This window comes from Neglectibacter sp. CSJ-5 (assembly GCF_032490475.1).
GTDB lineage: Bacteria > Bacillota > Clostridia > Oscillospirales > Acutalibacteraceae > Hominenteromicrobium > Hominenteromicrobium mulieris.
Genome location: NZ_JAVYJC010000003.1, coordinates 288,358 through 346,028 on the forward strand (window position 1 = coordinate 288,358; position 57,671 = coordinate 346,028).

Consider the following 57,671-nt stretch of genomic DNA (forward strand, 5'->3'; position numbering starts at 1 on the left):
CGTTGAAAACGTCTATGTTCACGCCCTGCTCGATGGCCGCGATGTTCCGCCTTCCTCCGGCAAGGACTTCGTCAAGGAGCTCATGGAGAAGATGAAGGAAATCGGCGTCGGCAAGGTTGCAACGGTCATGGGCCGCTACTATGCGATGGACCGCGACAACCGTTGGGAGCGCGTAGAAAAGGCTTACAACGCCATGGTTTGCCGCGAAGGCGAAGAGTTCGCGTGCCCGGTTTGCGCTGTATCGAAATCCTATGAAAACGAAGTCACGGACGAGTTCGTCGTGCCGTGCGTCATCAAGGGCGGCGCTCCGGTCGCATCCGGCGATTCCGTCGTGTTCTTCAACTTCCGCCCGGACCGCGCAAGAGAGATCACCCGCACATTCGTAGACCCGGATTTCACCGGCTTCACCCGCAAGAATGGCTTCTTCCCGCTCACCTACGTCTGCATGACGCAGTATGACGCCACGATGCCGAACGTTGAGATCGCATTCAAGCCGCAGAGCCTTAAAAACACCCTCGGCGAGTACGTCTCCGATAAGGGCCTCAAGCAGCTCCGCATTGCCGAAACCGAGAAGTATGCGCATGTCACATTCTTCTTCAACGGCGGCGTCGAGAAGCAGTATCCGGGTGAGGATCGCATCCTTGTCAAATCCCCGAAGGTCGCAACGTATGACCTCCAGCCGGAAATGAGCGCTTACGAAGTCACGGATAAGATGGTTGAGGCTGTCAAGTCCGGCAAGTACGATATGATCATTCTGAACTTTGCAAACTGCGACATGGTCGGCCACACCGGCGTGTTCGAGGCTGCAAAGGCTGCCGTTGAGGCTGTCGATACCTGCGTCGGCAAGGTCGCAGCAGCCATCGACGAGATGGGCGGCGTGCTGCTCATCACCGCCGACCACGGCAATGCAGACAAGATGGTCGATGATGACGGTGAACCGTTTACCGCACACACCACAAACCCGGTTCCGTTCTGCGTTGTCGGTTATCCGTGCAAGCTGCGTGAGGGCGGCGTTCTCGCGGACATCGCACCCACCATGCTGAAGATCATGGATCTGCCGCAGCCGGAAGAAATGACTGGCAAGAGCATCATTCTCTAATTCGATCTTGCTCTAAAATCAAAGCATTATAAACAGTCTCCCTTTGTGTTTCGGCGCAGAGGGAGATTTTTTATTCTATTTTTTTTCTAACAACTTTTAAATATATATTGACAAACCCTCCTATACATGATATCATGCAAGTGTAATATACTACCAAAAATTATACTCTGAGGTGATATATTTTATCAAAAACTTCAAACCCAATTCATAACACAAATTCATTTGCACCGCCGTATCCGTCAGCGTAGCCACAAATCCTAACATCATCATAGGAGGTCGTTTTATGAAAAAGCTCGCATTGGTTTTGTCCCTTGTTTTGATGCTCACGTTTGTCGGCTGTTCGTCTAAGACAACCGTGAAAGAAACAGATGCTTTCCGATTCGATTCCAAGACCGGCTATGCGTATTCCACTGCGCCGTTCGGCATCGACACGACGGAGCTTGAATCCGCGATCGGCTCTAAGCTGACAATGGTCAGCGAAAGTCCCGCGACAGCGCCTTTCGCATATACGAATTATTTATCGGAGGGCATCGTGCAGTCCGCAGACTGCTCCGGCAAATTTGATGCGCAGTTTGACGAAAACGGCAAGCTGTTTTCGGTGACGTTCCACGAACAGCTTGCGCGCGGTACGGCAGAAGAGCATTTTGAAGCCGCAAGCAAACGCTTCACCGAAACCTTCGGCGCACCTGCCGTTCAAGACGACAACGGTACCGGCACTCAATATCTCGAGTGGCAGGATAAAAGCAGTGGCACGGCGCTGGGGCTTACATATTCCGATCTCGGCACGACCGATCCGACCTTGATGATCTCCGTATTTGAGAAGTCCCGCTACGTCGAAGCCGGAACAGGCGAGTGGAAATAAACTTAAATATATTAGAAGTTAATCTATAAACAAAATCTCCCTTGGCTTTTTGCCATGGGAGATTTTTGCCATTTTGCGGATAAATTTATATTTTTAATAGAAGATATTGAAAAATCAACAAAGATGCTCTTTGTCGCTTAACTGTGCTTCTTTGCTGCTTTAGCAGTATTTTTTACCGAATAAAGTTCATTCCGATGCGCTGTTCCGTTTCCGGCAGGCCGAATTTTTCCTTACCGAGCGCAATGCTCTTCATCAAAAAAGTCATATTTCTTGCCAAGGTGCGCATGGTTTGCAGACCCTCCAAATCCTCTTTCGCCTCGCCTGGTGCGAGGCCGTGAATGCTGTTCCAATACTGACTGGACGCGACGGGCATGCCGGAGATCGTAAAGAATTTGTTGAGTTCGTCGAACGTGGCGGAAAGGCCGCCGCGGCGGGCAGCCACAACGGCGGCGCCGACTTTCATCGTTTTATCGAATGGAGTGCTGTAAAACAGGCGCGTCAAAAGCGCGACAAGTGTTGCGTTTGCGGAGGCATAATACACCGGACTGCCGACGACAAGACCGTCCGCTTCCGCAAATTTCGGCGCAACTTCGTTGACAAGATCGTTAAAAACGCAGTGCCCCAGCTTAGAACATTGCCCACATGCCACACATCCTCGGATGTCTTTATTGCCGACATGAATAACTTCCGTTTCAATGCCTTCTTTGTTGAAAATATCCACCATTTCATGCAGAGCAACGGCAGTATTGCCGTTCGCCTTCGGGCTTCCGTTTAAGAGTAAGACTTTCATTTTCCATTTTCCTTTCTTTGTGTTTTGTTGTTTTCTGTATACGCACGCAGATTACTCTGCGTTTGATCCGTTAAATTTTTGAAAGGCTTATGCGCGTGGCGGGCGCTTTCTTTTTCGTTCCAATCGGCGATGACCTCGCGCATACGCTTGTTCGCTTCATCGACCTCCACCTTGAATTCGGAGGCCGTAACACGACGCGCGCCGTGACCGAGTACGATCATCTGCTCTGCGCCGTCGGATGTGGCGACGCGCACACGGTGCTTTTTGCTGATCTCAAACGTGGCGCGCTCAATGTAGGTATCTGCCGTTTCCGCCTGCTTTGTGAACACAACGGAAATGTTGTGGTAGCGGATAACGTCCTCCACGTCACGCGGGACACGATAGGCGTCGAAAACGAGGATACACGTGCTGCGGCTGAAGCTCTGATAATTGCAGATTTTATCCATTAAAATCTGTCGAGCAGTGTCGATGTCCTTTTCGGCGACCTTATTCAAATCGTCCCACGCAAAGAGAATATTGTAGCCGTCGATGAGGAGATACTCAGGCTCGAAGACCTTTTCCGGCACCTTCCATTCCCCCTTTCCGCTGCTTTCGGCGGCGCGGACGGCGTTTTGCGGCTGCATATCGCGGCGTCGGATAGGGCCGTAGGTGCGCTCAAAAATGGCGCGCAGCTCATCGTCGAACACAGGCGGCAGCTGTGCGGCGGCGCGCACGGGAGCTTCGGTTTCGGCAGATTTTGTTCCCGGCTTTTCGGGCTTCCATCCACTTTCGAGGTGCATGTGGGAAGCCGCCTCGCGCCACGGCACAACGAAGCCGGAGCCGTGCGAACAGAAGACGGAATCGCCGGTGTTCTCCAAATCACGCTCGGCATCGTAGCCAATATGCTCGATGACCTCTTCGGCATTATGGCACGGCAAGTAACCCTTCGGCATACAAATAAGGCTGCCAAGCCCGCGCGTGTACGATGCGACCTCCAAGGTGTAACCCTGCATTTCGGAGACGGGCGCAAAGCCCGTGATGACGGCGTTTTCACCCTCGGTCTGCGGCGGCTCGAACTCCGCGCAAAGGCGCTGCATGTCCGAAATGGCGCGGCCGACCTGCGACTGCGGAATCTCTAATCGGAAATCGTACCACGGCTCTAAAAGCACGCTTTTCGCCTGTAATAAGCCGTGGCGCACGGCGCGATAGGTGGCCTGACGAAAATCGCCGCCCTCGGTGTGCTTTAAATGCGCACGGCCGATGAGAAGCGTGATTTTCATATCCGTGATGGGCGAGCCGGTCAGCACGCCGGGGTAGCTGCGCTCCTCAAGGTGCGTTAAAATGAGATTCTGCCAGTTGCGGTCAAGCACATCCATGCTGCACACGGTGCCGAAACGCATACCGCTGCCGCGCTCGCCGGGCGCTAAGAGCAGGTGCACCTCGGCGTAATGGCGCAGGGGCTCAAAATGCCCCATGCCTTCGACGGGTTCTTCGATCGTCTCGCGGTAGACAATGCTGCCGGTGCCGAACGTGACCTCCATTTTAAAGCGCTCTTTTAAGACGCGCTGCAAAACTTCAAGCTGCACCGCGCCCATAATCTGCACGTGAATTTCGTGTAATTGCTCGTTCCACACGACATGAAGCTGGGGGTCTTCTTCCTCCAAAACGCGCAAACAGCGCACGGCGGTGTGCGGCTCCATACCGTCCGGCAAGAAGACCTGATACGTCAAAAAGCTTTCAAGCACGGGCGCGGGGGTGTCTTCCTCCGCACCGAGGCCCTGCCCGGGATACGTGTGCGTGAGGCCCGTTACGGTGCACACGCCGCCCGCGGTGACTTCCTCCGCAAGGCGGAATTTCCCACCGGAATAGATGCGGAGCTGGTCGGCTTTTTCTGCCCATACGTTTTCGCCCGCGCCGCCTTTAAGCACCATTTTAACGGGCAACACGCCGCCTGTGATCTTCAAATACGTAAGCCGTGCGCCCTGATTATCGTGTGCGATTTTGAAGACCTTCGCGCCGAAAGCCTTAGGGTATTCGGGCATTTCGGTGTACATTTCAAGACCGTTTAAAAGTTCTTTTACGCCGTCTAACTTCAAAGCCGAGCCGAACCAGCACGGAAAAAGCTTGCGATTTTTGATGAGGCGTTTAATCTCGGGACATTCGACTTCGCCCGTTTCGAGGTAATGGGCGAGCGTGTCTTCGTCACAAACGGCGATGTTTTCATCGCGTTCCGCTTCGGGAGATGTGAAATCGACGCAACCGGTGCTGAGCTTTTGCAGCTCGGCTAAGACTCTATCGTGGTCTGCGCCGTCGAGATCCATTTTGTTGATGAAGAGGAACGTGGGGACGTTATAGCGCTCCAAAAGCCGCCACAGCGTACGCGTGTGGCTCTGCACACCGTCTGTGCCGCTGATGACGAGCACAGCGTAATCGAGCACCTGAAGCGTGCGCTCCATTTCGCTGGAAAAATCGACGTGACCGGGGGTATCGAGCAGCGTAAACTCGGTATGTTCGAGCGGTAAAACGGCCTGCTTTGAGAAAATGGTGATGCCGCGCTCGCGCTCCTGCACGTCGGTATCGAGAAACGCGTCCTGATGATCGACGCGCCCGAGACGGCGGAGCTGCCCGCCTTCATACAGCATCGCTTCCGAAAGTGTGGTCTTGCCGGCATCGACATGTGCCAAAAGCCCAAGGCATATTTGGTTTTTCGTTGTGTTTCGCTTCTGCTCGCTCATGAAAAGTGTCTCCATGTACCGCCGTTAAAATTAAACTTCGATTTAACAAACAGTATACCACTTTTTGAAGATACTGTCAATATTCCGCGCGGAAGAGGACCGAAATTAGGCGGCGCAAACCAAGATTTGCTATTGAAAAAAAGCGCGTTTTTTGCTATACTAAAAACAGATTTTTCGCGGGCAGATACCGAACGCCCGCTTTTTTACTGTATTCAGGGACTTATTTTTGGACGCATGAGACGTATGAATTAAGGAAGGGGAATGACCATGAAGAAAATCGGTTTTGACAGTCAGAAGTATATCGAGCTGCAGTCTGCACGCATTCGCGAGCGCATCGACCAGTTCGGCGGCAAGCTGTATCTGGAATTCGGCGGCAAGCTGTTTGACGATTTCCACGCTTCACGCGTGCTGCCGGGCTTTGAACCGGACAACAAGATCAAGATGCTTTTGGCGCTGAAAGACCAGGCGGAGATTGTCATTGCGATCAACGCGAACGACATCGAGAAAAACAAGCGCCGCAGCGACCTTGGCATTACGTATGACACGGACGTCATCCGTTTGATTGATATTTTCCGCGGCTTCGGCTTATATGTGGGCAGCATCACGCTGACGCAGTACGCAGATCAGCCCTCAGCGGCGATTTTTGAGCAGCGCATGAAGACACTGGGGCTGAAGGTTTACCGCCAGTACCGCATTCCGGGGTACCCCTCCGACGTGAAGCTCATCGTAAGCGACGAGGGCTACGGCCGCAACGATTACATTGAGACGACGCGCTCCCTTGTTGTGGTGACGGCGCCGGGTCCGGGCAGCGGCAAAATGGCAACCTGCCTTTCGCAGCTTTACCATGAGCACAAGCGCGGCATTAAGGCGGGCTACGCGAAGTTTGAGACCTTCCCCATTTGGAACCTTCCCTTAAAGCACCCGGTGAACCTTGCCTATGAGGCGGCGACGGCTGACCTGAATGATATGAACATGATCGACCCGTTCCACCTTGAGGCGTACGGTGAGACAACTGTAAACTACAACCGCGACATTGAAATCTACCCCGTGCTGCGCGCGATGTTTGAGCAGATTTACGGCGAGTGCCCGTATGCGAGCCCGACGGACATGGGCGTGAACATGGCGGGTCTGTCCATCATCGACGATGAAGTGTGCCGCGAAGCCTCGAAGCAGGAGATTATTCGCCGCTACTTTAAGACGGCGTGCCTTGTGCGCCAAGGTCTTGCTTCCGAAGCGGAATTGCAGAAAATCGAGAACCTGATGCGCCAGCTGAAGTTGGAGCCGGAGAACCGCCCGGTCGTGCTCGCAGCATTGAAGCGCGCGGAAGCGACAGGACAGCCCGCGGCAGCTTTAGAGCTGCCGGACGGCACGATTGTGACGGGGCGCACATCGGAATTGCTGGGTGCTTCCTCTGCGTTGACACTGAACGCTTTGAAGATGCTTGCAGGCATTCCGCACGAGGTGAAGCTCATCTCGCCGACGGTCATTGCGCCTATTCAGACGCTGAAAACCGACTATATGCAGAGCCGAAACCCGCGCTTGCACACCGATGAGATGTTGGTGGCGCTCGCCATCAGCGCGGCGACCGACGAAAACGCGATGCGCGCCATGCAGAAGCTGGACGAGCTGAGCGGCTGTGATTTGCACTCCAGCGTAATCCTCGGCACGGTAGACGACAGCGTATTCAAACGCCTTGGCATTAACGTGACGTGCGAAGCAACGTATGAGGACAATAACCTCTACCACAAATAATCTTTCTTGTAATATAAAACCGCTCGAAGCCGTAAAGCCCGAGCGGTTTTTGTTATAGGAATTTTCGGATTTAAATTGTAAAATAGCGGCCGGTAATAATCTTTTGCACAAGATTCGAAATTTTGCGGCTATCCGTAAAATCATCCTTGCGAATAGCGTAAACCACCATACTGATGATCGCGCCGGCAAGAAATGAAATGGCGTAATCACGGTCTTCGTGGTCATAAGCGTGGAAAATATTGTCCAAATGCAGAAGATACGCTTCCGATTTTTCGCGAGCCAATGTATCCAGACGATTGTCGACCAGAAGACTGAGGAGCTTTTTCTGCTCCACAAAACACTCCATAATAGAATCACATAGACTGCGAAGGGTGTAAGCGCGTTTTTCCGCAATGAACCGTTTGCGGTATTCTTCAAAAAGCTGGTCGAGCCGACGCCCAATGACCTCTTCTTTATTTTCAAACAGCGAGTAAAACGTCTGGCGTGAAACGCCGGCGTGGGCACAAACGGCTTTTATCGTGATTTTTTGAAACGGCTCTTCCTCCATAAGTGCTAAAAGTGCCTCTGTGATGAGGTTCTGCGATTGCAGCGCCGTTGGATTTTTTCCCTGATACATAGACATTCCCTCCTGTTTCGTCAATATTTTCACTTAACTTGGACAAATGTCAAATTGACAAGTGTCAATGGTTCATATTATAATGACTTTATAAGAGGTTGTCAAGACGAGAATCTCGGCAAAATTGTGAATTTTTTTGTGGCGCGAAATTTTTGGGGAGTGTGTGAAAAACATGGAAGTGCGCGACGCTTTATATATTATTTTCGGGTATCTGCTGGGCAGTATTTTGTTTGCGCGGCTCGGTGGTCTAATCTTTAAAAAGACAGACATTACAGCGGAAAGCCCGGACAAGAACCCGGGCACAATGAATGCGTTTACATACGGCGGGTTCCGGTGCGGCGTGTTTACGTTGTGCGGCGACCTGTTAAAGGGCTTTTTGCCGGTTTTTTTGTACCGCAGCGGAGAACTGCCCGAAAACCCGCTGATGCTCTCTTTTGTGATGGCGGCGCCGGTTTTGGGCCATATTCTGCCGTTTTATGACATTAAGCACGGCGGCAAAGGCATTGCGGCAACGTTTGGGTGCTTTTTGGGGCTGCTGCCGCACTGGATCCCTCTGTGCGTTTTGGCGGGCATCTTCATTTTCTTTTCGTGCGTTGTTAAAATCAAACCGAACTATTACCGCACAGTGGCGACGTATATTCTGGCGGCCATTTGCACGGTTTGGCTGGAACCGAACCGCTATATCGTCTTCGGCTTTTTGCTGATTGCGGCTTCGGTGCTCGCGAAGCTCTTTATGAGTGCCGAGGAAAAAGAACACTTTGAGGTGAAACTTGCATGGAAGCACTGATTCTGTCCTGCAGCACGGGCGGCGGGCACAACACGGCGGCACAAGCGATTTTTGAGGCGCTGACGGAACGCGGGCACCACGCCGTGCGCATGGATCCGTACACGCTGGTGAGCGAGGAGCTTGCAAATAAAGTCGGGCAGACCTATATAAAGTTGGTACAGAAAAGCCCGAAGCTGTTTGGCGCGGTCTATGACCTCGGTAACGCGTACCGTAAGCTGCCGGGGCGCTCGCCGGTGTACCACATCAACGGCAAAATGGCGCCGTACATGCAGAAATACCTTGCGAAACACCTAACGGACGTGATCGTCTGCACGCATTTGTACCCGGCGGAGATTTTGACGCACATGCGGCTAAACGGCATGGAAACGCCGCCGTTTGTGTTTATTGCGACGGACTACACTTGCGTTCCGTTTACGGAGGAATCGGACTGCGACTTGTACGTGACGCCCTCCCCGCTTTTGAGCAGCGATTTCACCGGGCGAGGCATTCCTGCGGAAAAATTGCGGCCGCTGGGCATCCCGGTGCGGCTGGATTTTTCCGATGATACCATCACGAAAGACAGAGCGCGGGAAGCGCTTAACTTGCCGAAAGACAGGCGCACGTTGCTGCTTTCCGGCGGGAGCATGGGCGCGGGGGCAATTATTAATGCCGTGCGGGCACTGCTGCCGTATTTGAAGCAAAATGCAAACTGCGACCTCAACATTTTGTGCGGCAGCAATGAGGCGCTGTTTGACAGCGTGGAAACTGAATTTGCAGAAAATGGGCAAATCACGCCGATGCACAGCACGAACAAAATGGCACTGTATTTAAAGGCAAGCAACGTATTTATCTCGAAGCCGGGCGGACTTTCATCTACGGAGAGCGCCGCGGCGGGCGTGCCGCTTGTGCACATTTCGCCGATACCCGGGTGCGAAAGCCGCAACGCGGAGTTTTTTGCCAAGGAGGGTATCGCCGTAAAGGTGGAAAACACAGAAACAGAGCTTTTGTCGGCGGTGGAAAGGCTTTCGGAGCCGGGAAATGCAGAAGAAATGCGCAAACGGCAGAGAGCAGTTATCAATCAAAATGCAGCCATAGATATTTGCGAGCTGTTGGAAACGGTAGCACAGTGATGACGCAAAATGTGGGTTAAAAGTTTTTGATCGACCTTTTTTCAAAAAAGGTCGCGGATTCTTAGGGCTGAGCCCTAAGCCGAACTCCGCAGAGTTCGGAATACTTTTGCCTAACTCAAAACTAGGAAGGTAGATTTGAACGTCCGGGGGACGTTCAAATTGTAGGGAACCCAGTTGCATGGGTTCCCTGAAAGAGCGGCTTTGCGCCGCTCTTTTTATATACACAGTTTTTTTCTAAGTGAAAGGTACCGTGAAGTTCATTAGCACGCTGTATCACTTCCTTTCCCTCTGTCAGAGGGAGCCGACATAAAAAGAGCCACTGTGATTACTCGCAGTGGCTCTTAAACACCTTAAATTTAGAAACGATCGCGCTTAACGTAAGACGTATGCAGCAGCTCGTGTGCCTTATGGCAGCCGGGCTCGCCGCCCATCCATTCGTAGCACTCCTTGACGACGGGGTTCAGGTGGCTCTTTCTGAGCGTCTTGGCCGCGTCCTCATCGTAGAGGGCTTTTGCACGCAGGGCCTTAATGTCCGTGAAGCTGCGAACCGTAGACGGCTGAATCGGCTGGCCGCCGCCGTTTACGCAACCGCCCGGGCAGCACATGACTTCCACGATGTGGTAGTCAGCTTCGCCGCTTTCGATCTTCTTGAGCAGCTCGTTTGCGTTATTCAGACCGCTGACGACAGCGACCTTGACATCCATGCCGGCAACCTTGTAAACAGCTTCCTTGAAGCCCTTCGTGCCGCGAATCTCTTTGTACTCGATGTTGTCGTGGTCGACTCCCTCAAGCACATCGGCTGCGGTACGGAGCGCTGCTTCCAGAACGCCGCCCGTCGCGCCGAAGATTGTAGCTGCGCCGGTGGAAACGCCCATGACCGGGTCAAAATCCTCTTCCGGCAGTCTTGCGAAGTTGAGCTGTGCCATCTTGATCATGCGGGCAAGCTCGCGGGTGGTAATGGAGATATCAACGTCCGGCACACCGGCTGCGTCTTCGTCGTCACGGTTGATCTCGAATTTCTTCGCGACGCACGGCATGACGGAAACGGAAACGATGTTGTTCGGATCGATGCCTTCTCTTTCCGCAAACCACGTTTTGATGAGCGCACCGGTCATCTGCTGCGGGGACTTGCAGGTGGAGAGGTTTTCTGTGAGGCTCGGGAAGTAGTGCTCGCAGAACTTGACCCAGCCCGGAGAGCAGGAGGTGATGATCGGCAGCTTGCCGCCGTTCTTCACGCGGTCAATGAACTCGTTTGCTTCTTCCATGATGGTCATATCGGCACCGAAATCGGTATCGTAGACCTTATCGAAGCCAAGGCGGCGCAGGGCTGCGACCATTTTGCCTTCTACGTTCGTGCCGATCGGCATACCGAACTCTTCGCCGAGCGCTGCGCGCACAGCCGGAGCCGTCTGCACGACAACGACCTTTTCCGGATCGTTGATGGCGTCGATGACCTGCTGGGTATTGTCCTTTTCGGTGAGGGCACCTGTCGGGCAGGCTACGATACACTGACCGCAGGAAACGCAGGCCACTTCGCTGAGCGGCATCTCAAATGCGCAGCCGATCTCGGTATCGAAACCGCGGTTGTTCGCGCCGATGACGGCGACATGCTGCTGCTGGCAGGCTGCCACGCAGCGGCGGCACAGGATGCACTTTGCATTATCTCTTTCGAGGTGCAGGGTGCTGTAATCCTTTTTGCCGGCGGGAACGGCGCCTTCGTAGCGGTTCTCGCTGTCGATGCCCATATCGTTGCAGAGCTTCTGCAGCTCGCAGGTGCCGCTTCTCTTGCAGGAGAGACATTTGCGGTCATGTACGGAGAGCAAGAGCTCCAGTGTCATTTTTCTGGATTTCTGAACCTTCGGCGTATTGGTGAAGACCTCCATGCCCTCGTTTACCGGGTACACGCAGGCGGCAACAAGCGATCTTGCGCCCTTAACTTCGACCATGCACATACGGCATGCGCCGATCTGGTTGACGTCCTTCAAGAAGCAAAGGGTGGGAATGTCGATTCCGGCTTCTCTTGCGGCTTCGAGGATCGTGCTGCCGGCAGCGACCTCGTAGGACATGCCGTTGATCTTAATATTTACCATATCCATGCTATTCTCAACTTCCTTCCTTACTTCTTTTCGATGGCGCCGAACTTGCACTTTTCACGGCAGACGCCGCACTTGATGCACTTCTGCGTATCGATGACATGCGGCTCGCGGACGGTGCCGGAGATGGCGCCGACCGGGCAGTTACGTGCGCAGAGCGTGCAGCCCTTGCACTTGTCCGCATCGATGACGTAATTCGTGAGGGCCTTGCAGGCACCTGCCGGGCAGCGATGCTCGGTGACGTGCGCAATGTACTCATCACGGTAATACTTGAGTGTGGAAAGAACCGGGTTCGGCGCTGTCTGGCCGAGACCGCAGAGGGAGTTTTCCTTAATGTAGTAGCAGAGCTCTTCGAGCTTATCGATGTCTTCGAGCGTTCCCTTGCCGCTTGTAATCTTGTTGAGAATCTCAAGCAGGCGCTTCGTGCCGACACGGCACGGGGTGCATTTGCCGCAGGATTCATCGACCGTGAACTCAAGGAAGAACTTTGCGATATCGACCATGCAGGTCGTTTCATCCATAACAATGAGGCCGCCGGAGCCCATCATGGAGCCGATGGCGATGAGGCTGTCGTAATCGATAGGCGTATCGATGAGGGACGCCGGGATGCAGCCGCCGGAAGGACCGCCGGTCTGTGCAGCCTTAAACTTGTGGCCGCCCGGGATGCCGCCGCCGATTTCTTCGACAACTTCACGCAGGGTGGTACCCATCGGAACCTCAACAAGGCCGGTATTGTTAATCTTGCCGCCGAGTGCGAACACCTTGGTGCCCGCGCTCTTCTCTGTGCCGATGCTGCGGAACCACTGCGGCCCCTTGAGGAAGATCTGCGGGATGTTGGCATACGTCTCAACGTTATTCAGAACGGTCGGCTTCTGGAACAGACCTCTGAGTGCCGGGAACGGCGGGCGGCATCTCGGCTCGCCGCGCTTACCTTCGATGGAGGTCATAAGCGCAGTCTCTTCGCCGCACACGAATGCGCCGGCGCCGAGGCGGATCTCAAGGTCGAAATCAAAGCCGGAATCGAAGATATTCTTGCCGAGCAGGCCATATTCTCTCGCCTGGTTGATGGCAATCTGGAGACGGTGAACCGCGATGGGGTACTCTGCACGGATGTAGATGTAGCCCTGCGTTGCGCCGATGGCGTAACCGGCGATGGTCATGGCTTCGATGACGCTGTGCGGGTCGCCTTCCAGAATGGAACGGTCCATGAATGCGCCCGGGTCGCCCTCGTCGGCGTTACAACATACATATTTCTGATCGGCATCGTTTGCCGCTGCGAATTTCCACTTAAGACCGGTGGGGAAGCCTGCACCGCCACGACCGCGGAGGCCGGAATCGAGCATGGTCTGAATGACCTGCTGGGGCGGGATTTTTTCCGTGAGAATCTTGCCGATTGCCTGATAGCCGTCGAGCGCGATGTACTCATCGATCTGCTCCGGGTTGATCACACCGCAGTTGCGCAGTGCAACACGCATCTGCTTTGCGTAGAACGTGGTCTCGTTAAGGGATTTTGTAGTGTTTTCGTCAACGACCGTCTCCTTGTAGAGCAGGCGGCGAACGATACGTCCCTTTAGCAGGTGTTCTTCAACAATTTCCGGGACATCTTCCGGGGTGACACGGCTATAGAACGCGCCCTCCGGGTATACGATCATGATCGGGCCGAGTGCGCACAGGCCGAAGCAGCCGGTACGAACAACGTTGACTTCCTGATCCAGACCTTTGGCGCTGATTTCCTCCTTCAGCTTTTCAATGATCTTTTCGCTGTTCGAGGACGTGCAGCCCGTACCGCCGCAGACCAGAACATTGGAACGAAACATAGTTTTACCTCCTTATTTCTGATTTGCACCGATGGTGTATTCCGTGACGACATTGCCGTTGACGATGTGATCGTTGACAACGCGCAGTGCCTTTTCCGGTGTCATTTTTACGTATGTAGTCTTGGTGCCGTTTTCATCGATAACTTCGACGATCGGCTCGAACTGGCAGATGCCGATGCAACCCGTCTGCGTGACCAGAACGTCGTGAAGCTCGCGTTTATTGACCTCATCCGAGATGGTGGTGAGAACCGGTCTTGCGCCTGCTGCGATGCCGCAGGTAGCCATGCCGACCAGAACACGCGTTTTCGCTTCGGAATTTTCGCGGACGTTGACCGCCATTTTTGCTCTATCTCGAATTGCCTGAAGTTCAGCTAATGATTTCATGTGGCTTTTCCTTTCTGCGCCTTGCGCATTGATACTACGAGAGCTACTTAAGCTCTTCCTCCGCCTCTGCAAGATACTCCCGAATCCACGCCGATACCGCGGGCTCCGTAAACGGAACGCCCTCCAGCTGCTCGCGCAGCATACGGGTATCGAGGGTGATCTCTTTTTCTTCAACGCTGTGGGTAAAGAGAAAATCGAGTTCGGGATTGCAGGTGATCAAAAGATGGATAACGGACGCGATGTCCCCGAGGGGGATCATATCGACATGCGAGGGACGAAACACAGCCGTGACTTTGGTGCCCTTCCCCTCTTCGGAATCAATCTGAAACGAGCCGCCCGTCATTTCCGCTTCCATTTTGAAAAGCGGCACGCCAAGCCCAACCTTGCGGGTGGTGCGTGTGGTGAAAAACGGGTCGATGACGCTTTTGACCTGCTCCGCACTCATACCGCAGCCGTTATCTGTTATCGTGATGGTTAAGGTGTCGTGCTTTTTCGATTCCGCGACCTGCACCGTGATAAGCGATGCGCCCGCGCGAACGGAGTTCTGCACAATGTCCATCACATTCAACGAAAGCTCGCGCATGGCTTACGCTGTGTATTTTGCAAGAATCTTATCCACGTCCTCGGGAACGAGACGGCCGTAAACGTCTTCGTTGACGGTGAGGACCGGTGCAAGGCCGCAGGCGCCGATGCAGCGACATGCGGTGAGCGAGAACACGCCGTCCGGCGTACATTCCTCCGGCTGGATGCCGAGCTTTGCAACGAGACGGTCAAGAACCTTATCTGCGCCCTTAACGTAGCATGCGGTGCCGAGGCAAATGGAAATGTTGTACTTACCCTTCGGAGTGAGCGAGAACTGAGAATAGAACGTGGAAACGCCGTAGACCTCTTCGAGAGATACATCGAGACCGCGTGCAATCTCCTTCTGCACTTCGATCGGCAGGTAGCCGTAGATATCCTGCGCCTTGTGCAGTGCAGCCATGACGGCGCCTTTTTCATTCTTGAGGCTCTCGATGACTGCGAGGAGCTTCTCATGCTGCTCGGGAGTATCGGTAAACGGAATGGTACTGATACGCTTTTGCATTTTATTTCCTCCCTGATAAAATTAAGTTTAAATTCAGGTATGGTTCGGTCTGCGCCCCTATTGGGCGGAGAACTTTCATACATCTTTATGAATTATATCAAAATCGACATGCATAATAATTCTAAAAAAGAATTAAAAATGAAAGTTTGTCAAACCCATGACGAAATTTTTGTCAGTTCTTTTAGCGTACAGCACAAAAATTTCGTTTTCGGGCATTTGTTAAAGTATACAAAAACAGTATAGATTTGCCGTGAAAAGGTTGAAATATCACTCATTTTATCGATATTTTATATCGATAAAAGTATATCTATTCCGTTTTCTCCCGATTCGCACGAGTTAGAAACAGCTAATTTTCAAAAGAGTGAGATTAACGAAATTTTATGCAATTTAACGAAAATTCGATGATTTAGCCATGTTGGTAAAAATGACGAAAGCTGTGCGTTATGCGAAATTCGCATAGCACACAGCTTGGCGTTTTTTTCTTATAAAACTTGAAATTTACCTGCACCGCACCCACGCAGCACATCTAAAAGCGCTTTGGCGGTTTTTTCCGGCAGCTCCACCGTTTGGTGTTCTTCGGGCATCAAATGCAGGTAATGCGCGTCAGAGCTGCGCAGGAGCATCATGCTTTCGAGCTCCGGGTGCAGAAGCCGCTGCTGTGCGGCATCGGCAGTAAGGGACAGCTCTGCTGCGGAAAACTGCGCTTCCGGCGGGATAGCACCGAGCGACGCAGTGACGCTGTACGCGTCTTTATCGACATGCGCGGGAAACGCCACGCCGTTAAACTTTTTCACGAGCGCCTGCACGTCGTTGATGCTGATGTCTGTCGCGGTGATGAGAAGCTCGGAAATTTCGCCGATCTTCTCGTCGTCCTCATTTAAGATCCACTGCTCGCCGAAAATTTCCGGGCGGTTCGGCACCTTTGGAACGTGCGCACAGACGTATTTATCGAACGCGAGCGCGTCCTCGACCGTTTCGAACAGACAGACAACGTGTGCTTCTTCGGCGGTGCAGAGTTCCATACCGGGAATGACGAGCACGTCCGCGGCCTGCCCCACCTTTACAGCGGCGGGCGTATTGCGGCAGGTATTGTGATCCGTAAGCGCGATGATGTCGCAGCCAAGCAGCGCCGCCATGTTGACGAGGTTGTTCGGCGTCATGTCCGTATCGCCGCACGGAGAAAGGCACGAGTGCAGGTGCAGGTCGTACCGATAGCTGTTCATACATTCACCCCAGTAATGAAGCGATTTTGAGCGCGGTTTCAAAGGCAGGCAGGGATGTACCGTACACGGCGATCTCCTGCTGCTCGGCACGCGCTTTGGCATCTGCATCCAAAACGGCATCTTCTACAAGGATGATGCCTGCGGTATCGGCAAGCGATGCGACCGCGATGGCGTTGACGTTGCCCATGACGGTAAGCCACGCGTCGTCCGCTTTGGCTCTGCCCATGACCCAGCTTAAAAGATCGCCGCAGTAGCAGCCCTTCACTTCGCGCGTTATATCTGTATTTTCGGTCAAAAGCTTCCAGCCGAGTGCTTCGGCCATTTCCCCTATCTGCATTTTACTTCCCCCTATTCGTCATCATTTGTGCGTTTGCCGCCGTCAAGGTCTAAATTTGAGAGCGAATCCGCAAAACGGCGGATCTCCTTGCGCAGGATGAACACGCAGTCTTCCTTGCGGCAGCTTCCGCGCACGGTGTCCTCCGCAAAGGCGCGGCAGCTCGGTGCACCGCACGCGCCGCAATCGAGCCCCGGCAGCTCCGCTTCCACCTTGTCGATCTCCATCATCATTTCCATGGCGCGGGAAATATCCTCCGAAAGCGTTAAAACATTGGAAAACTCCAGCCCGCTGCCCCAGTTCATTTCTTCCGGGACGGTTTTGTTTTTCTCCAAGTGATTCTGCGAGACGGGCAGATATTTGCGCAATCTTTGCAATCTTGCAATGGCGACATACGGGTTTTCGACGCATAGCACGCCGCCGACGCAGCCGCCGGAGCAGGCGTTGAGCTCGATGAAATCCAGCTCGCCGATGCGTTCGTCTTCAATCTCCTCCAAAACGCGAATGACGTTTTCGATGCCGTCCGCCGCGAGATATTTTTCTTTTAACAGCGCCGAGGATTCGCCGCCGGAGGTCGCCCAGCTGACACCGATAATGCCGGAATTTGAGAGCGATTCGAGATCTTTTGGCGTGAGCTTATCCATGCGGCTTGAAAGCTGCGGGAAAATTTCGCTGATGGCGATAGCGCCGTCTACCTCCGACTTTTCGATGCCGATGGGCATGCGAATATCCGTAACCTTTGCGGGACACGGCGTGATGAAAAAGCAGCCGATCTGCTCTTTCGGCAGGCCCGTTTTCTGCATGGCCTGCTGCTTTGCAATCCTTGCCGCAGTCTCCATGGGCGACAAAAGCGGCAGAACGTGGTCGCAGAGATCCGGGAAGCGAACGCGGATTAAACGCACGACAGCCGGACACGCCGAGCTGATGACGGGACGCTGCAAGGTGCCGGCATCCATCAGGCGGCGGGTAGCCTCGCTGACAAGCTCTGCCGCGCCGGAGACCTCCATGACGTCATCGAACCCAAGCTTTTTAAGGCCGGATAAAACATAATCCTGATCGTCCAAATTATTAAACTGCCCATAAAGAGACGGTGCGGGCAGCGCGATTTTATATGTAAACTTTTCCAGCATGGAAAGGTGGTCATGCTTTGCACGCTTTGCGTGGTGCGGGCAGATGCGGATGCACTCTCCGCAATCGATACAGCGCTCGCTCATGATGACCGCTTTGCCGCTGCGCACGCGAATGGCTTCCGTTGGGCAGCGCTTGATGCAGTTTGTGCAGCCTACGCACTTGCTTTCATCGAGCGTGACCGAGTGGAAAAAAATACCCAATCTAACGCGCCTCCTCCATTATCCTATGCAGAGCTTACGATTTTTCGCTCTGCGCGTAAACGACCATTTTGAGCGTAGTGCCCTGCCCCACGACCGAATCAATCGTCATTTCATCGGAATACTTCTTCATGTTCGGCAGGCCCATGCCGGCGCCAAAACCAAGCGACCGCACGTTATCCGGCGCGGTGGACCAGCCCTCCTGCATGGCTTTTTCCACGTCTGCGATGCCGGGACCGTGATCGGTGAGCACGATGACAACCTTATCCGGGTCCACGTCTACATTGGCTTCGCCGCCGCCCGCATGGATAACCATGTTGATTTCACCCTCGTACATGGCGATGGAAACGCGGCGAATGGCAGATGGGTTATAGCCGAGCTTTTTCAATTTATGCTTTACATCGCCCGAAGCTTCGCCCGCACGGGTAAAATCATCGCCGGGGACTGAATACCGAAGTTGCAACATACTCATGATACGTCACACCCGCCTTCTAACCCGTTTTCGTATAGGAGGCCGCACGCCGTGAACATTCTGTACGGCGTTGCGAGGATGGTGATGTCCTTTTGCCGTGCGAGCGACAACACGGTCTCATCCGGGCGCTTGCCGCGCACAAAGATGATGCAGTGCATATCCATCATTTCCGCCGTGCGCACCACCTGCGGATTGACAAGGCCCGTGAGCAGCACGGACTGATCCTTGACAAACGCCAGCACGTCGCTCATCATATCGCTGCCGCATGCGGTTTTGACCTCTTCCTGAAGGTCGCCCTCCGCCAGTATTTCCGCCTTTAAAATGTTGACAATATTCTGTACCTTCATGAAAGCTTCACCCTTTCGCCGAGTTCGGACACGGGTCTGTTTGCTCTTTTTGAGCCTAAAGTGTCCTTGTATTCTGTTATTATACAAAAAGATTTCCAAAAAATCAATCCGTTATGGAAAATGTTCTGTACTTTTAGATAGTTTTTAAAGTATTTTTTTGCCGCGTTTTTTGCCTTGCGATCGAAAAATGCGGATTTGTCAACAGAAGGTGGACAATTTATTTGTATTTGTGCATGGGGCACGAACGGAATGCGGTATTCGATATTTGTCCACCGATTAGATACACCTGTTTTTATTCCGAAAACAAATTTATACTTGACATTTGCGTTTTGCTGTATGTATAATAGGGGAAACTTTACCATGGTGCTATAAGAAATCACGGTAAAGCAAGGCAAATCTATTTTATTATCCGGTGCGATTTAACGCGCCAAAGAAAGGAAGATCTTACTATGAACCGTGTGTACAACTTCTCTGCCGGCCCCTCTATGCTGCCGGAAAGCGTTCTTCTGAGAGCCGCTGCCGAAATGCTCGACTATGAAGGATCAGGCCAGTCCGTGATGGAGATGTCACACCGATCTAAGGTCTATGACGCGATCATCAAGGGCGCGGAAAACCTTCTGCGCGAGGTGATGGAGATCCCGGATAACTACAAGGTGCTCTTTTTGCAGGGCGGCGCATCCTCGCAGTTTGCGATGGTGCCTCTGAATCTGATGACGAAAAACCGCAAGGCCGACTATGTGCTCTCCGGCCAGTTCTCCACAAAAGCGTATAAGGAAGCCGCGCGCTTTGGTGACTGCAAAGTGGTGGCATCCTCGAAAGAGCAGAATTTCAGCCGCATTCCCGACCTTGACCCGAAGGAGTTCCGCCCGGACGCGGACTACTTCCATATCTGCATGAACAACACGATCTATGGCACGGTATTCCATGCGCTGCCGGAGACGGGTGACGTACCGCTTGTGGCAGACATTTCCTCCTGCATTCTGAGCCGCCCGATCGATGTTTCGAGATTCGGCGTTTTGTATGCGGGCGCGCAGAAAAATGTAGCTCCGGCAGGCCTGACCATTGTCATCATCCGCGAGGATCTCATCGGCGAGCCGCAGGAAAAAACGCCGACGATGTTCATGTATAAGACGCACGCGGAAAGCGACAGCATGTACAACACGCCGCCGTGTTACTCCATTTACATGTGCAAGCTCGTTTTGGAATGGCTGAAAAACGAAGTAGGCGGGCTGAAGGCGATGGAAAAGCGCAACGTGGAAAAGGCCGCGCTGCTCTATGATTTCCTCGACCGCTCAAAACTTTTTAAGGGCTGCGCCGAAAAAGAAAGCCGTTCCATTATGAACGTGACATTCGTGACGGGCGACAAGGATTTAGACACAAAATTCGTGCAGGAAGCTGCCGCTGCGGGCTTTGTGAATCTAAAAGGCCACCGCAGCGTGGGCGGCATGCGCGCGTCTATCTATAACGCGATGCCGCGCGAGGGCGTGGAAAAGCTTGTTCAGTTTATGGAGAACTTTGAAAAGGAGAATGCCTGATGCACAACATACTTTGCCTCAATAAGATCAGCCCGCTCGGCACCGACCGTTTGGGCGAAAACTATACATACGCTGCCGAAATCGAGAACCCGGAGGGCATTTTAGTACGCTCCGCCGCCATGCACGACATGGAATTGCCCAATAGCCTGCTTGCAATCGCGCGGGCCGGCGCGGGCGTGAACAACATTCCCGTGGAAAAGTGCGCGGAAGCCGGCATTGTGGTGTTCAACACACCCGGCGCAAACGCCAACGCCGTGAAGGAGCTGGTGCTGGCGGCACTGCTTTTGACGTCGAGAAAAATTGTCCCGGCGATTGAATGGGCACAGACACTAAAAGGCACGGCAGACATTTCGAAGCAGGTGGAAAAAGGAAAATCCGCGTTTGCAGGGCCGGAAATTCTCGGCAAAAAGCTGGGCGTGATTGGTCTTGGCGCGATCGGCGTGCTCGTTGCGAACGCCGCACAGACGCTCGGCATGCAGGTATACGGCTTCGACCCGTTCCTTTCCGTGGACGCTGCATGGAACCTTTCGAGCGACATTGTGAAGGCCGCTTCCGTGGATGAGATTTTTGAAAAGTGCGATTACATTACAATACATGTACCGCTAAATGACTCGACGCGCGGACTCATAGGCGCGGACGCTTTAAAAAAAGTGAAAAAAGGTGTGCGCGTCTTAAACTTCTCGCGCGGGGCGCTCGTCGATACCGACGCGATGTTGTCGGCGCTTGCAGACGGCACCGTTGCCGCGTATGCGACGGACTTCCCGGATGACGCGTTGCTCGGGGTCGAAAACGTCATCGCAATCCCGCACCTTGGCGCTTCCACGCCGGAAAGCGAGGAGAACTGCGCTGTGATGGCCGCAGAGGAGCTGAAGGATTACATTGAAAACGGCAACATCCGAAATGCCGTCAACTTCCCGAATATTTCCATGGCACGCGGCGCGGACACACGCATTTGCCTTGCGCACAGAAACATTCCAAATACCATCGGTTCGTTCACACAGGTGTGCGGTGAAGCGGGCATCAACATTGAGAACATGCTCTCGAAATCGCGTGGAGACTGGGCGTACACCATTTTGGACGTTACGGGCGACGTGACGGAGGACGTGCGCAAGAAACTGGCGGCACTTTCGCCGGTTGTAAGGGCAAGAGTAATAAAGTAAACTCTTACTTCGTCATTCGCGGACAGGAGACCGAGAAAAAGATCGAGGATATCGTGACAAGGCACGAATCGGCCGTTTTAAGCCGAGCCAAAAGCGCGACCTTTATTTCTGTGATTTTGCAAAACAACAAAAACACGGTGCAGCTTCATTTCGGCTGCACCGTGTTTTTTGAGTTGATGGGGATAATGCTGTTCAGTTTTGCTCCTGCACGGCGCTACCCAACAAGAGGGCGGCGATGCACTGCACGATCTCTTTGTCGCTGGCATCTTCGGGGATGGCACTCCAAAACGCGCGGGCTGCGGCATTTGAAGAATTCTTCGCCGTGCGAAGGGCTTTGCCAATCTCCTCGCGGACCGTTTCACTGTCTACGCCGTGTTTGGCTGCTACGCGCAGCATCAATTCCTGTTCACTCAAAATCTCTCATCCTTCCTGATCCGGCCCGGCAGCCCCGCTGTATTTTTAAGCGGAGGCTGTCGGATGGGTGGTAAATCTGTCAGTAATGCCATTATAGCAAGGGGGTCTTGAAAGTTCAAATAGAATCGTTCGCGCGTTTTCGACGGAAATTGACAGGTTCCTTTTCCCCCTGACAAAAGGTGTGCGGATTTTTGCGAAAAAGCCGAAATTGTTACGAAAAGTTCATATTTTGACGCACAGGAAAACAAGAGAAAATCAGGTATCGGAGGTATTGACCGGCATCTGCGGAGGCGTGCCGCCGTTACCGTTCGGCGGGGTTATGCCACTATCGCCGCTCGGCGTTTGGCTGCCCATACCGCCGTTTGGAGCCTGACCACCCATATTGCCGGGGCCGCCGCCAAAGCTGCCCATACCCGTAGCGCCGCTGACAACGCCGGAGCAGGTCTCGCTCGCGGCTTCTGTACCGTTTACATAGACTGTATACGTTTCGCCCTCGGTGATGTCCGGCGTGCTGAACGTGACATTCGTAAAGCTCTTCGGAGCCACGGCGGAAACGAGCGTGTTGCCGTCCGCGCCCTTCACTTCTACGGTGTCACCCGCGCCGCCGGTGCAGCTGACGCTGATCGTGTTCTGTTTGGAATCCGTTGTGGGGGTCTTCAGCATGCCGGAGCTGCCTGTGCCGAGCACAACGCCGCCGTTGATGGTAAACACGCCGTCGCAGTCAAATGTGCCGTCGCCATCACCGGTGGGGCCGCTGACGTACACCGTACCGCCGTTAATCGTAAGCGTACCGTTGGAATCGAGCCCGTCGCCGGAGGCGTTTACGGTGAGCGTGCCGCCGTTGACGGTGAGTGTATCTGCACCCGCGGTGCCAAAGCCGCCGTCAACGGAGCTGCCTGCAGCATTCAGACCGTCATCGCTTGCGGTGACATCGATCGTACTGCCGTTGACGGTGAGGTCGATGGCTTCAAGGCCCTCACAGGACTCTTCCACCACGACGGTGCCGTCCTCGATCGTAAGGGTGTTATCTGCGTGCAGGCCGTCGTCGCCGGACTTTACGTGATACCGCCGCCTGAAACGGTCATCGAATCGTTGCTGTGCAGGCTGTCGTCTGCGGAATCGACCGTGACGGTGCCGCCGGTGATGTCGAGCGCGGCTTCGGCCTTGATGCCCTTTGTAGACAGGGTTTCGTCCGTCGTTGTACTCTGTGCGCCGTCAAACATAGCATTGCCCGTTTTTTGCTCTCCATTCGCGCTGCCGCCGCCTGCGGTGACATTTACTTCGCCCGCGGAAATGAGAACACTGGTCTCCGCCTGAATGCCGTCCTGCTCGGCGGTGATGTTCACAGTGCCCCCGCCGATATAGACATAGCCTTTATCGGCCTCGGATTTGGTGGACTTGATGCCGTTGCCGGAAGCCGTGATATGAACGGTGCCGTCCTTAATGAGCACAGCGTCTTTGCCGACGAGGCCGTCGTCTGCCGAAGTGATATTCAAAACGCCGCCGGTGATTTTCAATTTATCTTCGCTCATGATGCCGTCATTTGCGTTGGCGTTGACGTTCAGCGTGCCCGTGCCGTTAACGGAAAGATCGCATTTGGCGAAAATCGCGGCGGTAAGCTCATCGTTGCCGTCCGTGCCGGTGACGGTATCGGTCACGGTGCTTTCGGTGTTTTCGGGCAGGCTGATAATGACTTTATCGGCGTTTTTCGCATAGATAGGCGCGGTCGTTGTGCAGGTGATGCTCGCGTTCTCGAGCACAAGGCGCACATCATCCTCGTCGCCGGCATCAATGATGACCTGGCCGTCCGTGAGCGTGCCGCTGAGGACATACGTGCCCGCTTCCGTAATGGTGACCGTGCTGCCGGAAACCTTAACGCCGTCTGCTTCCTTTGGCGCGGAAAGGTCGATCTTCACGGTGTCTTCCGTACTGTAATCGATGTAGAAATCCTTATTTTTGAAGGAAAGATTTGCTTCGATGACGGAGCCGATGGCGCCGTTCATCGCGCCGCCGGTAGAATCGGTCTCGTCTGCACCGCTTTCCGCAGAGGTGCTGGCCGTGCTCACGGTAGAGGAAGCGGAAGATACGGACGTAGACGATGTGGTCGACTGTGTGGAGGCGCAACCCGCTAAGATCAGTGCGGAGAGAATGACAGCAAAGCGCAGGGTGTGTTTTTTCGTGGATAAACGATTCGGTTTCATAAAGAAGGCTCCTTTCTTTACAGCTGTTCCACGGGAGTATGCGGCTGGCCGCAGCGCACTTCAAGATTGCCGTTGCGGCAGCGAAGCGCATCGAGAAATTCTTTTTCGTTGCGGTCGTCCGCAAGGCGCACGCGATAGTGCAGCTTATAGAGGCTGCCGAGGCTTGCGGTCTTGACTTCCGTAAGCTCTGCGTGGGTGGTGTATTCTTTGAAAATATCGTCGAACACCTCGGTGTAATCGAGCGATTCAGGGATGGTGATGCTGAGCTCTTTTTCGCCGCTGCGGTCTGCACCGATATGGAAGAAAACGAGCAGATATTTTTGCTCTACGCGCTCAAATACGCCGGTGTAGTCCGCCATGGCTTTCGCCCTCCTCTTTGTTTTGTTTCTTAAATTTTACTTACAAAATGTGATAAAAAGGTGATTGCATTTTGAGCGTTAGCGGAGAAAACCGTGCAAAAGCAAGTGCTGTGCACCGTTCCTACAAAAACAGGTGTGTTCTGCTGTGCAAAAAGTCCATTGCACCGCGCATATACAAATGATAGAATGAGATAAACGCGTTTCTATGGAAAAACGCAACTTTGGGAGGATCTGTATGTACACACTCGATTATTTAAATTGCTTTATTGAAAACCTTGATCTGCCGGAAGCGAGCCGCGCTTCTCTGCGCGAGAACTGCGAGACGCTCGTGACGACACCCGGCGCGATTGACGAGCTGGTCTCTGCCGAGACGCTGCTCTTTAAAGATTACGGCATTGACGGCGCATACGGCGCGGAATGGAAGCCCATTGTGCCGCACATGGACGTGCTTTCGGAGCTAACAGGGCTGCACCGCCACGTGGTGGATTTCCTGTTCCTTGCGCTTGCAAGCGAACGTCTGCGCGAAAATTACAGAGCGGCGGGCCTGACGGACGAGCTGTTCTGGGACACCATCGCCGACCTGAAATTCAAGCTTATCGAGTGCCACGACGTATACGGCATTTGGGGCACATTCGTCGCAAGCTGGTACCCGTGGTTCTACACGATGCACCGCTTTAAGCTGGGCCGTTTGCAGTATGAGGCCGTACACTTCTCCGGCGACACGCCCGTGACGGTCGGCGGTTACACGGTAAAGCCCGGTGACACGGTTTACAACATGCACATTCCGTCCTGCGGTTCTTTGAACCGCGCGGCGCGCATCGAATCTTATAAAAAAGCCTACGAATTTTACAAAAAAGACCTCGATGGCAAACCGATGGTATTCTGCTGCCACTCCTGGCTTTTGTTCCCGAAGAACCGCGAAATTCTGCCCGAGACGCTCAATACGGTCGATTTCATCGGTGACTTCCATATTTACGACAGCGAGGAATACGATGTGTTCCACGACAAATGGCGCGTGTTCGCAAAGGACTTTGAGAAGCCGAACAGCGAGCTGCCGGAGGACACCACACAGCGCCGCTGTTTTAAAAAGTGGCTTCTGGACGGCAAAAAGACCGGCGCGGGCGCGGGCATCTTCATTTACGACGGCGAGAAGTTCATCAAATAAGTAAATTTGCAGGATATTTTGCAAAAGCCTGCATTGTTATGCGCAGAAAGGCTTGACAGGAGTTAAATTAGCTGATATAATTTTAAATTGCTGATCGGTCATATAAATTCACGACTTGGGTGAATGTCTCTACCGGCCGCCTTGTGTGCCGACTATACCGAAGCCGCTTACGGGCTTCGTGTATACGTTCGGGCACAGGGCGGCCTTTTTATGTGCCGATTTACCCGAAACCGGGTCTTGCATAGAGTTGTATTTTGAAATTCATACGCAAATTCATCTGTTAGTTTTAGAAAGTTGGGGTCAAACATGAACACGGATATCGTCATCATCGGCGCCGGTCCTGCCGGCATTTTTACCGCGATGGAGCTTCTGCGCCGCGGCAGCAAGGAGAAAATTCTGCTGCTGGAAAAAGGCCGTTCCATTGAAACGCGTAAATGTCCCAAGGCCCAGACCGGCCGCTGCATGAACTGCAAGCCGTACTGCCATATTACAACAGGCTTTTCCGGTGCGGGCGCGTTTTCGGACGGCAAGCTGTCCCTCAGCCCGGAGGTTGGCGGCGACCTGCCTCAGCTGATCGGCGAAGACACCGTACAGTCGCTTATTGAATACACGGATTCCATCTATCTGGAGTTCGGCGCGGACACGCGCGTGGAAGGCGTGAGCGAAAAGGAAGCCGTCAAAGAAATTCGCAAGCGTGCCATCCAGACCGGCCTGAAGCTCGTCGACTGCCCCATCCGTCACCTTGGCACAGAGAAGGCGCAGGAGATTTATTACGCGATTGAGCAATATCTTCTGAATAACGGCGTGGAGATTCGCTTCGGCTGCGCGTGCAGCGACCTCATTTTAAAGAACGACACCTGCATCGGCGTGCACGTTGCGGAGGGTCAGAACGAATACGACGTTTACGCGAAGCAGACCGTTGTGGCAGCCGGCCGACGCGGCGCGGATTGGTTTGACAAGCTCTGCGCCCGCCACGGCATCGCCCATGCGCCGGGCACAGTGGACATCGGCGTTCGCGTAGAGGTGCGCAACGAGATCATGGAAACCGTGAACAACGTTCTGTATGAATCGAAGCTCATCGGCTACCCGAAGCCGTTTAAAAACAAGGTGCGCACATTCTGCCAGAACCCGGGCGGCTTTGTCAGCCAGGAAAATTACGATAACAACCTTGCCGTCGTGAACGGCCATTCCTATAAAGATAAAAAATCCGATAACACAAACCTCGCCATTTTATGCTCCCACAACTTCAACGAGCCGTTCAATCAGCCGATCGAATACGCGCAGAAGGTGGGCGAGCTGACGAACATGCTGGGCGCGGGGCACATTTTGGTGCAGCGCTACGGCGATATTCTGGACGGCAAGCGCACGTGGCAGAAAGAGCTTTCTCGCTCGAACCTGCGCCCCTCTCTGCCGGACGCGGTGGCGGGCGACATCACCTCTGCCATGCCGTACCGCGCCATGGTGAATATCATCAACTTCATTCAGGCGGTCGATCACGTCGTCCCGGGCTTCGCCGCCGTGGAGACGCTGCTCTATTCGCCGGAGCTGAAGTTTTACAGCAACCGCGTGAAGATGGACACGGACCTCAACACAAGCATTCACAACCTGCACTGCCTTGGCGACGCCAGCGGATGGACGCGCGGCCTGATGATGGCCTCTTGCATGGGCGTGCTCATGGGTAGAAAACTCGCAGAACAGGAAAACGCATAAGAGAACAAGATTGCACACATCGCAAGTTCACACATAAAGAAACGGGCCCCGCCGCGGCAATTCGGCGGAAGCCCGTTTTCTTTTTTGGTTTAGGGAGAATGCAGATTACAACGTAAATTCAATCATTTTTTTGACAGGGACGCGTGAAACGACAGCGGCGAGCTTTTCACCTTCCAAGTCTTTAGAAAAACCGCCGGCAAAAATGTACGGAACATGAAAGGAATACGTGGTATCTTCCTGCAAGGCGGTCGCGAGTTGTCCCTCGCCGGTCGGCGTGCATACAGACCACAAGGTCGAATCGAAAATCAGCGAATAATACGGACCTGCGATCATGTATTGAATCAGCAGAAGATAACCGTCTGAATTGCCTACATTGCGAAATTCATACTCTACATCGAGCACGGTCTCTATATCGTCCTTTCCCTCCGGGGGATTTTCCGATGCGCCGTATTTTTCCAAAAATTCATCGTACGTCAGCTGCTCCGCACCGAGTATTCTTACAGAATAGCCCACCGTGTTTTCATCATCCATTTCCTGAAAGGCACCGTTCAGTTCTACCCACTGGTTTTGCGCATATCGCTCTTCCGGGATCGTCAACACATTGGTGTTTACATGGACGATGCGCACGACGATGAGCAGAAGCAAAACCAGACTGACTGCGCACAGTAAAATCCTTTTAGCTTTCACTTTGCTTCTCCCCCCTTCACGCTGTGCCGAACGATCTCTCCCTGCTCTAAATCGTAAATTTCATCGGATATATCCTCCAGAATATCCCGGTCATGCGAGGAAACGATCAAGACTGCGCCGCGTTCTTTTTCTTTTTTCACGATGTCCCCCAGCATGTCAACGCCGGATTCATCCAGCGCATTTGTGGGTTCATCGAGCAGAATCAAATCCGGGTGCTCCATAACCGCCGCCGCAATGCCGAGGCGCTGCTTCATGCCCAAAGAGAACTTTTTGTATTTTTTACGGCTTTTCGGATCCAGCCTCACTTCCGATAAAACAGCCTTGATCTCATCCTCTGTCACTTTTCCTTTGGGATATGCGATGAGTTTCAGGTTATCCATAGCGGAATAATCGTCCAAAAAGGCCGGCCCTTCAATCAGCACGCCTAAGGATCTCGGAAACGGTATGTCTTTCGATACGACTTCTCCGTCGATCAAAACCTGTCCTTTCGTGGGGCGGATCAATCCACTGATTAGGCGCATCAGCATCGTTTTGCCAGAACCGTTTATTCCACGTAGGCCAATCACACGCCCGCGCTCGGAGCAAAGGGACACGTTTTTGATTACAACATCGCCGTGTATAGACTTTGTAACGTTTTTCACTTCAAGAAACATCAGGATTCCCCCTTGCTTAAAATATCCTTGCGATCATAAACGACGCAACCTCCTGCTATCGATGCTAAACTTACAAGCGACAAAATCAAAATACCTTCCGCCGCATCGACTCCGCCCTCACAAAGGAGGGCATTTCGAATCATCATGGCATAGTTGCCAAAGAAAAAAGGTTTCATAAAATAGGCAGACAGAAACAAAAATACAGCCATGACTAAAAAACTTCCAATCGGTTTGATGAATAGTGAAATAAGCTGCTGAAGCAATGTGATTGTTAGAATGGCAAACCATACCATCAACAAGGTCGGAATAAAAGCGGGGCCGGTGGCTTCTCGAGGAACCATAGAAGAAAGGTTCATCACGTTTAAAATTAAATTATCTATTTCTAAAGAAGAAACTCCACCCAAGGCAGAACCGCACCCGAGTGTCACAATCACACCCAGCACAAAATACAAGCTTGTGCTGATAGTAATACACAGAATTTTCGATAACCAATATTGCTTTTTATCACCGGCACGAAGAAGTAATTGTACATTCACGCCCGCAGAGCTTTCCTCAGTCAAGTCAAAGTTAATATATATGGCAAGTAAAATCAGTAAAAGCCATTGAAAAGGAATAGCAAATGGCCTATCCAAATCAAATATGTACAAATCGCAACCCCCAAAGGCATACAACAAAAAGTCCCCCAAGGTAGGCGTCGCAAAAGGAGTAAGCTCTGGGCTTTGCAGGTATGCGTTTGAAAAGCTGATTTTACACGCAAAAGTCACCAAAACAAAAAAGAGCAGCGCAACCGAAAATCTTTTCCATCTGCCGAGTAAGGATCGCCTTACATCTAAAGCAAAAATTCTATAAAACATCTTTTTTTCTCCAAGCCAAAACGGTGAGCATCCCCGGAAGAAGAAGCAGTATAAACTCTGCGGCTACGATCCACAAATTTGCGCCATACGGAGAAACATTTACCGCGCGAAGGAAATCGAGAGGCGACAGGCAGAAAGGAATGAACCGATAAAGCAGGGAAAGGAAAATGTGAAAAACCATTAGCGTGAGAAACGGAAGAATTAAGACCAGTCCTCTGTTTTTCAGTTTGTAAAGTGCCATGGGAATTGTGGCAATCGCGCCGGAAAAGAGAAAATCCAGCAAGAGATAGAGCAGAATGTAAAGAACCGGGTGCGTATAAAAAACCTCCGCCCATAACCCAAACCCGTATACGCCGTTATAGATCACTTCTAATACGGACGGTAGGCGCATCGGCACCGTACAGGCGACAAAAATCACGTTGACAATCATAGGAAGAACGATCACTGCGCCGCCGGACAGAAACGACGCCAAAAACTTTGCCGCAAAATAGCGCTTCTGGGAAATCTGCGGCGTGATCAAATTAAGATACCCGCTTTTGTATTCCCGGTGGAGCGAGCTGCCATAAGGTAAGACAGCCAGCAAGGGTAGTAAAAAGAAAAATGCCGTGGCGCACCAGGTTGAAAAATCCATGCCAATCCAGAAATCTGCCATGGTTTCGGCGCTGAGGTGGTAGTCTTTTCCCCAGTCAGCAACATTTTGGTATGCCGGTGTATTTAGAAACCTTGTTCTGATGATGTATCCCCGGACTTGTAAAAAGCCGCTTAATAAAGATAAAAAAAGAGCGACTGATAAAGAAAATAAAAATCTCTTGTTCCAAAACGCTTTTTTTAATTCCATGGACAAAATCCGTTTCATCGATCTTCACTCCAAACTGTAAAGTATCGGTTTAATATACGATAACTCTTGTTTTAAGGATACTGATTAGCAAGGTATTTGTCAATAGTATCTATACTTTTGTTGATATAATTTTATTCATTCTATAAAAACAATTCGTCTTGAAGCAACATGATTTTCTTTTGCTTTCCACTGCATGGACGTGATATGGTGATTTTATCCACAACAGATTTAAAAAAACTTTCCCCTATAAATCACAGAATTTTCTTGCAGGCACAGGGGGAATATGCTATACTGATTAAGTATGAGTTTACGTCATGACTACATTCAAAGAAAGATGGTTTTATAGATGAAATTAGGTATCGTCGCAGACCAACCTTTTTCATATATCTATCTACTTTCATATAAGTCCGTAAGCCGGCATGATTACTGCGTTTTCTGAAATTTCACCACATATAATTCTATATAAAATCACACAATTTCATGTCATTTGGGCGTAGAAATGGGCGTAGATTTGATATTAAAAACCAGAGTCCAACGCATTTTAATTTGTTTATGATACGCCTTCAAAATTCTGCGATTAAGAGCCATTTACATTATCTACACAGTAAATCGGTGTATTATAAAAGCAGCGTTTCTAACTTTCTAAAAAGGAAAGAATAGAAACGCTGTTTTTATGTTTTGGGTATGAATTCGGTGTTCCGGGCACTTGAATTCTGCAATCACTCTTTGCTGTACTGACACGATCAAAAAAGGTAACGGGACGCCTTAGGGAAATTCTGCCCTTTTGCAGGAGCGAAATGGCTGCGAAAGCTCACTCCCCCTCTCCACACCTCACCCCCTGTTACTTCCTGTACTACCCGAAAAAGAGAGTGTGTTGCGGCGATTGTTTTTAATTTTTGTTGTTTGGGCTGTTCCGTGCGGTGAATACGCAAAACCTCTCCACCCGGGTGCCGTATGGCAATCATACTTTTCCCTTTGGAGACGTCAATTCCGACAGCTGTGATGATGTTGTTTGTCATGGATTTCAACCTCCTAATCATGTTCGGTGACCGCTGTTACTCAGTGCTGATTCAGCTTGCGTTGTTATGCGAATGTGGGAGTTGACTCCTTTAATTCAACCTGCATAAATCGAACGATACAATGAGAGGCGGCTGACAGTTTACTGGACGAGCATAGCAGCTCATGCATCGCCTCGTCAGACCGATCCCCTTCATTATACCTTAGGAACTGAGCAACTAGAAAAGAATTTTTAATTTACCACAGTTAAATTTACAAAGAAAAGAGAAAACCATGTTTATTCAAAAATACTATCCTGTCGCCGAAATAATTATATTGCAAGCATCGCCGTTGTGATACCACAACGACACTTATCAGGGAAATCCCTGAACCCTTTCTGCTTACTTCAGCTTTATACGATTTACAAACTTTCTAAAACAATAAGTAAAGGAAAACGCAGCAGCTTGTGATATGTACCCGGTTTTCTGGATACCGGATCAAAATTGAATAATTAGCTTTTCTCTCATTTTGAGAGAAAAAGCAGTTCCACAATTCACAGTCATTGCGACTTTATGTCACCAGATGAATTCGAGCAAGTATATAAAAGAGCACACATTAAGGCGGAGCTGCTGGCAGGTTGAATTTGGGAGAAATTTCTCATTTTAACTTGTACTAAATCTTGACATAGGACCACCATATCTACGAGAAAAAGCCCAGCTTCCACTGGACTTTTTCGACAAGTTGGTATCTGATATCAGATTATAATACTTTTGGGGGAATGTCAATCACTATTCATTTTATGGTTTTTGACAAGCCTGCATTTGTTACTGTCAGCGTTCCGTCTGTCACAAACAGACTGAGGGACTGGCCAAATTTCTGATAAAACCGTGTATTCAGAGCCACTCCGTCCACATAGATCGTTGCGATGGTGTCATCCAGGATCATTTGGATATGGTACTTCTTTCCTGCTTCCAGTCTGATGGGCCGTTCCAGTCCAATGTTCTGGTTTGCAGGCCAGGGCATGTTGGGACTCGTTTCAAAGCGGTAACGATTTTCTTCTATATTAAATAAATACTGATAGCTCTGACCGGTCTCTTCGTTTTCATAAAAGCGAAGTCCAAAAGAGCGGGTGCCTTCGGAAAATTCCACATCCGCTTCAAAGCGGAATAGGTCTGTAGTATCATTGAAAAGTATCTGTTCCTGTCTGGCATAAGGGGTATCGATCACTATATCTTCAGCTTTCTCTCCCTCATCAAAGGCGTTCCATACAGTGTCGGGGATCCTGACGCCCAGGGTTCCGTCCTCTCTCTGATACACCTCATGTGCCACAAATGTGCCTGCCCACTCGAAGTTTCCACGGTCATCGCAGTCCTCTTTCGTGGGAACCCAGCCAAACAGAATGCGCTGCCCGTTCAGGCAGAAGGTTCTGCCCGCATAGTAGGCACGTCCATCAAAAGCATCGTCCGCAGGAGCGATCCATGGACCATCCAGACTTTTGCTCATCCGGTACACCATCTTATTTCCGTCGCTGTATTCGGAAATAATGTGATACCACCAGTCACCGATCTGGAACAGATCCGGCATTTCATGCATGGTAAACAGGCCCGGTGACCAGAAATCTCCCTCAAATTTCCAATTTTTCAGGTCTTTGGAGGTAAACTTTACGGTACGTCCGGTCTGCTGTTCCTTGGGTCCGGCCTTTCTGGTTCCCAAAACCAGCAGGTATTCCTGTTTTTCCTCATTCCAGATCACGAAGGGATCCCGCCAGTCATCTGGGTCATAACCCTCCTGCGGTGTAAAAGTCAGCTTGTCCTGGGTCTTGGTCCAGTTCAGCAGATCATCGCTCGCCGCATGCATCAGCACCTGGGATGCCTTGCCCAGCTTTGGATAGTCCCGGTTGAATCCGGTATAGAAAATGTGATACTTTCCCTCTGCTTCAAAAACGCTTCCTGCAAAAATAAACTGATCCTGCTCCTCGTCGGTTCCCCGCGGGAGCGCTGTCCCTTTATCCTCATAGTGCACAAAATCAGAAGTCACCGCCAGATCCCAGCCAAAGGGTTCGCCAAACGGGCAGGGTTTTCTGGTATCTCTTTGGTGAAACAGATAAAACTGATCTCCTTTTCCAAAAGGCATGCAGTCGCCGAACCAGGTGTTTGGAAACTGATAGTATAACTTTGTCATGAATTTTTCCTCCTGTTTTTTCGTTCAATATGTGAGACATTGCTCACTGTGACAATACTATTGCATCTGTACAGAGGTTGCGCAAGTCCGTGAAAAACAGACATAGAAAAAAAGGACCCTCCTTTAAATTTCAGTAATTTTATCACATGTTTGGTCCTATGTCAAGATTCAGTACAAGTTAAAATGAGAAATTTCTTCCAAATTCAACCTGCCAGCAGCTCCGCCTTAGTGTGTGCTGTTTTATATGTAGGTAATATCCGAACACCAGACAGCATTCGGACGATCAGGATTAAACTGTTCATCAAGGATATTTTATAATTACGTGGTGGAGCCATGCAAGATATCCTGAGCGAGAGACACCTGAAATTTTCAACATTCCGGAGACAGAAACCCGGCGTCCGGCCTTTTTGGCAGCTTCCGTCTTCTCAGACACTTCAAGGTAAATGGCGTCCGTCATTTTCCCAGAATGTCGATTGCTTTTTTAACACATCAAGTGCATCTTGGGCATCACGTAATTCACGCCTGAGACGGGCAATTTCCTTCTGCTCGTCAGATGCATAATTACCAGAACCACGAACAGGAATATCACCTGATTCACGGAAGTCTTTCAGCCATTTTGTTAATGTGCTGTATCCGATGCCAAGATTTTCTGCACATCCACGTACTCCGAGATCTTTGTGATCCTTATAGTACTGGACCGCATCAAGTTTAAATTGTTTGTCGTGTTGCTTTGCCATATGAGATCCTCCTTCAGCTTGTCTCTATTGTACCATGCTTATGTGTATTTGGAATTTCTCATTTTGGCTTGTACTATTTATATTCTAGTATCAAGAAGCGTGAAATCAAGCGCAGCTAAAGTTATGTAAACAAGAAAAGCAAGAGTGATTTTGAGGGTATCCCTTAGCCGAGGGATGCCCTCATTACTTTAATAAAGCCTTTTTCATTTTTATTGTGATGATAACCCGATAAGCTTCTAATTGTAAACAATTTATAAACAAACGGCTTTCCCCCGTTTATAAATCGCCGAAAAATGTCGTGTATAGTGAAGGGTATTTTTTCCGCGGTGCGTTTTGATTTTGCGTCCCCCGAAACGGCTGCACCGTTTCTCTTTTGAACCTTGAAAACTGAATATCCACTTGTCAAATACGTTCTCTTTGCGGCGAGCGTGCAAAGCGGTGCGCCATGACCTGCTTTTCAGCGAGCGAATCAGAGGCAGCAATACTGCCTTGCCGACTCCAAATACCGGGCAGCTCCCGGTTCCGCTATGACCCGCAAAGAGCATAATGATACTCCCGTTCAGTCACAGTCCGAGCACCTAAGAGACCGCCACTCCGATGGTGCCGCAGGCAATGAGAATGGCTCTGACAGACCGTCAGTTGGGGTAAAACTCCCGTGGCGTCGGCTCGCTCCCGACCGTTTGGCAGGTTACATACCGAAATGACCATCTTTCGTGTATTCGCAGAACAGGAGGAAACACCACTATGAGCGACAAAGAACGAAACTTCACATGTGATCTTCACTGCAAAGGAGCCGTAACGCCGATGTGTGTGCAACCCGAAGCACACGTACCAATCCACCTTAAAATGACACTGACGATAAAAGAAGCGGCGGAATACAGCAACATCGGAATAAACAAAATAGACGCCCTGATGAAACAACCGAATTGCTCGTTTGTGCTCTTTGTCGGGACGCGGAAACTCGTAAAGCGGCGCGAATTTGAAGAATATATCCGCCATGAATTGGTCATATAGAGCTTTTAGCCGTAAAAGCCCCGAAAAATTCCCGTTGAGATTGAAAAAGCAGAGTCCTTATGCTATAATATGTAACTGCGTTGGACTCTTTTTAAGAATAAGAAAGGAGTCCGATAAATGGGCAAAAATCTCAAAGGTTTGACGTGCAAAACACGCAAGCATTAAAACCACCATGGACAGGTATGTTCATGTTACGGACGAATCACTGGCAAATGCGGTACGCCTGTTTCAGCAAACTACGCTGCCAGTTACAAAAAAGGGCGTAGAAAGGGCGTAAAAGAAATTCAGCGAAAGGCGAAAATCCAAATGAAATGCGGGTTTTCGGACAGGTAAAACGAAAAATGAAATTAGGTATCGTCGGTCTGCCGAACGTCGGCAAGAGCACACTTTTTAATGCGATCACGAATGCGGGGGCGCAGTCTGCGAACTACCCGTTCTGCACCATTGAGCCGAACGTGGGCGTTGTTGCCGTGCCGGACAAGCGCCTCGATAAGCTGGCGGAAATGTACGAGCCGGAAAAGTTCACCCCGGCGACGATCGAGTTTGTGGACATTGCGGGCCTTGTGAAGGGCGCGTCGAAGGGCGAGGGTCTCGGCAACAAGTTTCTCTCCAACATCCGCGAGGTGGACGCGGTGGTTCATGTGGTGCGCTGCTTCGAAAACGACGACATTATTCACGTCGAGGGCTCCATCGACCCGGCCCGCGACATTGAGACAATCGACCTTGAGCTGATTCTCTCCGACATCGAGGTGCTCGACCGCCGCATTGACAAGACGAAGAAGATGATTAAGGCGGACAAGAAGTACCAGAGCGAGCTGGAGTTCTTTGAGCGCGTACACGAGGCGCTGGATGCCGGAAAGCCCGCCCGCAGCGTGGCGTGTGACGAGGAGGAAGCCGAGCTGCTCGCTTCCGTTAACCTGCTGACGAACAAGCCCATCATTTTCGCCGCCAACATGAGCGAATCCGACTTTGCAAACGGCATTGAAAACAACCCCGGCTATCTCGCCGTGAAGAAGATCGCCGACGAGCAGCACGCTGCTGTGCTGCCGATCTGCGCGGAGATCGAAGCCGAAATCTCCGGCATGGACCCGGAGGAAAAGGAGCTTTTCCTCGCCGACATGGGTCTGACCGAATCCGGCCTTGACCGCCTCATCAACGCGTGCTACTCCCTGCTCGGTCTCATCTCCTACCTGACCGCCGGCAAGCCCGAGGTGCGCGCCTGGACGATTAAGAAGGGCACGAAGGCCCCGCAGGCTGCGGGCAAAATTCACAGCGATTTCGAGCGCGGCTTCATCCGTGCCGAGGTCATTGCATTTGACGATCTGATGGCATGCGGCACCATGGCGGCCGCGAAAGAAAAAGGCCTTGTACGCAGCGAAGGCAAGGAGTATGTGATGCAGGACGGCGACATCGTTCTGTTCCGCTTCAACGTTTAATCTTCAAACAAAAATTGCAAAGCCCTCCGCTTCCGATTTTTCGGGATGCGGAGGGCTTTTTGCAGGAATAAATCTTGTAATCTCTATTTGTTGTCTTCGCTGATGATGCGGTAATACACCTTTGCGGTGAGGGCATAGACGACCGCATAGAGCACGGAGAATACGAGGAACGACGCGACGGTGCAGGTAATAAACACCGTTTCGGAGCTGAGCATCATAGCGCGCAGAATAGCGCGGATGATGGGGTACGCGAACATCACGTGGATGCCGGCTGTGATGAGCGGCAGGAAGAAAACGGTCAAAATCTGCGTATGGATAGAGTGCTTTACTTCCTTTTGGCTGAGGCCGACCTGCTGCATGATGGCAAAGCGGTTCTTATCCTCCATACCTTCGGAAATCTGCTTATAGTAAATGATGAGCACGGCCGCCATGGTAAATACAAAGCCGAGCGAGATGCCCATGAAAAGGAAGCTGCCGTACATGCCGCGAATATCCTGCGCGTTTTCGGCACGGCACTCAAAACTAAAGTATCCGTCTTCGTCCCAGAATACGCTTTCTTCGTCCGGCATGATGGTCGTAACGTCTTCGAGGATCGCATCGTAAAACGTCTGTTGTTCCTCATCTGTCAGTTTGCCGAGCGAGATGCAGTAGTACTCGGTGGGCGTGATGACTTGACTTTTTTCCGCATAATCCGGCAGAACAACGACATACGGTTTGGAGACGTAAGCGTGATATTTGCCGCGCAGATTAAAGGATTTCGGCGTGGGTAAAAGCGTATACGTCGTGCCCGCAAATGTCATGGTGTCCGGCATAGGTACGCCGTCTACACTCATATAAAGCGCCGTGCCCGGTTCCACGGTCACGTTTTCGTCTGTGATGCGGTTATAGGTCTCTGCAGAAAAAAACAGCACGTTACGCGTGATGGAGTCGACCTGCGCGGTGCCGTCTTTCATGAAGATTGCAGAGGAATGGTCTTCGGTTTCTTCTGTGGAATCGTAGCCGGTCAGGAATTCATAGGACGTATAGCTGCCGCCCGGAACGTTTTTCAGCGCATCGGTCAGAAAGGTGTCCATGTCGACCATGTGGTTCGGGTCTTCCATACTCACCAGAACATCTGCCGGGTAGCGGGTGTAGATCATATTTTCGGTGCCGAACCACAGCGAGCAGGTGGAGGACAAAATGACGAGCACCATGGTGGAGAGAATGCAGATATTTGCAAGCCCGACGGCGTTTTGCTTCATGCGGTACAGCATGCCGGAAACACTGATGAAGTGGCTTGTTTTGTAATAATAATTTTTATTGCGGCGCAAAAGCTTTAAAAGCGCGATGCTGCCCGCCGTGAACAGGAAATACGTGCCGATAATGACGAGGAGGACGGCAACGAAAAACAGGGAGATGGCGAGGACAGGCTCACGGGAAGACAGAATGGAAAGCGCATAGCCGGAGCCGAGGCACAGCACGCCGAGAATGGCCATGAACGCTTTCGTCTTCGGCTCGCGCTCGCCGACGTTCGTGCCGTGCAGAAGCTCTATGGGACGCGAAATGCGCACACGAAACACATTCGAGATGTAAATCAAAACGTAGATTACGCCGAACACAACAGCAACGTACTGCAGGCTTTTCGGGATGATGTGAAAGCCGTAATTCGGCGTGATGCGTATCATTTTGGCAACGATGAGAAATGTGAGCTTATCAAGCAAAATGCCGACGGCGCAGCCGCCTACAATAACGATAAGCGCCGTGAAAAGCGTTTCCAACCCGATAACGCGGGCAATGTGGCCTTTGTTCATGCCGAGCACATTATAGAGACCGAGTTCTTTTTTACGCTGCTTCATCAAAAAGCTGTTCGTGTAAAACAAAAATATAACGGCAAACAGCATGACGACGGTGCTGCCGAGCGTGAACATCATTTGCGACGTGGGACCGAGCTCCGTATTATTGGAAAGCGAATTTAAAATGTAGCTGACCGCTGCCACAAAAACGCCCGCCAGCATAAACGGCACGTAGCTGCGGCGGTGCTTTTTGATGTTCTGCGCCGCCAAGCGCACATATAAGTTATTCATTTTCGTGCCCTCCCGTTACGCGCCTGCCGCCATGGCGGTGAGGGTATCCGAAATACGGTGGAACATCTCTTCATTTGTGGAACCACCGCGGTAAATTTGGTGGAACACAACGCCGTCCTTGATGAACAGTACGCGGCCGGCATGGCTTGCGGCCTTAGTGGAGTGCGTGACCATCAAAATCGTCTGACCGGCGCGGTTAATCTCGCCAAAGAGCGATAAAAGGCTGTCGGACGCGCGGGAATCGAGTGCGCCGGTGGGTTCATCCGCAAGGAGAATCTGCGGTGAGGTGATGAGCGCACGCGCCACGGCGGCGCGCTGCTTCTGGCCGCCGGAGACCTCGTACGGGTACTTCTGGAGCAGCTCTGCAATGCCGAGCTGCTGCGCGAGCGGCAGAAGCTTCGCCTGCATCTCCGGAAAATGCTTGCCCGCCAAAACGAGCGGCAGAAAAATATTATCCTGCAGGGTGAAGGTATCAAGCAGGTTGAAATCCTGAAAAACAAACCCGAGGTTCTGGCGGCGGAACGAAGCAATCTCCTTTTCGCCGATGGTTGAGAGTGCACGGCCGTTTAAGAACACCTCACCCTCCGTGGGACGGTCAAGCGCCGCCAGGATATTTAAGAGCGTCGTTTTGCCGGAGCCGGATTCGCCCATGATGGCGACATACTCGCCGCGCTCCACAGCAAATGTGACATTCGTGAGCGCCTGCACGCGGCTGCCGCCGAACCGCGTGGTGTATACCTTTTTCAATCCATTGACTTCCAAAACAGCCATAAATAAGTCTCCTTTTTCAATTCGTTGACAAAAGTATACAGCAAAAAGCGGACGCAGAACATCGATTCACCTTACAAAATGAAAGGCGGAGCTTACATTTTTGTAAGGTCACTCCACCTGTAAATTGCTTTCCTTCATATCGAGCAAAAAGGTGCTGCCTGCGCCGGGGGCGGACTGCACGGAAAGCGTGTGGCCGAGCATATCGGCGGCGCGGCGGCTCAGATACATGCCGAGACCCGTCGATTTCTTTTCTGCCCTGCCGTTATAGCCCGTGAAGCCCTTTTCAAAAATGCGCGGCAGGTCTTCCGGTGCGATGCCGATGCCGGTATCGCTGACCTTTAAGACCTTATTCTTTGTAACGGTAACGGTCACGGTGCCGCTTTCCGTATATTTTACGGCGTTTGCGAGCATCTGACCCAAAATGAACGCCAACCACTTTTCGTCCGTTAAGACCTGCACCGGGGCAATATCGCACTTTAACGCGATGTGCTTGCGGACAAACTGCCCGGCGTACTGCCGCACGACGCGCTTTATGACGGGTTCGACCTCGACTTTGGCGAACACAAGGTCGTTTGACGTGCTGTTTAAGCGCGCGTAATTCAAGGCCATTTCGGCATAGCGGTCTATGCGGAACAGCTCTGCGGAAAGTGCGCGGCTGCGCGGGGTATCTTCTTCGCCGAGCATCAGCCGCATGGCGGAGATGGGCGTTTTGATCTGGTGTACCCACATGGTGAAATAATCGGTGTTCTCCTCCTGCCCACGGCGGCGGTCGGTCTCACTTTGGGCGAGCTTGGTGCACAGCATGCGCACGGCTTCGTCATAACACACGGCCGTGCTGCCCGAGGGCTCCGGGAGGTCATCGCGCGATTCGGGCAGATTCAAAAGCGCCGATTCCAACCGGCGAAACTGCTTATGAAACCGCAGATAACTTAAAATAAAGCTTAAAAGTCCCACCGCCGCGCACAGCAGCGCCGCGTACAAAACGGGATCGGCGGGCAAATCGTATAAATAGAGGATTACCGCAAAAATGGCAAAGCACAGCAGCAAAAACGCGATCTGCAAAATGTGTGCGCACAGGTATGAGAAAAACAGCGCGCTTTCTTTTTTCTTCATGGGTCACCTCACAAAACGACATAGCCGCTGCCGACGCGCGTCGTGATGAAATCGGTCAGGCCGATGCCGGAAAGCTTCTTACGCAGGCGGGTCATGTTGACGGTCAGCGTGTTTTCTTCAATGTACAGGTCGTATTCCCAAAGGCGTGTCATGAGCGTTTCGCGGCTGACGACCTTGCCGCGGCTTTCCATAAGCGTCTGCAAAATGCGGAACTCATTGCGCGTGAGCTGCACCTTTTGGCCGTCGTGCGTCACGGTCTCATCGTTCAGGTTCAAGACCGCGCCGCCACGCTCAATGACCGGCACACGGTCGCCGAGGTCGTAGGTACGGCGCAAAACGGCGCGAATTTTTGCCATAAGCACGGAGGGGTCGAACGGCTTTGCGATAAAATCATCGCCGCCCATGTCTACCGCCATCACAATATTCATATTTTCCGACGCGCTGGAGACGAAAATGATCGGCACGGCGGATATTTTTCGGATCTCGCTGCACCAGTGGTAGCCGTTAAAAAACGGCAGGGTGATGTCCATGAGGACAAGATGCGGGTCGAAATCCGTAAATTCGCGCAGAACATCGCGAAAATCGCGGACACAGCGCGGGGTAAGCCCCCAAGATTCGATGATGCGGCTGACCGCACCCGCAATAGCCTCATCATCTTCAACAATCAAAATTCTGTGATTTTCCATAGTATCTCCAATTTACAAATTGTTAGCCTCGCTTCTCCCCGAGTACCCGCTTCAAAAACGCCGCCGAGCGCTCCATGTATTTCAGCTGCTCTATGGAGCCGAAATGTTCTGCCGCAAAGCTGCCGGTGTAACCGGAGTCAAGCAAAACACGCACCATTTTTTCAATGGGCAGATTGCCGTCGCCTACCGCCACGGGATACAGCTTGCGGTTTGCGACCGTGACGCACGGACTGCCGGTGTTTTCCGTAAACGCGCGGTCTTTGCAGTGTACGGACGCAATGTACGGACGGAACAGGGAAAAGCTCTTCACCGCGTCCTCCTCATTATAAAGGAAATTGCCGGTATCAAAGCCGCAGCGCAGACCGGGCACATGCTGCATAAACCACATGAGCTCATCGGCGCGGGAGTACGGCGCCGTAAGGTTATCGAACTCCTCCATGACAACCGTGATGCCGTGCTTTTCCGCTTCCGCTGTAAGCTCCGTTAAAGATGCCGCCATGCGCAGGCGGCGGGTTTCATACTTTGCGCTGCCGCGCACCATTTCGTCCTCCGTCAAAAAACCCGCCACGGCAAGCAGGAACTTGCAGTTTGCTTTTTCACAGCAGTCTATGACGCGCAGAGATTCCGCACGGTCGTTTTCCGGGGAACCCGTCTCGCTGCCGAAATCGAAAAAATTATAAATGCCGTTCACGCAAAGACCGAATTTTTGCAGCGCAGGCAAAATTACATCACCCTCGTTTTTGATGCGGTTCGCGTCGAGCTCCACACCGTCAAAGCCAAAGCGTTTTACCGCCGCGCACACTTCATCTAATGTAATATTCTCCTGCTTCATGGCTTCTGCCATGTGCTCGTAAAAAACAGAAATTCGGTTCATATAAACGCCACCTCCAAAAGTATTTTCAGCATAGCAGGCAATGCGGATTTTGTCAATGCAAAACCCGCAAGCAGCACGCGTTCCGCTGCCTTATCCGAAAATTTTTCCCGGCGGCACAATGTGACAGAATCAAAATTTGTCCCACATGTATACTGGTGTCGGGAGGTGAAAGCGTGACCGTTTATGCCGACCTGCTTTTCATCGTAAACCTCTACATAGACGCGCTTTTGCTCAGCGCGGTACGGCGTTTTTTGCGGCTGCCGCTTACGGGAAAAAGGCTTTTGCTCGCTTCCGTGCTCGGCGGGGTGTTTGGGCTTTCTGCCCTGCTGCCCGCGCTGCCGGGGGTTGTTTTGTTTCCACTGGCGCTGTTGGAATCGCTTGCGCTGTGCGCGGCGGCGTTTGCGCCAAAGCCGATGACGCAGCTTTTAAAAGCCGTTTTTTTGCTGTTTTTGTTTGGCGCGGCGCTTTCCGGGCTTTTGACGGCTGCGGCGTATTTTCTGCCGATACACGGCATTTTGCTCGCAAACGGCGCGGTGTATTTTAACATTTCCGCATTGACGCTCATTTTGCTCACGTGCGTCTCTTACGGCGTGCTGTACGGCTTCGACCGCCTGTTTCGCAAAAAGGAGCCGGACGTGTTTTTCGCAAAACTGACCATCACACGGCAGGGCAAAACCGTCACGCTGCCGGCGAAAATTGACACGGGGCTGACGCTGACGGAGCCTTTTTCCGGCACGCCTGCCATCGTTGCGGATCGGCGTGCGCTCGGTGTCATATTGCCGCCGAATTTCGGAATGCAAAGCACGGAAAATGCTGTTTCTATGCGGCTCATCCCGTTTTCTTCACTCGGAGCGGACGGTGTTTTGCCCGCGTTTCGGCCGGATGCGGCTTCGCTTTCGGGCATATCAATCGAATGCTGGGTGGCCGTGACCGACCGCACGCTTTCCGCAGGGAGTTTTCAGGCGCTCGTCGGCGCCGCCGTGTGTGACGCCGCGCAGATACAGGGTTTAAAACCCGGAAAGGACATCCCATGAAACACGATTTTCTCACCCGCATGCGCGAAATTTTTGCTCACTTTTTATCAAAGCTGAACGAAGACACCTGCCACTACATAAACGGCCCGGAAACGCTTCCGCCACCGCTGACGAAAGAGGAAGAGCAGGTGGTTTTTCAGAACATCCGTGACGGAAAACCGAACGCACGCGACCCTCTTATCACGCATAACCTGCGGCTTGTCGTGTACATTGCGAAAAAATTTGAATCGCCTGCCGTGAACGTGGAAGACCTCATTTCCATCGGCACCATCGGGCTCATCAAAGCGGTAAATACGTTCAGCGTGGAGCGCAACATCAAGCTTGCGACGTATGCTTCGCGGTGCATTGAAAACGAGATTCTGATGTACCTGCGCAAAACGGCGCAGCTGAAAAACGAGATCTCGCTCGACGACCCTCTGAATGTGGATTGGGACGGCAACGAGCTCCTGCTCTCCGATCTACTCGGCAGCGACCCCGACATTGTGAATCGCGGCATCGAGCAGGAATCGGAAAAGCAAACGCTGCTCCGTGCCGTTGAAAAGCTTGACCCGCGCGAAAAGCAGATCATGGAGCTGCGGTTTGGGCTGAACCGGCAAAAGGAGCACACGCAAAAGGAAGTTGCCGATGCACTCGGCATTTCGCAGTCGTACATCTCAAGGCTTGAAAAGCGCATTTTGCACCGATTGAAGACAGAAATGGAGAAGGCGGGATAAACACGCCATAAACACGACAAAAAGCAGATGTATCTACCGATTTTGGTGACACATCTGCTTTTTCTAAAAAATACACCGGTTTTAAAGTATTCGGTTTATACGAGTTTCAAATATTTGACCCCATACGGCGGCAGCTCCACCCTGCCGTGGATGTCGCTTGTTTCGCCGGTTAAAAAATCGACCGCTTTGTACTCGCCGCGGGCGTCTATGGAACACGGCGCGTTTTCCGCATTGACGGCAACAAACACCGTCTCATGATCACAATGACGCTCAACCAGCAGATTTTTATTCTGAATGGTGATGTTCTTATAATCTCCGTAATTCAATGCGCGGCTTTCGGTCTTCACCTTCGCGAGTCTTTCGATAAACGAGGTGAGTTCGTTTTCGACGGGTGCATCGAAGCACGGGCGCAGGACGTTGTCACCCTCATGCTTTTCGCCCTTTGCGCCCCACTCGCTTCCGTAATACAGGCACGGAATGCCCGGCATGGCGAACAGCACGCCGTACAGCGGGTAAATTTGCTTTTCGTCGTTTAAAATGCTCGCGATGCGCGTTACGTCGTGGTTATCGGCGAAGTTCATCAGGTGCTTTCCGCGGTACAGCGTCCACGGCTCCGGGCCGAACTGCCGCCCGAGCGAATGCGCAATCTCAAAAAGATTCATCGAATTGAACGCAGAGTAAAGCCCTTTGTAGCACTCGTAGTTCGTCACGCTGTGCAGCAGGTCGTCTGCGGTGATGCGGTTGTAATCGCCGTGAATCATCTCGCCGATGAGCACAAACTCCGGCTTTTTGCCGTCGCAGTACGCGCGCAGTCGGCGCATGAAATCTTCATTCAACATGTACGCCACGTCAAGACGCAGGCCGTCGATGTCGAATTCATCGATCCATCTGCCGACGCAGTTTAAAAGATACTCGACAACGGTGGGGTTATAGAGATTGAGCTTGACAAGCTCGTAATGTCCCTCCCAGCCCTCGTACCAAAAGCCGTCGTTATAGGCGCTGTTACCGTCGAAATTCAAGTGAAACCAGTCTTTATAAGGAGAGTCCCACTTTTTCTCCTGCACGTCACGGAACGCAAAAAAACCGCGGCCCACGTGGTTGAATACGCCGTCGAGCACAACTTTGATGCCGTTTTCGTGCAGCGCATCGCACACGGCTTTAAAATCTTCATTCGTGCCGAGGCGGCAGTCTATCTTTGTAAAATCACGCGTATCGTAGCCGTGGTTGTCCGATTCAAACACCGGGGAAAAATACACCGCGCCGATATGCAGCTTTTTCAGGTGCGGAATCCACCCTTTGACCTTTTGAATGCGGTTCACGCACACGCCGTCGTTCGGCATGGGCGCACCGGTAAAGCCCAAGGGATAGATCTGGTAAAACACCGTTTCATCTGCCCACATTGTTATATTCGTTCCTTTCAAGAGAGTTATGCCGATTGCAACTTAAAACGTGTACATGCCGTCTGCCGTCTGGCGGATATCCGCGTTATAGAACGCCGTCATGGCCTTTACCATGTACGCGGTGTCCTTTTCGCCCGCCGTTTCCACGCAGGAGTGCATCGCGAGCTGCGGGATGCCGATATCGACCGTGTTGAGCGACAGATGACCGTTTGAGATATTGCCGAGCGTAGAGCCGCCCGCCATATCGGAGCGGTTATGGAAGATCATCACCGGCACCTCGGCCTTACGGCAGATCTCGCCGAACACGGCGGCGGAAACGGAATCCGTCGTATACTTCTGGTTTGCACTGTACTTGATGACGATGCCGCCGTTTAAGTAGCAGCGGTTCGTCTGGTCACACTTTTCCGTGTAGTTCGGGTGCACGGCATGGGCATTATCGGCGGAAAGCATGAAGCTATCCGGCATTTTGCGCAGCCACTCCGCTTCGGGGATATTGAGCGCGGCAGCAATGCGACGCACGGTATCCGTGAGAAACGTGGAATCTGCGCCCTGCTTTGTCAGCGAGCCGACTTCTTCGTTATCGAACACGGCGCTGATGAGCAGCTTTTCTTTGTTTTCCGCGTTCAAAAACGCTTCCGTTGCGGAGAACGCGCACTGGAGGTCGTCGAGGCGCGGGGACGCGATGAACTCGTTCTCCATGCCGAACACAACGCCGTGCTGGCGAGGATAAAGGAACATATCGCTCGAGATGACGTCTTCCTTTTTAACGCCTGCCTCTTCCGCGATGAGCGCGTTATAATCGGCGTTTTTGCCGCCGAGCAAGGGCAGCAGATCGACCTGCGGGTTTAACTTGTGGTCTGCCATGCCGCGCGTCATGTGAATGGCAAGGCTCGGAATGATGCACAGGTCGCGGTCAATATTCAAAAGCACACTCTTTACGCCGCTTTCGGTACGCACCACGGCGCGGCCGGCAAGCGACAGCGGACGATCAAACCACGTGGAAAGGATCATGCCGCCGTAGCCTTCGGTGTTGAGCTTTTTGTAGTGACCCTCTACGGTGATCTCCGCGCCGCTCTTTACGCGGAACGTCGGGGAATCGCTGTGCGCGGAGACAATCTGCATGCCGTTATAGTTTTCCGGCACGGAGAACGCCAAAACAGAAGAGCCGTTGCGCGTCGTAAAGTAGCGCTTGCCCTTTTCGAGCGTCCAGGTTTCGTTTTCAAGCAGGCGAATGCAGCCCGCATCTTCCAGCATTGCACATATATTTTTCACCGCATGAAAGCACGACGGAGAAGCGTCGATAAACTTCAGCAGCTTTTCGGTGGTTTCAGAAGTCTTTAACATTTCGGTCATTCCTTTCCTTGTTTCTATTCATCATAGCACAAAACGACAAATATGGGTAGAGCAAATTTCAGAAAAAAAGACCGCCGCACCGAAACAGTACGACAGTCTTTAAAAAATTGATTCATTTGCACGCGTTTCCGATGGCTTCGTTCACGCGTTCGCGCAGATCAGGCAGATAGGACGAGGTGCGCGGATAGCTTGCAAACGTCATACTTTCGCCGTCTCCGAGCAGTTTTAAAACGCTTTCGCGCCCAAGCTTTTCTTCGGCGAGCGACAACGCGCGCATATCATAAAGCGCCATGGCGAAAACCTTTTGCCGCAGCGACGGCAGCGGGCCGTTTTCGCCGGGATAGACGGAAAATCCGTCGCCGCCCGGGAACGCGCCGCCTGCGTCCGTCACCTTGAACGGATTGATAACAGATTTGGAGAGCTGCGAGTTCCAGAAGTTATAGCCCCAGTGCAAGAATCCCGTGATGTGATACTTCCACATCTGTACGCCCAAAATGCGATTGCGGTTTGAGGGCATTGCGAGGAAACGGTTGCCCACGTCCACGCACTGGCTGCAGCAGGTATACGCCCAAAGATCCGGTACCTCGTTTTCGATAAACGGCGTGATATGGTTCGTCGCGACGATGGGGTGCTTGACGAGCCCCTCCGTGTAGTAATCATACGACGAGAGCGCGTCGCGCAGAATGCAGCCGGGCAAATACGGCTCCACAACAGATTTCGCCTTTAAGTAGTCCGCCTTGTGCTCCTCGCTCGGCTCGTCCGAAATGTGGAACATAAGGTCACTTTTTTCAACGCCCGCTTCTTCAAAGAACGTAAGCAGCTGCGGCAGCAGCGCGCGCAATAATGCCGCGTATTCCGGGTCGGTTGCCGCAGTATACCAACCGAATTTCAGCTTGCGTTCGCCGTTTTCGGTGACGTAGATATTCGGCGCACATTTTGCACCCCACTGTGTGAAGAAGTGGGAAATCTCAAACTTAGAAATGCCGCAGTCCTTTGCGGTTTCCACCCAGCGGGCAAGCCTTGCGAAATCAAAATGATAACCCGCATCGTTCTTTGTGATCTCCACAAGCTGCGTGCACGGGCGTTCTTTGCCGATCTCGGTATCGAGCGCGGGAGTGAACACCGGCGTCAGGATCATGTTCATGCCGTGTTCCGCCGCCATGCGCATATACTTGTCTAACAATGCCCAGTGCTCTTTTGAGTAAACCTCCACGCCGTAGCGCGCTGCGATGCAGTCGCCATGGAACCACTGCGTGAACGTGAGCTTCTGCTCCGGCAAAGTGACCGGCACGACCGTCAAACGGAAAATTTCGCTTTTGCCGTTTGCGCTGATCTCCACGGGGTAATCGCCGCCCGCGGCATCGTCGTTCACTTTGAGGCTTACCCACAGCACCTCGCGGCCGTTGACGTTCACCGCGCCGTCCGTGACGGGATACAGCACATCCGGGAACGTGCTCGGCTCTATTGTGATGTAGTCATCATCGAACCTGTCCGGGTACGCGGAAAGCGTGCACGGCACATAGCCCTCGCGGTACACCGCCACTTTAACGGGTGCATCGGTGCGCACCTCAATGTAGTGCTCGCCCTCGCCCGTGACGATGGCCTGAAACGCGGTCTCTTCTCCGCGCAGAGCGCTCGCCTTCGGGTACGGCGCAAAGGTCTTTTCTTCCTGCGCCATGACTTTTTCCATCGGTGAAAGAAGCCGGATCGTTGTCTGCATGGATTTTTCCTCCCCTAAGTTGACCGTGTCAAACTGTGTAAAATCCGGTATATAACGTTCGCCGGCGGCGCTGCGCTTTTGGCAGAAGCCGGGCAAACCCAGTTCCAACATATAATTTTGTACTTTGCGGCTCTCCCGCAGGGTGATGCGGCGGTTAATGTCCGCAAATTGCGGCTCGTGTAAAACACGTCCCATCGGCGTATACTGGCTCATCAGGCTCACGGGCACGCCCGGGAAATGCTGTTTGATGAGCTCCAGCGCCTGCATGGAATTGCGCGTGTGGCCGGGCAAAATGAGCTGCCGAATGATGATGCCCTTTTGCAGCATGCCGTTTTCGTCGTACACATTTTCGCCCGTCTGTCGCACCATCTCATGAATGGCAGCAAGCGCCGTTTCACAGTAGTGCGGCGCATTGGAAAGCCGCACGGCGAGATCGTCATCCGCATATTTGAAATCCGGCAGGTAAATGTCGACGAGCCCATCTAACATGCGCAGTGTCTCGACCGATTCATACCCGCCGCAGTTGTAGACAACAGGCACGCGCGGCTTATAGATGCGCAGCGCTTCGGCAATTTGCGATGCAAAGTGCGTCGGCGTAACAAGGTTGATGTTGTGCGCACCCATAGCTTCGAGTTTTTTTATCGTCTCGATAAATTCTTCAACCGTAAAATCCTTGCCGTGTAGGCTTTCGCCGGAGATCTCATTGTTCTGGCAAAACGCGCAGCGCAGCGAGCAGCCGGTAAAAAAGATCGTGCCACTGCCGCGCGTACCGCTGATGGGCGGCTCCTCCCAGTAGTGGAGCTTCGCGCGCGCAATGTGCATTTTGCCGCCGCTTTGGCAGTAGCCGCGCATGATTTCACGGTCAACACCGCATTTTCGCGGGCACAGTGTGCAAACGCTCATGCGTTTTGTTCCCTGAGCATCAGGAACCCGGCATTAGAGCCGCGCTTGCCGCGCGTCACGCGGTGTGAAAACAGCAGGTCGCTGTTGCACATGGTGCACACGCCGCCCGTTGTGATGTGCTCGGGCAGCACGCCTGCACCTAATAAGAACGCACGGTTGCACGCCCAAAGATCAACGTGGAATTTGCCGTTGCCATCGTCCGTGACGAATTTGTCGCTGTCCGGCAGCGCGAGGAATTCCTCCGCACACGGGGCGTCCACCTCAAAGCACTCCTTTGCAATGGACGGGCCGATGGCCGCGAGCAAATCCTCGGGGCGGGTATCGAACTCCTCCTGCATTTTCTCTACGGTAGCTTTTGCCATGCCGTTCACCGTGCCGCGCCAACCGGCGTGCGAAAGCCCAATGGCGTGATGAATGGGGTCGTAGAAGTAAAGCGGCACACAGTCCGCCGCGTAAATGAGCAGCGGCAGATTCGGCTCATCCGTCACAAGGCCATCCACGCTTTCCATGTCCTTTGGCTTCCAAATACCCGTGCCGGCGTTTTTCATCGTGACACGGCGCACGTTCGTGTGGTGATCCTGCGCGCCCGCCGTTATATTCTCTACAGGGATATTCGCCGCTTGAGCGATGAGACGGAAATTTTCTTTTACATTTTCGTCGCTGTCGCCGCGGTTGAAGCCGAGGTTCATAGCGGCAAACTCTTCTTCACTCACGCCGCCGATGCGCGTGGAGAAGCAGTGCGTAAGGTACGGGATATTCTCCCACGCCTTAAACGTCAGCAGTCCCACACCGTTTTCTTTGATTGTCAGACGCATATCGGCGATGTCTGCGTTTTCGGCGCGGCGCGGCTTTTCGATTTTCGGCAGCGGAATGGATTTGCGGCTCACGATAATACCCTCATACTTCTGCTTCACGCGCAGCTGACCGCAGAATTCATAGCCGCACTTTTCGCACTTAAATGTACTGCGCAGACTCTTGTTTTTCACAGTCCATTTGCCGCGGCGCTTTGCTTCGCCGCCGCATTTTTCGCACGTGAAATGCAGATGCTCCTTTTCGATCAACGGGCTGTTCACGTCACAGATATACGTCGTTTTAAACGTGATGCGTCTGTAAAACTCCGGGTCCTTGCAGTCCTGAATGAACGGGCGGAACGTATCCTTTGTGTAAATGCGCTCCAGCACCATGGCGGACAGCACGCTGTCGTCGAGCGCGCGGTGGTGGTCGAGCGCGCCGTCATCGATGGAAAGCAGCTCTGCCGCTTTGGAAAGCCCAAGCTGCTCCTTGCCGTCCTCACCAAGGCGCTTTTCCACGTACTGCTGTAAATCGACATAGCGCTGCAAAAACGGAACGGTCTCCCCGCCGCCGAAATAGCGGCAGTTTTCAATCAGCGCCAGAATGTCCGACGTGCCCCACGTGGCAATCACGCAGTCGCCCGCCCATTTTTTGAAGCGGCTCATCACCTGCATGTACGGGCGTGCGTCCAAAAGATTCGCATCCGTAATGTTAGTGAGGTCCGAGATAACCGCGCTGATCTTTTTTGTCACCTGCGGTTTGACAAAGCAGGAAAACCGGTCTGTGATATTCAGTTGTGCATCGAGCTTGACCGCGCCGAACTCGATAATCTCATTGATAAAGCCGTGGAGACGGCGGCTGTACGCACCGTTCCACTCCAGATCCAAAATAACGATATTCATTGGCTCTCCGTATGTCTTTTCCGTTGGTCAAATTTGTAAATTACTTCTTTTTCGCAGCCTGCTTCATGCGCAGCTCTTTGCTCAGCACCATCTTGCGCATGCGGATGCTCTTCGGCGTGATCTCCACAAGCTCATCGTCCGCGATGAACTCGAGGGACTGCTCCAGAGAGAGCACGGTGTGCGGGGTCAGCTTCAGTGCGTCGTCGGAGCCGGAAGCACGGGTGTTTGTCGCGTGCTTCTTCTTGCAGACGTTGATGACGATGTCGTCGCCCTTCGGGTTGCTGCCGACAATCATGCCCTCGTAAACCGGTACGCCCGGCCCGATAAACAGGCGGCCTCTGTCCTGTGCGTAGAACAGGCCGTAAGCCGTGGACTCGCCGGTCTCGTGTACAACGAGAGAACCGGTGCTGCGCTGCTGAATATCTCCCTTATACGGCTCGTAGCAATCGAACACGTGGTTCATGATGCCGTTGCCGTTCGTGTCCGTAAGGAACTCGGAGCGGTAGCCCATGATGCCGCGGGACGGGATCTTGAATTCGAGGTGCGTGGTGCCGCTGTCGCGGGTACCCATGTTGAGCAGCTCTGCCTTTCTGGTGCCGAGCTTTTCCATGACCGCGCCGACGTAGTTATCCGGAACTTCAATCATCAAAAGCTCCATCGGCTCCAGCTTCTTGCCGTTTTCTTCCTTGAAAATAACACTCGGGCGGGAGACTTGAAATTCGTAGTTCTGGCGGCGCATCTGCTCGATAAGAATGGAGAGGTGCAGCTCGCCGCGGCCGGATACCTTAAACGTATCGGCGGAATCGGTCTCTTCCACGCGCATAGCAACGTTCGTTTCGACCTCCTTAAACAGGCGGTCACGCAGGTTGCGGGAGGTGACATATTTGCCCTCGCGGCCCGCAAACGGGGAATTGTTGACCATGAACATCATAGAAACGGTCGGCTCGTCGATCTTGACGAACGGTAGCGGCTCCACGTGCTCCGGGTCGCAGGCGGTCTCACCGATGTTGAGGTCTGCCATGCCGGAAACGGCCACGATGTCGCCGAGCTCTGCGCTCTCTGCGTCCACGCGCTTGAGGCCCTCAAACTGGTAGAGCTTCGTAATGCGCGCGTTGCGTTTTTCGTCGCTTGTGCTGTTGCAGATGGTAACGGTCTGGCCGACCTTTACGGAGCCGCGCTCCACACGGCCGATACCGATACGGCCGACGTACTCATCATAGTCAATGTTGGAGAACAGCACCTGTGTCGGGCCGTCAAGGTCGCCCTCCGGCGCCGGAACATCGTTTACAATGGCTTCAAACAGCGGCTTCATGTCCGTGCCCTTTTCGTCCGGCTGGTTCATAGCATAGCCGTCACGTGCGGAAGCGTAGACCACCGGGAAATCGAGCTGGTCTTCGTCTGCACCGAGCTCAATGAAGAGGTCAAGCACTTCGTCCACGACTTCAAGCGGACGTGCGCCCGGGCGGTCGACCTTATTGACGACAACGACCGGCTTTTTGCCAAGACCAAGCGCCTTCTTTAAAACGAAGCGCGTCTGCGGCATACATCCCTCAAACGCATCGACAAGCAGCAGAACGCCGTCTACCATCATCAGAATGCGTTCCACCTCACCGCCGAAATCGGCATGGCCCGGGGTATCAACAATATTGATTTTGATGTCATTGTACATGACAGCTGTGTTTTTGGAGAGGATCGTAATGCCGCGCTCACGCTCCAAATCACCGGAGTCCATGACGCGCTCGGTTACGGCTTCGTTGCTGCGGAAAACGCCGCTCTGGCGCAGAAGCTGGTCCACAAGGGTGGTCTTGCCGTGGTCAACGTGTGCAATAATGGCTACGTTGCGCAAATTTTCTCTTTTTCCCATCTTTATCAATCCCTTTCTTTATCGTTCTTAACTTCAAACTGCTTCAAAAAATTCAAAACCGGCCGCGCCGTTTTGCATGCGCGGGATACGGCAAAAAACGGATTAAAAACTCGGTTTGCTCGTTAACTGAAATATTATACCACTTTTCGCGCGTTTTGTGAATATGTTCCGCCTTGGCGAAACCGCTGAAATATTGGGTTTTTGCGTTTTTTCTTTTGTCCTGCTTTCCTTGACGGCGGGCTTTGTTCGTGCTATTCTTGTATTGATTTTGAAACAGAGGAGTGCAAAACCTTGAAGAGGATCTTGAATTTCGGCTCACTCAATACAGACTATGTTTATAAGGTCGACCACATTTTGCAGGGCGGTGAGACCATTCAAAGCGAAAGCCGCACCGTGTTCCCGGGCGGCAAGGGGTTAAACCAGTCCATTGCGCTTGTGCGGGCGGGGCTTTCCGTCTGCCATGCGGGGCTCATCGGCACGGACGGCGAGCATCTGCGCGATTTATTGAATCAAAACGGCGTAGATACCTCCCTCATCGAAACGCGCGATATGCCGGGCGGGCACACCGTCATTCAGGTCAGCCGAGAGGCACAGAACGCCATTCTGCTTTTCGGCGGCTCCAACAGAGCTGTGGATGAAGCATATGCCGACCGCGTGCTTGCGCAATTCGGCGCAGGCGACATTCTTCTGCTGCAAAACGAGATCAGCGCGCTGCCGTATATTCTTGAAAAAGCCCATGCGCGCGGCATGGAGATCTGGCTCAATCCGTCCCCGATGAACGAAAACGTTTTAAAGTGCAATCTGTCGCTCGTTTCCGTGTTCGTTTTGAACGAAGTGGAGGGCGAACAGCTGACCGGCACAAAGATTCCCACCGCTATTTTGGATAAGCTCCTTCAAAAATACCCGCACGCCGCCGCAGTCTTAACGCTCGGCAGTAAAGGCGCGTGGTACGCCAAAGAAGATAAGCGCGCGTTTGCCCCGGCGGAGCTTGTCCGTGCGGTCGATACCACCGCGGCCGGCGATACGTTCACGGGCTATTTCATGCGCGGTATGCTGGATGGGCTTTCGCCGAAAAAATCGCTGACCCTCGCGGCAAAAGCCGCTGCCATTGCGGTCTCGCGCCCCGGTGCCGCACCGTCTATTCCCCTATATGCAGAAGTTATGAGCGAAAGGAACTGAAAATATGAGTGATTTCAGAGTTGCAGTACGCAGAACGAACGAGTGGGACGGCCCGTCCATGCTCAAAATTTACACACCCTACGTCGAAAAGACGCACTACACGCCCGACACCGAAGTGCCGACGCTCGCCGAGTACGTGCAGCGCATCGACACCTATACATACGGCCGTATGTGGATTCTGACGGAGATCAACAACCAGACGGCGGGATTCTGCTTTTTGACCGACCGCGATATTCCGAAAGACGACCTGTTCTCTGCCGACGCACAGCTGTACGTCTCCGAAAAATGTCTGCACAGCGGTGTGGGCACGTCTTTATATAGCCTGATGCTGGACATCATGCACCATGCAAATTACCGCCGCGTTACAGCGCACATCAATCTGCCGAACGATGCCGCCGTGGCATTCCACAAAAAGATGGGTTTTCACGAGGTCTCCGAAACAGACGGTGTTCTTTTAATGGAGTGCGCCATTGAGCCGGAAGACCCGAACGCAAAGCGCTTCACGAAAGCCTACCTCATTTTAGCGCAGGACTACGAGGCCGCGCGTGAGCACGCCGCCACATTTGTTAAAGAAGGTACGGTGGTATAATGGGCCCCTACGAATACGAAGTGGCGAGCATCGATGGCGACTACGCCGTTTTGCGCCGAACGGACAATGACACGCACGATGAAATTCTGGTCGCTCGCGCGCTTTTGCCGGAGGAGATCGACATCGGCACCGCGCTGCACTACGAAATGTTCACCTATTCCATCGTTTAACATTTAATTATTGGCAAAAATAGCCAAATATTTTTCCCGTTGATTTGGGTAAACCGTTCATTGAACTCACGTTGCTTTCTTGGTACAATGATACTTGTAAACTAACACGCAGCGAAGAGGTTCTACAAACGCGGTTTACCCTTATTTTCTACGGAACGGTTTACCTTAATCTTATTTTTTAGGAGTTGTTGTATCATGTCCAAACCGTCCGGTGCCATCGACATGACGCAGGGCAAACCGATCAACCTGATGCTTCGTTTTGCGCTGCCCATGATGATCGGCAGTATTTTCCAGTCGCTTTATTCCATGGTGGACTCCGCCGTGCTCGGCCGCTTCGTCGGCTCGCACGCGCTGGCCGCCATCGGTGCCACCACGTCCACAACGGGCCTCATCCTGCTGCTTGCAACCGGCGTGACGAGTGCCATTTCCATCGTGCTTTCGCAATATGTCGGCGCAAACGACACCGACCGCGTGCGCAAGGGCATTGTCGCCTCCGGGTGGATCACCCTTTTGCTCGGCGTTGTTCTGGGTCTCATCAGCGTTTTCGCCGCGCGGCCGCTCATGCAGCTTTTAAAAACGCCGGAAGACGTCATCGACATGTCCGTTCTGTACATTCAGATTGTCTGCGGCTGCGGCATCGCACAGTTTGCGTATAACGCCGCGGCATCTATCCTGCGCGCACTCGGCGACAGCAAAACACCGCTGTATTTCCTCATTCTGTGCTCCATTTTGAATGTTATCCTCGACCTCATCAGCGTCATCGGTCTCAACATGGGCGTTGCGGGTGTCGCCGTTGCAACGGTCGGCTCGCAGGCCATTTCCGCCGTCATCTGCATCATCGTCATGTTCCGCAAATACCCCGATCTGATGCCGAAGCGCCACACCCTGCGCCCGGATATGCCCGTCAGTCTTAAAATATTCGGCATGGGCGCGCAAATGGCTCTGCAAAGCCTGTTTCTTTCCGTCGGCATGATGGTCATTACGCGCGTCATCAACGGCTACGGCTCCAACGTCGTCGCGGCGTTCACCGTCGGCAGCAACGTGCAGAACCTCGCCGTGATGCTGTTCAGCAATTTCTCGTTCGGCTTTTCCGTCTATGTCGGGCAGAACTTCGGCGCGAAAAACGCAGAGCGCATCAAGCTTGGCGTGCGGCAAATCTTCCTTCTTGTCGGCGGTCTGAGCTTTTTTGCAGGCGTGCTGACACTCATTTTTGCTGAGCCGCTCGTCTCGCTGTACGTCAAGCCAAACGAGACCGAAGTCATCGCGTATTCGCTCGAATTCATCCGCATTCAGGCGTGGTTCTTCCCGTTCCTCGGATGGATCTGGCTTTATAACAGCACCGTCAAGGGCATGGGCAAAATCAACATTTCCATGGTCTCCTCCGTTGTGGAGCTGTGCAGCAAGATCGGTCTCTCGTTGCTTCTGCCCATCTGGATCGGCACCACAGGTATTTGGTTTGCCGCGCCGATCGGCTACATTCTGGGCATCATCCCGCTGCTCATCTACTATTACAGCGGCCGCTGGAAAAAGCTGCTCACCGTCCCCGCTGCAGAACCCGCAAAGGCGTAAAATACAACAAAACGGCAAAAGTCCGAAGCACCTAAACCGTGTTTCGGACTTTTTATTCTATCTTAAAATTTCACCCCAGCATCACGTCCAAAAGCATCATTAGCGCAAAGCCCGTCACAATGCCCATTGTCGCCGCATACGGCTGCGCTTCCTGGTTGCGCTGACACTCGGGGATGAGCTCGTGCACCGCGACTAAGATCATCGCGCCCGCCGCAAAGGACAGCGCAAACGGCAAAACGGCTTCAATGTACACGGCAAGCAAAGCGCCCAAAACGCCCGCAATTGGCTCCACAAAGCCGGAAGCCTGCCCGATGAAAAAGCTCTTCTTTCTGGAGCACCCCTCACGGCGCAAAGGCAGCGAGACCGCTGCGCCTTCGGGGAAATTCTGTAAGCCGATGCCCACGGCCACCGTCACGGCACCCATCAGCGCTTCCGGCGTATAGCCGCCGTTTTTCAGCGCACCGAACGCCACGCCCACAGCGAGCCCCTCCGGGATGTTGTGCAGCGTGATGGAAAGTACCAATAAAATGATGCGGTTCAGCCGTGCGTTTTTCTCGCCCTGCGCCAAAGCGGAGCGCCGCTGCGCGTAGGTCACGCATTTATCGGAGCCCCACATGAACAACGCACCGCAGAGAAACCCGAGTGTCGCCACCAAAAACGCAGGCATGCTTCCCGCCGCCTCCGCGCGCTCGATGGCTGGCTGCAAAAGTGACCAAAAGCTCGCCGCAATCATCACCCCGGCGGCGAAGCCGAGCATCAAATTGAGAATTTTGGGGTTCGGCGATTTAAACAGCACCACCGTGGCAGCACCAAGCGCCGTGACGAGCCATGTCCCCAGCGTCGCCAACAACGCATAAAATACAATATCATTCATTTTCAGCCCTCCTGATTTTATTATATGGAGAGGGAAAAAATGGGTGAAAAAAGCACGCGGTTTTTAAAACCGCGTGCTTGCCGTATTAAATTGATCGGATAATCTTCCACGCATCTGTCAGGCGCTCCAAGCTCCACGCGGCGTTCGCGGGGCTGGTGCTCGGCAGAACCGTTTCCGGCAGGTCGATCTCTTTCGCCAGATATTTTTGATACAGCTTGTGCGCCATTTGACCGTTTGTACACACATGCGTGATGTTCGCTGTCGATAAAATCACGGAAAGATCATTCGGCACAACGTTTTTGATGCTCGCGTCAGCCGAGCCCGTCACGTCGCACGAGGCAATGACGTCCC

The 57,671-nt window shown here is 52.6% G+C and carries 53 protein-coding genes (2 of these 53 only partly in view); 17 read left to right on the top strand and 36 right to left on the bottom strand.

The window, feature by feature from the left end; translation table 11 throughout:
* Together gpmI and R2K26_RS08125 are read left to right on the top strand one after the other, a co-directional pair.
* Positions 1-1,099 carry the 3' portion of a 2,3-bisphosphoglycerate-independent phosphoglycerate mutase gene (gene gpmI, locus R2K26_RS08120; protein WP_316519529.1) on the top strand. 413 nt of this gene lie to the left of the window's left edge, so the window shows 1,099 of its 1,512 coding nt (coding positions 414-1,512); its start codon lies off the left edge, out of view; the stop codon is at positions 1,097-1,099.
* Positions 1,100-1,382: 283 nt separating this feature from the next.
* Positions 1,383-1,961 (top strand): hypothetical protein, encoded by a 579-nt coding sequence (locus R2K26_RS08125; protein ID WP_316519530.1) that lies wholly within the window; start codon positions 1,383-1,385, stop codon positions 1,959-1,961.
* 172 nt (positions 1,962-2,133) lie between these two features.
* On the opposite strand, the gene R2K26_RS08130 is transcribed toward R2K26_RS08125, so the two are convergent.
* Together R2K26_RS08130 and R2K26_RS08135 are read right to left on the bottom strand one after the other, a co-directional pair.
* Positions 2,134-2,751 carry a flavodoxin family protein gene (locus R2K26_RS08130; RefSeq protein ID WP_316519531.1) on the bottom strand — a complete coding sequence of 206 codons (618 nt, stop codon included), beginning with the start codon at positions 2,749-2,751 and terminating at the stop codon, positions 2,134-2,136.
* The gene (locus R2K26_RS08135) at positions 2,748-5,480 is read right to left on the bottom strand and encodes a translation factor GTPase family protein (RefSeq protein ID WP_316519532.1); all 2,733 of its coding nucleotides are present in this window, start codon (positions 5,478-5,480) and stop codon (positions 2,748-2,750) included. Before R2K26_RS08135 ends, R2K26_RS08130 begins: the two co-directional genes overlap by 4 nt.
* Before the next feature lie 252 nt (positions 5,481-5,732).
* Between R2K26_RS08135 and R2K26_RS08140 the strand changes: the two genes are divergently transcribed.
* On the top strand, positions 5,733-7,217 hold the full coding sequence (locus tag R2K26_RS08140) for a DUF1846 domain-containing protein (RefSeq protein WP_176820857.1): 1,485 nt from the start codon (positions 5,733-5,735) through the stop codon (positions 7,215-7,217).
* A 70-nt stretch (positions 7,218-7,287) separates the two neighbouring features.
* Here R2K26_RS08140 and R2K26_RS08145 read toward each other — a convergent pair whose 3' ends face one another.
* Positions 7,288-7,839 (bottom strand): TetR/AcrR family transcriptional regulator, encoded by a 552-nt coding sequence (locus R2K26_RS08145; protein WP_316519533.1) that lies wholly within the window; start codon positions 7,837-7,839, stop codon positions 7,288-7,290.
* A gap of 166 nt (positions 7,840-8,005) precedes the next feature.
* Here R2K26_RS08145 and R2K26_RS08150 point away from each other — a divergent pair, with 166 nt between their 5' ends.
* Positions 8,006-8,620 carry a glycerol-3-phosphate acyltransferase gene (locus R2K26_RS08150; protein WP_316519638.1) on the top strand — a complete coding sequence of 205 codons (615 nt, stop codon included), beginning with the start codon at positions 8,006-8,008 and terminating at the stop codon, positions 8,618-8,620.
* The gene (locus R2K26_RS08155) at positions 8,608-9,729 is read left to right on the top strand and encodes an MGDG synthase family glycosyltransferase (protein WP_316519534.1); all 1,122 of its coding nucleotides are present in this window, start codon (positions 8,608-8,610) and stop codon (positions 9,727-9,729) included. The genes R2K26_RS08150 and R2K26_RS08155 overlap by 13 nt, the downstream gene beginning before the upstream one ends.
* 356 nt (positions 9,730-10,085) lie before the next feature.
* On the opposite strand, the gene R2K26_RS08160 is transcribed toward R2K26_RS08155, so the two are convergent.
* The 10 genes from R2K26_RS08160 to R2K26_RS08205 form a co-directional block, all read right to left on the bottom strand.
* On the bottom strand, positions 10,086-11,825 hold the full coding sequence (locus R2K26_RS08160; protein WP_316519535.1) for an NADH-dependent [FeFe] hydrogenase, group A6: 1,740 nt from the start codon (positions 11,823-11,825) through the stop codon (positions 10,086-10,088).
* A gap of 20 nt (positions 11,826-11,845) precedes the next feature.
* Positions 11,846-13,639, bottom strand: a complete 1,794-nt coding sequence (nuoF, locus tag R2K26_RS08165; protein WP_316519536.1) for an NADH-quinone oxidoreductase subunit NuoF — start codon at positions 13,637-13,639, stop codon at positions 11,846-11,848.
* Positions 13,640-13,651: 12 nt separating this feature from the next.
* Positions 13,652-14,023 (bottom strand): ferredoxin, encoded by a 372-nt coding sequence (locus tag R2K26_RS08170; protein ID WP_176820863.1) that lies wholly within the window; start codon positions 14,021-14,023, stop codon positions 13,652-13,654.
* Between the two features lie 43 nt (positions 14,024-14,066).
* Positions 14,067-14,606, bottom strand: coding sequence for an ATP-binding protein (locus R2K26_RS08175; RefSeq protein ID WP_316519537.1), 540 nt, complete (start codon positions 14,604-14,606; stop codon positions 14,067-14,069).
* Positions 14,607-14,609: 3 nt separating this feature from the next.
* Positions 14,610-15,107 (bottom strand): NAD(P)H-dependent oxidoreductase subunit E, encoded by a 498-nt coding sequence (locus tag R2K26_RS08180; protein ID WP_176820865.1) that lies wholly within the window; start codon positions 15,105-15,107, stop codon positions 14,610-14,612.
* Between the two features lie 482 nt (positions 15,108-15,589).
* Complete coding sequence (locus R2K26_RS08185; protein WP_316519538.1) at positions 15,590-16,330, bottom strand: PHP domain-containing protein; 741 nt, start codon at positions 16,328-16,330, stop codon at positions 15,590-15,592.
* A gap of 4 nt (positions 16,331-16,334) precedes the next feature.
* Entirely contained in the window at positions 16,335-16,667 is a 333-nt protein-coding gene (locus R2K26_RS08190) for a hypothetical protein (protein WP_316519539.1), read from the bottom strand.
* 11 nt (positions 16,668-16,678) lie between these two features.
* Positions 16,679-17,995, bottom strand: coding sequence for a [Fe-Fe] hydrogenase large subunit C-terminal domain-containing protein (locus tag R2K26_RS08195; RefSeq protein ID WP_308448633.1), 1,317 nt, complete (start codon positions 17,993-17,995; stop codon positions 16,679-16,681).
* Positions 17,996-18,029: 34 nt separating this feature from the next.
* Positions 18,030-18,464 carry an ATP-binding protein gene (locus R2K26_RS08200; protein ID WP_308448632.1) on the bottom strand — a complete coding sequence of 145 codons (435 nt, stop codon included), beginning with the start codon at positions 18,462-18,464 and terminating at the stop codon, positions 18,030-18,032.
* Positions 18,461-18,811: a DRTGG domain-containing protein gene (locus tag R2K26_RS08205; protein WP_176820870.1), complete on the bottom strand. Its 351-nt coding sequence runs from the start codon at positions 18,809-18,811 to the stop codon at positions 18,461-18,463. Before R2K26_RS08205 ends, R2K26_RS08200 begins: the two co-directional genes overlap by 4 nt.
* A 449-nt stretch (positions 18,812-19,260) precedes the next feature.
* On the opposite strand from R2K26_RS08205, the gene serC reads away from it, so the two are divergent.
* Positions 19,261-20,346: a 3-phosphoserine/phosphohydroxythreonine transaminase gene (gene serC / locus R2K26_RS08210; RefSeq protein ID WP_316519540.1), complete on the top strand. Its 1,086-nt coding sequence runs from the start codon at positions 19,261-19,263 to the stop codon at positions 20,344-20,346.
* The gene (locus tag R2K26_RS08215; protein WP_316519541.1) at positions 20,346-21,506 is read left to right on the top strand and encodes a 3-phosphoglycerate dehydrogenase family protein; all 1,161 of its coding nucleotides are present in this window, start codon (positions 20,346-20,348) and stop codon (positions 21,504-21,506) included. Before serC ends, R2K26_RS08215 begins: the two co-directional genes overlap by 1 nt.
* Before the next feature lie 192 nt (positions 21,507-21,698).
* Here R2K26_RS08215 and R2K26_RS08220 read toward each other — a convergent pair whose 3' ends face one another.
* From R2K26_RS08220 to R2K26_RS08235, 4 genes are all read right to left on the bottom strand, one after another.
* Positions 21,699-21,920 carry a hypothetical protein gene (locus tag R2K26_RS08220; RefSeq protein WP_316519542.1) on the bottom strand — a complete coding sequence of 74 codons (222 nt, stop codon included), beginning with the start codon at positions 21,918-21,920 and terminating at the stop codon, positions 21,699-21,701.
* A 255-nt stretch (positions 21,921-22,175) separates the two neighbouring features.
* On the bottom strand, positions 22,176-22,958 hold the full coding sequence (locus R2K26_RS08225; RefSeq protein ID WP_316519640.1) for a carbohydrate-binding domain-containing protein: 783 nt from the start codon (positions 22,956-22,958) through the stop codon (positions 22,176-22,178).
* Positions 22,959-22,975: 17 nt separating this feature from the next.
* A complete protein-coding gene (locus tag R2K26_RS08230; RefSeq protein ID WP_316519543.1) occupies positions 22,976-24,121 on the bottom strand; it encodes a carbohydrate-binding domain-containing protein in 1,146 nt (381 codons plus the stop codon).
* A gap of 17 nt (positions 24,122-24,138) precedes the next feature.
* Complete coding sequence (locus R2K26_RS08235; RefSeq protein WP_316519544.1) at positions 24,139-24,480, bottom strand: hypothetical protein; 342 nt, start codon at positions 24,478-24,480, stop codon at positions 24,139-24,141.
* Positions 24,481-24,715: 235 nt separating this feature from the next.
* Here R2K26_RS08235 and R2K26_RS08240 point away from each other — a divergent pair, with 235 nt between their 5' ends.
* On the top strand, positions 24,716-25,645 hold the full coding sequence (locus R2K26_RS08240) for an acyltransferase domain-containing protein (protein WP_316519545.1): 930 nt from the start codon (positions 24,716-24,718) through the stop codon (positions 25,643-25,645).
* Between the two features lie 306 nt (positions 25,646-25,951).
* Positions 25,952-27,355, top strand: a complete 1,404-nt coding sequence (locus R2K26_RS08245) for an FAD-dependent protein (protein ID WP_316519546.1) — start codon at positions 25,952-25,954, stop codon at positions 27,353-27,355.
* Positions 27,356-27,460: 105 nt separating this feature from the next.
* Here R2K26_RS08245 and R2K26_RS08250 read toward each other — a convergent pair whose 3' ends face one another.
* The 7 genes from R2K26_RS08250 to R2K26_RS08280 form a co-directional block, all read right to left on the bottom strand.
* Entirely contained in the window at positions 27,461-28,042 is a 582-nt protein-coding gene (locus R2K26_RS08250) for a DUF5028 domain-containing protein (RefSeq protein WP_316519547.1), read from the bottom strand.
* Entirely contained in the window at positions 28,039-28,695 is a 657-nt protein-coding gene (locus R2K26_RS08255; RefSeq protein ID WP_316519548.1) for an ABC transporter ATP-binding protein, read from the bottom strand. Before R2K26_RS08255 ends, R2K26_RS08250 begins: the two co-directional genes overlap by 4 nt.
* The gene (locus tag R2K26_RS08260; RefSeq protein ID WP_316519549.1) at positions 28,695-29,549 is read right to left on the bottom strand and encodes a hypothetical protein; all 855 of its coding nucleotides are present in this window, start codon (positions 29,547-29,549) and stop codon (positions 28,695-28,697) included. The genes R2K26_RS08255 and R2K26_RS08260 overlap by 1 nt, the downstream gene beginning before the upstream one ends.
* A complete protein-coding gene (locus R2K26_RS08265) occupies positions 29,539-30,387 on the bottom strand; it encodes a hypothetical protein (protein ID WP_316519550.1) in 849 nt (282 codons plus the stop codon). The genes R2K26_RS08260 and R2K26_RS08265 overlap by 11 nt, the downstream gene beginning before the upstream one ends.
* A 743-nt stretch (positions 30,388-31,130) precedes the next feature.
* The gene (locus R2K26_RS08270; RefSeq protein WP_316519551.1) at positions 31,131-31,406 is read right to left on the bottom strand and encodes a hypothetical protein; all 276 of its coding nucleotides are present in this window, start codon (positions 31,404-31,406) and stop codon (positions 31,131-31,133) included.
* Between the two features lie 769 nt (positions 31,407-32,175).
* The gene (locus R2K26_RS08275; RefSeq protein ID WP_316519552.1) at positions 32,176-33,564 is read right to left on the bottom strand and encodes a family 43 glycosylhydrolase; all 1,389 of its coding nucleotides are present in this window, start codon (positions 33,562-33,564) and stop codon (positions 32,176-32,178) included.
* Positions 33,565-33,998: 434 nt separating this feature from the next.
* Positions 33,999-34,301: a transposase gene (locus tag R2K26_RS08280; protein ID WP_316519553.1), complete on the bottom strand. Its 303-nt coding sequence runs from the start codon at positions 34,299-34,301 to the stop codon at positions 33,999-34,001.
* Positions 34,302-35,105: 804 nt separating this feature from the next.
* On the opposite strand from R2K26_RS08280, the gene R2K26_RS08285 reads away from it, so the two are divergent.
* On the top strand, positions 35,106-35,315 hold the full coding sequence (locus R2K26_RS08285) for an excisionase (RefSeq protein ID WP_316519642.1): 210 nt from the start codon (positions 35,106-35,108) through the stop codon (positions 35,313-35,315).
* A gap of 341 nt (positions 35,316-35,656) precedes the next feature.
* Complete coding sequence (ychF, locus tag R2K26_RS08290) at positions 35,657-36,751, top strand: redox-regulated ATPase YchF (protein WP_176819738.1); 1,095 nt, start codon at positions 35,657-35,659, stop codon at positions 36,749-36,751.
* A gap of 83 nt (positions 36,752-36,834) precedes the next feature.
* Here the strand turns inward: ychF and R2K26_RS08295 are convergent, their stop codons facing one another.
* The 5 genes from R2K26_RS08295 to R2K26_RS08315 all read right to left on the bottom strand — a co-directional run bounded on the left by R2K26_RS08295 (position 36,835) and on the right by R2K26_RS08315 (position 42,258).
* Positions 36,835-38,814 (bottom strand): ABC transporter permease, encoded by a 1,980-nt coding sequence (locus R2K26_RS08295; protein WP_316519554.1) that lies wholly within the window; start codon positions 38,812-38,814, stop codon positions 36,835-36,837.
* A 15-nt stretch (positions 38,815-38,829) separates the two neighbouring features.
* Positions 38,830-39,585: an ABC transporter ATP-binding protein gene (locus R2K26_RS08300; protein ID WP_308448615.1), complete on the bottom strand. Its 756-nt coding sequence runs from the start codon at positions 39,583-39,585 to the stop codon at positions 38,830-38,832.
* A 108-nt stretch (positions 39,586-39,693) separates the two neighbouring features.
* Positions 39,694-40,698: a sensor histidine kinase gene (locus tag R2K26_RS08305; protein WP_316519555.1), complete on the bottom strand. Its 1,005-nt coding sequence runs from the start codon at positions 40,696-40,698 to the stop codon at positions 39,694-39,696.
* Between the two features lie 8 nt (positions 40,699-40,706).
* Positions 40,707-41,384, bottom strand: a complete 678-nt coding sequence (locus R2K26_RS08310; RefSeq protein ID WP_176819734.1) for a response regulator — start codon at positions 41,382-41,384, stop codon at positions 40,707-40,709.
* 22 nt (positions 41,385-41,406) lie between these two features.
* Entirely contained in the window at positions 41,407-42,258 is an 852-nt protein-coding gene (locus R2K26_RS08315; protein ID WP_316519556.1) for a sugar phosphate isomerase/epimerase, read from the bottom strand.
* A gap of 173 nt (positions 42,259-42,431) precedes the next feature.
* Here R2K26_RS08315 and R2K26_RS08320 point away from each other — a divergent pair, with 173 nt between their 5' ends.
* Both R2K26_RS08320 and sigE read left to right on the top strand, forming a co-directional pair.
* On the top strand, positions 42,432-43,292 hold the full coding sequence (locus R2K26_RS08320; protein WP_316519557.1) for a sigma-E processing peptidase SpoIIGA: 861 nt from the start codon (positions 42,432-42,434) through the stop codon (positions 43,290-43,292).
* Between the two features lie 20 nt (positions 43,293-43,312).
* Positions 43,313-44,005 carry an RNA polymerase sporulation sigma factor SigE gene (sigE, locus tag R2K26_RS08325; RefSeq protein WP_316519644.1) on the top strand — a complete coding sequence of 231 codons (693 nt, stop codon included), beginning with the start codon at positions 43,313-43,315 and terminating at the stop codon, positions 44,003-44,005.
* A gap of 95 nt (positions 44,006-44,100) precedes the next feature.
* Here the strand turns inward: sigE and R2K26_RS08330 are convergent, their stop codons facing one another.
* The 5 genes from R2K26_RS08330 to typA form a co-directional block, all read right to left on the bottom strand.
* The gene (locus tag R2K26_RS08330) at positions 44,101-45,405 is read right to left on the bottom strand and encodes an alpha-amylase family glycosyl hydrolase (RefSeq protein WP_316519558.1); all 1,305 of its coding nucleotides are present in this window, start codon (positions 45,403-45,405) and stop codon (positions 44,101-44,103) included.
* A gap of 42 nt (positions 45,406-45,447) precedes the next feature.
* Complete coding sequence (locus tag R2K26_RS08335; RefSeq protein ID WP_316519559.1) at positions 45,448-46,749, bottom strand: M18 family aminopeptidase; 1,302 nt, start codon at positions 46,747-46,749, stop codon at positions 45,448-45,450.
* A gap of 121 nt (positions 46,750-46,870) precedes the next feature.
* A complete protein-coding gene (locus tag R2K26_RS08340) occupies positions 46,871-49,381 on the bottom strand; it encodes a glycoside hydrolase domain-containing protein (RefSeq protein ID WP_316519560.1) in 2,511 nt (836 codons plus the stop codon).
* Positions 49,378-51,075: a peptidoglycan editing factor PgeF gene (pgeF, locus tag R2K26_RS08345; RefSeq protein ID WP_316519561.1), complete on the bottom strand. Its 1,698-nt coding sequence runs from the start codon at positions 51,073-51,075 to the stop codon at positions 49,378-49,380. Before pgeF ends, R2K26_RS08340 begins: the two co-directional genes overlap by 4 nt.
* A gap of 40 nt (positions 51,076-51,115) precedes the next feature.
* On the bottom strand, positions 51,116-52,939 hold the full coding sequence (gene typA, locus R2K26_RS08350; RefSeq protein ID WP_316519562.1) for a translational GTPase TypA: 1,824 nt from the start codon (positions 52,937-52,939) through the stop codon (positions 51,116-51,118).
* A gap of 291 nt (positions 52,940-53,230) precedes the next feature.
* Here typA and R2K26_RS08355 point away from each other — a divergent pair, with 291 nt between their 5' ends.
* The 4 genes from R2K26_RS08355 to R2K26_RS08370 all read left to right on the top strand — a co-directional run bounded on the left by R2K26_RS08355 (position 53,231) and on the right by R2K26_RS08370 (position 56,446).
* Positions 53,231-54,118: a ribokinase gene (locus R2K26_RS08355; RefSeq protein WP_316519563.1), complete on the top strand. Its 888-nt coding sequence runs from the start codon at positions 53,231-53,233 to the stop codon at positions 54,116-54,118.
* Between the two features lie 4 nt (positions 54,119-54,122).
* On the top strand, positions 54,123-54,707 hold the full coding sequence (locus R2K26_RS08360) for a GNAT family N-acetyltransferase (protein ID WP_316519564.1): 585 nt from the start codon (positions 54,123-54,125) through the stop codon (positions 54,705-54,707).
* Positions 54,707-54,877: a chorismate--pyruvate lyase gene (locus R2K26_RS08365; protein WP_316519565.1), complete on the top strand. Its 171-nt coding sequence runs from the start codon at positions 54,707-54,709 to the stop codon at positions 54,875-54,877. The genes R2K26_RS08360 and R2K26_RS08365 overlap by 1 nt, the downstream gene beginning before the upstream one ends.
* A gap of 195 nt (positions 54,878-55,072) precedes the next feature.
* Positions 55,073-56,446, top strand: coding sequence for an MATE family efflux transporter (locus R2K26_RS08370; RefSeq protein ID WP_316519566.1), 1,374 nt, complete (start codon positions 55,073-55,075; stop codon positions 56,444-56,446).
* A gap of 70 nt (positions 56,447-56,516) precedes the next feature.
* On the opposite strand, the gene R2K26_RS08375 is transcribed toward R2K26_RS08370, so the two are convergent.
* Both R2K26_RS08375 and R2K26_RS08380 read right to left on the bottom strand, forming a co-directional pair.
* Complete coding sequence (locus R2K26_RS08375; RefSeq protein ID WP_316519567.1) at positions 56,517-57,320, bottom strand: ZIP family metal transporter; 804 nt, start codon at positions 57,318-57,320, stop codon at positions 56,517-56,519.
* A gap of 85 nt (positions 57,321-57,405) precedes the next feature.
* Positions 57,406-57,671 carry the 3' portion of a DNA-deoxyinosine glycosylase gene (locus R2K26_RS08380; protein WP_316519568.1) on the bottom strand. 214 nt of this gene lie beyond the right edge of the window, so only the last 266 of its 480 coding nucleotides appear in the window; its start codon lies beyond the right edge, outside the window — the gene reads right to left on this strand; the stop codon is at positions 57,406-57,408.

What these genes read in the sequence shown, in the direction of transcription:
- R2K26_RS08125 (WP_316519530.1), top strand. Translation starts at nt 1,383, where the DNA reads ATGAAAAAGCTCGCATTGGTTTTGTCCCTTGTTTTGATGCTCACGTTT.
- R2K26_RS08130 (WP_316519531.1), bottom strand. Translation starts at nt 2,751, where the DNA reads ATGAAAGTCTTACTCTTAAACGGAAGCCCGAAGGCGAACGGCAATACT.
- R2K26_RS08135 (WP_316519532.1), bottom strand. Translation starts at nt 5,480, where the DNA reads ATGGAGACACTTTTCATGAGCGAGCAGAAGCGAAACACAACGAAAAAC.
- R2K26_RS08140 (WP_176820857.1), top strand. Translation starts at nt 5,733, where the DNA reads ATGAAGAAAATCGGTTTTGACAGTCAGAAGTATATCGAGCTGCAGTCT.
- R2K26_RS08145 (WP_316519533.1), bottom strand. Translation starts at nt 7,839, where the DNA reads ATGTCTATGTATCAGGGAAAAAATCCAACGGCGCTGCAATCGCAGAAC.
- R2K26_RS08150 (WP_316519638.1), top strand. Translation starts at nt 8,006, where the DNA reads ATGGAAGTGCGCGACGCTTTATATATTATTTTCGGGTATCTGCTGGGC.
- R2K26_RS08155 (WP_316519534.1), top strand. Translation starts at nt 8,608, where the DNA reads ATGGAAGCACTGATTCTGTCCTGCAGCACGGGCGGCGGGCACAACACG.
- R2K26_RS08160 (WP_316519535.1), bottom strand. Translation starts at nt 11,825, where the DNA reads ATGGATATGGTAAATATTAAGATCAACGGCATGTCCTACGAGGTCGCT.
- nuoF (WP_316519536.1), bottom strand. Translation starts at nt 13,639, where the DNA reads ATGTTTCGTTCCAATGTTCTGGTCTGCGGCGGTACGGGCTGCACGTCC.
- R2K26_RS08170 (WP_176820863.1), bottom strand. Translation starts at nt 14,023, where the DNA reads ATGAAATCATTAGCTGAACTTCAGGCAATTCGAGATAGAGCAAAAATG.
- R2K26_RS08175 (WP_316519537.1), bottom strand. Translation starts at nt 14,606, where the DNA reads ATGCGCGAGCTTTCGTTGAATGTGATGGACATTGTGCAGAACTCCGTT.
- R2K26_RS08180 (WP_176820865.1), bottom strand. Translation starts at nt 15,107, where the DNA reads ATGCAAAAGCGTATCAGTACCATTCCGTTTACCGATACTCCCGAGCAG.
- R2K26_RS08185 (WP_316519538.1), bottom strand. Translation starts at nt 16,330, where the DNA reads ATGAACAGCTATCGGTACGACCTGCACCTGCACTCGTGCCTTTCTCCG.
- R2K26_RS08190 (WP_316519539.1), bottom strand. Translation starts at nt 16,667, where the DNA reads ATGCAGATAGGGGAAATGGCCGAAGCACTCGGCTGGAAGCTTTTGACC.
- R2K26_RS08200 (WP_308448632.1), bottom strand. Translation starts at nt 18,464, where the DNA reads ATGAGTATGTTGCAACTTCGGTATTCAGTCCCCGGCGATGATTTTACC.
- R2K26_RS08205 (WP_176820870.1), bottom strand. Translation starts at nt 18,811, where the DNA reads ATGAAGGTACAGAATATTGTCAACATTTTAAAGGCGGAAATACTGGCG.
- serC (WP_316519540.1), top strand. Translation starts at nt 19,261, where the DNA reads ATGAACCGTGTGTACAACTTCTCTGCCGGCCCCTCTATGCTGCCGGAA.
- R2K26_RS08215 (WP_316519541.1), top strand. Translation starts at nt 20,346, where the DNA reads ATGCACAACATACTTTGCCTCAATAAGATCAGCCCGCTCGGCACCGAC.
- R2K26_RS08230 (WP_316519543.1), bottom strand. Translation starts at nt 24,121, where the DNA reads ATGAAACCGAATCGTTTATCCACGAAAAAACACACCCTGCGCTTTGCT.
- R2K26_RS08235 (WP_316519544.1), bottom strand. Translation starts at nt 24,480, where the DNA reads ATGGCGGACTACACCGGCGTATTTGAGCGCGTAGAGCAAAAATATCTG.
- R2K26_RS08240 (WP_316519545.1), top strand. Translation starts at nt 24,716, where the DNA reads ATGTACACACTCGATTATTTAAATTGCTTTATTGAAAACCTTGATCTG.
- R2K26_RS08245 (WP_316519546.1), top strand. Translation starts at nt 25,952, where the DNA reads ATGAACACGGATATCGTCATCATCGGCGCCGGTCCTGCCGGCATTTTT.
- R2K26_RS08255 (WP_316519548.1), bottom strand. Translation starts at nt 28,695, where the DNA reads ATGTTTCTTGAAGTGAAAAACGTTACAAAGTCTATACACGGCGATGTT.
- R2K26_RS08260 (WP_316519549.1), bottom strand. Translation starts at nt 29,549, where the DNA reads ATGTTTTATAGAATTTTTGCTTTAGATGTAAGGCGATCCTTACTCGGC.
- R2K26_RS08265 (WP_316519550.1), bottom strand. Translation starts at nt 30,387, where the DNA reads ATGGAATTAAAAAAAGCGTTTTGGAACAAGAGATTTTTATTTTCTTTA.
- R2K26_RS08270 (WP_316519551.1), bottom strand. Translation starts at nt 31,406, where the DNA reads ATGACAAACAACATCATCACAGCTGTCGGAATTGACGTCTCCAAAGGG.
- R2K26_RS08275 (WP_316519552.1), bottom strand. Translation starts at nt 33,564, where the DNA reads ATGACAAAGTTATACTATCAGTTTCCAAACACCTGGTTCGGCGACTGC.
- R2K26_RS08280 (WP_316519553.1), bottom strand. Translation starts at nt 34,301, where the DNA reads ATGGCAAAGCAACACGACAAACAATTTAAACTTGATGCGGTCCAGTAC.
- R2K26_RS08285 (WP_316519642.1), top strand. Translation starts at nt 35,106, where the DNA reads ATGTGTGTGCAACCCGAAGCACACGTACCAATCCACCTTAAAATGACA.
- ychF (WP_176819738.1), top strand. Translation starts at nt 35,657, where the DNA reads ATGAAATTAGGTATCGTCGGTCTGCCGAACGTCGGCAAGAGCACACTT.
- R2K26_RS08295 (WP_316519554.1), bottom strand. Translation starts at nt 38,814, where the DNA reads ATGAATAACTTATATGTGCGCTTGGCGGCGCAGAACATCAAAAAGCAC.
- R2K26_RS08300 (WP_308448615.1), bottom strand. Translation starts at nt 39,585, where the DNA reads ATGGCTGTTTTGGAAGTCAATGGATTGAAAAAGGTATACACCACGCGG.
- R2K26_RS08305 (WP_316519555.1), bottom strand. Translation starts at nt 40,698, where the DNA reads ATGAAGAAAAAAGAAAGCGCGCTGTTTTTCTCATACCTGTGCGCACAC.
- R2K26_RS08310 (WP_176819734.1), bottom strand. Translation starts at nt 41,384, where the DNA reads ATGGAAAATCACAGAATTTTGATTGTTGAAGATGATGAGGCTATTGCG.
- R2K26_RS08315 (WP_316519556.1), bottom strand. Translation starts at nt 42,258, where the DNA reads ATGAACCGAATTTCTGTTTTTTACGAGCACATGGCAGAAGCCATGAAG.
- sigE (WP_316519644.1), top strand. Translation starts at nt 43,313, where the DNA reads ATGCGCGAAATTTTTGCTCACTTTTTATCAAAGCTGAACGAAGACACC.
- R2K26_RS08330 (WP_316519558.1), bottom strand. Translation starts at nt 45,405, where the DNA reads ATGTGGGCAGATGAAACGGTGTTTTACCAGATCTATCCCTTGGGCTTT.
- R2K26_RS08335 (WP_316519559.1), bottom strand. Translation starts at nt 46,749, where the DNA reads ATGTTAAAGACTTCTGAAACCACCGAAAAGCTGCTGAAGTTTATCGAC.
- R2K26_RS08340 (WP_316519560.1), bottom strand. Translation starts at nt 49,381, where the DNA reads ATGAGCGTTTGCACACTGTGCCCGCGAAAATGCGGTGTTGACCGTGAA.
- pgeF (WP_316519561.1), bottom strand. Translation starts at nt 51,075, where the DNA reads ATGAATATCGTTATTTTGGATCTGGAGTGGAACGGTGCGTACAGCCGC.
- typA (WP_316519562.1), bottom strand. Translation starts at nt 52,939, where the DNA reads ATGGGAAAAAGAGAAAATTTGCGCAACGTAGCCATTATTGCACACGTT.
- R2K26_RS08360 (WP_316519564.1), top strand. Translation starts at nt 54,123, where the DNA reads ATGAGTGATTTCAGAGTTGCAGTACGCAGAACGAACGAGTGGGACGGC.
- R2K26_RS08365 (WP_316519565.1), top strand. Translation starts at nt 54,707, where the DNA reads ATGGGCCCCTACGAATACGAAGTGGCGAGCATCGATGGCGACTACGCC.
- R2K26_RS08370 (WP_316519566.1), top strand. Translation starts at nt 55,073, where the DNA reads ATGTCCAAACCGTCCGGTGCCATCGACATGACGCAGGGCAAACCGATC.
- R2K26_RS08375 (WP_316519567.1), bottom strand. Translation starts at nt 57,320, where the DNA reads ATGAATGATATTGTATTTTATGCGTTGTTGGCGACGCTGGGGACATGG.